General features: G+C 62.1%; 52 protein-coding genes and 2 pseudogenes (2 of these 54 running past the window's edge). 31 read left to right on the plus strand and 23 right to left on the minus strand.

Annotation, left to right across the window (positions count from 1 at the left end):
* A protein-coding gene (locus tag AC244_RS04090; RefSeq protein ID WP_053247484.1) for a DUF3971 domain-containing protein crosses the window boundary here: on the minus strand, positions 1–1,426 show its start. It extends 1,970 nt beyond the left edge of the window; only the first 1,426 of its 3,396 coding nucleotides appear in the window; it begins with the start codon at positions 1,424–1,426; its stop codon lies beyond the left edge, outside the window.
* A 324-nt stretch (positions 1,427–1,750) separates the two neighbouring features.
* Here AC244_RS04090 and AC244_RS04095 point away from each other — a divergent pair, with 324 nt between their 5' ends.
* From AC244_RS04095 to AC244_RS04115, 5 genes are all read left to right on the plus strand, one after another.
* Positions 1,751–2,218: a peroxiredoxin gene (locus AC244_RS04095; RefSeq protein ID WP_053247485.1), complete on the plus strand. Its 468-nt coding sequence runs from the start codon at positions 1,751–1,753 to the stop codon at positions 2,216–2,218.
* Positions 2,219–2,239: 21 nt separating this feature from the next.
* Positions 2,240–3,070: a ferritin-like domain-containing protein gene (locus AC244_RS04100; RefSeq protein WP_053247679.1), complete on the plus strand. Its 831-nt coding sequence runs from the start codon at positions 2,240–2,242 to the stop codon at positions 3,068–3,070.
* Between the two features lie 88 nt (positions 3,071–3,158).
* Positions 3,159–4,490 (plus strand): M23 family metallopeptidase, encoded by a 1,332-nt coding sequence (locus tag AC244_RS04105; RefSeq protein WP_053247486.1) that lies wholly within the window; start codon positions 3,159–3,161, stop codon positions 4,488–4,490.
* A 198-nt stretch (positions 4,491–4,688) separates the two neighbouring features.
* Complete coding sequence (locus AC244_RS04110; RefSeq protein ID WP_053247487.1) at positions 4,689–6,197, plus strand: DEAD/DEAH box helicase; 1,509 nt, start codon at positions 4,689–4,691, stop codon at positions 6,195–6,197.
* An 8-nt stretch (positions 6,198–6,205) separates the two neighbouring features.
* Entirely contained in the window at positions 6,206–6,643 is a 438-nt protein-coding gene (locus tag AC244_RS04115) for an NUDIX hydrolase (RefSeq protein WP_053247488.1), read from the plus strand.
* 39 nt (positions 6,644–6,682) lie between these two features.
* Here the strand turns inward: AC244_RS04115 and AC244_RS04120 are convergent, their stop codons facing one another.
* The 7 genes from AC244_RS04120 to AC244_RS04150 form a co-directional block, all read right to left on the minus strand.
* Positions 6,683–7,000: a TfoX/Sxy family protein gene (locus tag AC244_RS04120; protein WP_053247489.1), complete on the minus strand. Its 318-nt coding sequence runs from the start codon at positions 6,998–7,000 to the stop codon at positions 6,683–6,685.
* Between the two features lie 4 nt (positions 7,001–7,004).
* Positions 7,005–8,621: an NTP transferase domain-containing protein gene (locus AC244_RS04125; protein ID WP_053247490.1), complete on the minus strand. Its 1,617-nt coding sequence runs from the start codon at positions 8,619–8,621 to the stop codon at positions 7,005–7,007.
* Complete coding sequence (locus AC244_RS04130; protein WP_053247491.1) at positions 8,618–9,325, minus strand: XdhC family protein; 708 nt, start codon at positions 9,323–9,325, stop codon at positions 8,618–8,620. The genes AC244_RS04125 and AC244_RS04130 overlap by 4 nt, the downstream gene beginning before the upstream one ends.
* A gap of 3 nt (positions 9,326–9,328) precedes the next feature.
* Positions 9,329–9,661 (minus strand): XdhC family protein, encoded by a 333-nt coding sequence (locus AC244_RS04135; protein ID WP_053247492.1) that lies wholly within the window; start codon positions 9,659–9,661, stop codon positions 9,329–9,331.
* A 1-nt stretch (position 9,662) separates the two neighbouring features.
* Entirely contained in the window at positions 9,663–10,952 is a 1,290-nt protein-coding gene (locus AC244_RS04140; protein WP_152975828.1) for a vWA domain-containing protein, read from the minus strand.
* A gap of 2 nt (positions 10,953–10,954) precedes the next feature.
* The gene (locus AC244_RS04145) at positions 10,955–11,881 is read right to left on the minus strand and encodes an AAA family ATPase (protein ID WP_053247493.1); all 927 of its coding nucleotides are present in this window, start codon (positions 11,879–11,881) and stop codon (positions 10,955–10,957) included.
* Between the two features lie 122 nt (positions 11,882–12,003).
* Positions 12,004–12,453 carry a flavin reductase family protein gene (locus AC244_RS04150; RefSeq protein ID WP_082366717.1) on the minus strand — a complete coding sequence of 150 codons (450 nt, stop codon included), beginning with the start codon at positions 12,451–12,453 and terminating at the stop codon, positions 12,004–12,006.
* Positions 12,454–12,792: 339 nt separating this feature from the next.
* Between AC244_RS04150 and AC244_RS04155 the strand changes: the two genes are divergently transcribed.
* The 7 genes from AC244_RS04155 (at position 12,793) to AC244_RS04185 (ending at position 18,828) form a co-directional block, all read left to right on the plus strand.
* Positions 12,793–13,881, plus strand: a complete 1,089-nt coding sequence (locus tag AC244_RS04155) for a branched-chain amino acid ABC transporter substrate-binding protein (RefSeq protein ID WP_053247495.1) — start codon at positions 12,793–12,795, stop codon at positions 13,879–13,881.
* Positions 13,878–14,885 (plus strand): P1 family peptidase, encoded by a 1,008-nt coding sequence (locus AC244_RS04160; RefSeq protein WP_053247496.1) that lies wholly within the window; start codon positions 13,878–13,880, stop codon positions 14,883–14,885. Before AC244_RS04155 ends, AC244_RS04160 begins: the two co-directional genes overlap by 4 nt.
* A gap of 74 nt (positions 14,886–14,959) precedes the next feature.
* Complete coding sequence (gene rpe, locus AC244_RS04165; RefSeq protein WP_053247497.1) at positions 14,960–15,634, plus strand: ribulose-phosphate 3-epimerase; 675 nt, start codon at positions 14,960–14,962, stop codon at positions 15,632–15,634.
* Complete coding sequence (locus AC244_RS04170; RefSeq protein ID WP_053247498.1) at positions 15,634–16,377, plus strand: DUF2259 domain-containing protein; 744 nt, start codon at positions 15,634–15,636, stop codon at positions 16,375–16,377. The genes rpe and AC244_RS04170 overlap by 1 nt, the downstream gene beginning before the upstream one ends.
* Positions 16,374–16,928, plus strand: a complete 555-nt coding sequence (locus AC244_RS04175) for a hypothetical protein (RefSeq protein WP_053247499.1) — start codon at positions 16,374–16,376, stop codon at positions 16,926–16,928. The genes AC244_RS04170 and AC244_RS04175 overlap by 4 nt, the downstream gene beginning before the upstream one ends.
* Before the next feature lie 63 nt (positions 16,929–16,991).
* A complete protein-coding gene (gene purB / locus AC244_RS04180; RefSeq protein ID WP_053247500.1) occupies positions 16,992–18,293 on the plus strand; it encodes an adenylosuccinate lyase in 1,302 nt (433 codons plus the stop codon).
* A gap of 229 nt (positions 18,294–18,522) precedes the next feature.
* Positions 18,523–18,828, plus strand: coding sequence for a PilZ domain-containing protein (locus AC244_RS04185; protein ID WP_053247501.1), 306 nt, complete (start codon positions 18,523–18,525; stop codon positions 18,826–18,828).
* 59 nt (positions 18,829–18,887) lie between these two features.
* Here the strand turns inward: AC244_RS04185 and AC244_RS04190 are convergent, their stop codons facing one another.
* On the minus strand, positions 18,888–19,703 hold the full coding sequence (locus AC244_RS04190) for a DUF2189 domain-containing protein (protein ID WP_053247502.1): 816 nt from the start codon (positions 19,701–19,703) through the stop codon (positions 18,888–18,890).
* Between the two features lie 161 nt (positions 19,704–19,864).
* Here AC244_RS04190 and AC244_RS04195 point away from each other — a divergent pair, with 161 nt between their 5' ends.
* Together AC244_RS04195 and AC244_RS04200 are read left to right on the plus strand one after the other, a co-directional pair.
* Positions 19,865–20,419: an RBBP9/YdeN family alpha/beta hydrolase gene (locus AC244_RS04195; RefSeq protein WP_053247503.1), complete on the plus strand. Its 555-nt coding sequence runs from the start codon at positions 19,865–19,867 to the stop codon at positions 20,417–20,419.
* Between the two features lie 154 nt (positions 20,420–20,573).
* Complete coding sequence (locus AC244_RS04200) at positions 20,574–23,063, plus strand: EAL domain-containing protein (RefSeq protein WP_053247504.1); 2,490 nt, start codon at positions 20,574–20,576, stop codon at positions 23,061–23,063.
* Between the two features lie 59 nt (positions 23,064–23,122).
* Here AC244_RS04200 and AC244_RS04205 read toward each other — a convergent pair whose 3' ends face one another.
* Positions 23,123–23,437 (minus strand): DUF1476 domain-containing protein, encoded by a 315-nt coding sequence (locus tag AC244_RS04205; RefSeq protein WP_053247505.1) that lies wholly within the window; start codon positions 23,435–23,437, stop codon positions 23,123–23,125.
* A 335-nt stretch (positions 23,438–23,772) separates the two neighbouring features.
* On the opposite strand from AC244_RS04205, the gene purC reads away from it, so the two are divergent.
* The 4 genes from purC (at position 23,773) to AC244_RS04225 (ending at position 26,216) form a co-directional block, all read left to right on the plus strand.
* Positions 23,773–24,537, plus strand: a complete 765-nt coding sequence (purC, locus tag AC244_RS04210) for a phosphoribosylaminoimidazolesuccinocarboxamide synthase (protein WP_025427151.1) — start codon at positions 23,773–23,775, stop codon at positions 24,535–24,537.
* A 32-nt stretch (positions 24,538–24,569) separates the two neighbouring features.
* A complete protein-coding gene (gene purS / locus AC244_RS04215) occupies positions 24,570–24,812 on the plus strand; it encodes a phosphoribosylformylglycinamidine synthase subunit PurS (protein ID WP_025427152.1) in 243 nt (80 codons plus the stop codon).
* A 269-nt stretch (positions 24,813–25,081) separates the two neighbouring features.
* Complete coding sequence (gene purQ, locus AC244_RS04220) at positions 25,082–25,753, plus strand: phosphoribosylformylglycinamidine synthase subunit PurQ (protein ID WP_053247681.1); 672 nt, start codon at positions 25,082–25,084, stop codon at positions 25,751–25,753.
* A gap of 55 nt (positions 25,754–25,808) precedes the next feature.
* A complete protein-coding gene (locus AC244_RS04225; protein WP_053247506.1) occupies positions 25,809–26,216 on the plus strand; it encodes a hypothetical protein in 408 nt (135 codons plus the stop codon).
* A gap of 146 nt (positions 26,217–26,362) precedes the next feature.
* On the opposite strand, the gene AC244_RS37915 is transcribed toward AC244_RS04225, so the two are convergent.
* Positions 26,363–26,668 (minus strand): DUF1127 domain-containing protein, encoded by a 306-nt coding sequence (locus AC244_RS37915; RefSeq protein ID WP_053247507.1) that lies wholly within the window; start codon positions 26,666–26,668, stop codon positions 26,363–26,365.
* Between the two features lie 31 nt (positions 26,669–26,699).
* Here AC244_RS37915 and AC244_RS04235 point away from each other — a divergent pair, with 31 nt between their 5' ends.
* From AC244_RS04235 to AC244_RS04270, 8 genes and pseudogenes are all read left to right on the plus strand, one after another.
* Positions 26,700–28,118 (plus strand): PLP-dependent aminotransferase family protein, encoded by a 1,419-nt coding sequence (locus AC244_RS04235; RefSeq protein ID WP_053247508.1) that lies wholly within the window; start codon positions 26,700–26,702, stop codon positions 28,116–28,118.
* A gap of 90 nt (positions 28,119–28,208) precedes the next feature.
* Positions 28,209–28,790: pseudogene (locus AC244_RS04240) on the plus strand (acyloxyacyl hydrolase).
* Between the two features lie 196 nt (positions 28,791–28,986).
* Positions 28,987–31,218, plus strand: coding sequence for a phosphoribosylformylglycinamidine synthase subunit PurL (gene purL / locus AC244_RS04245; protein WP_053247509.1), 2,232 nt, complete (start codon positions 28,987–28,989; stop codon positions 31,216–31,218).
* A gap of 183 nt (positions 31,219–31,401) precedes the next feature.
* The gene (locus AC244_RS04250) at positions 31,402–31,635 is read left to right on the plus strand and encodes a BolA/IbaG family iron-sulfur metabolism protein (RefSeq protein WP_053247510.1); all 234 of its coding nucleotides are present in this window, start codon (positions 31,402–31,404) and stop codon (positions 31,633–31,635) included.
* A 7-nt stretch (positions 31,636–31,642) separates the two neighbouring features.
* Positions 31,643–31,885, plus strand: coding sequence for a hypothetical protein (locus AC244_RS04255; RefSeq protein WP_053247511.1), 243 nt, complete (start codon positions 31,643–31,645; stop codon positions 31,883–31,885).
* Positions 31,886–32,019: 134 nt separating this feature from the next.
* Positions 32,020–32,358: a Grx4 family monothiol glutaredoxin gene (gene grxD / locus AC244_RS04260; RefSeq protein ID WP_053247512.1), complete on the plus strand. Its 339-nt coding sequence runs from the start codon at positions 32,020–32,022 to the stop codon at positions 32,356–32,358.
* Positions 32,359–32,745: 387 nt separating this feature from the next.
* On the plus strand, positions 32,746–33,981 hold the full coding sequence (locus AC244_RS04265; protein ID WP_053247513.1) for a multidrug effflux MFS transporter: 1,236 nt from the start codon (positions 32,746–32,748) through the stop codon (positions 33,979–33,981).
* Between the two features lie 55 nt (positions 33,982–34,036).
* Positions 34,037–35,329: a multidrug effflux MFS transporter gene (locus AC244_RS04270; protein ID WP_053247514.1), complete on the plus strand. Its 1,293-nt coding sequence runs from the start codon at positions 34,037–34,039 to the stop codon at positions 35,327–35,329.
* A gap of 73 nt (positions 35,330–35,402) precedes the next feature.
* On the opposite strand, the gene AC244_RS04275 is transcribed toward AC244_RS04270, so the two are convergent.
* The 8 genes and pseudogenes from AC244_RS04275 to AC244_RS04310 all read right to left on the minus strand — a co-directional run bounded on the left by AC244_RS04275 (position 35,403) and on the right by AC244_RS04310 (position 44,641).
* Complete coding sequence (locus AC244_RS04275) at positions 35,403–36,227, minus strand: inositol monophosphatase family protein (RefSeq protein ID WP_053247515.1); 825 nt, start codon at positions 36,225–36,227, stop codon at positions 35,403–35,405.
* Positions 36,224–37,108, minus strand: coding sequence for a tRNA 2-thiocytidine(32) synthetase TtcA (gene ttcA / locus AC244_RS04280; protein WP_053247682.1), 885 nt, complete (start codon positions 37,106–37,108; stop codon positions 36,224–36,226). The genes AC244_RS04275 and ttcA overlap by 4 nt, the downstream gene beginning before the upstream one ends.
* Before the next feature lie 110 nt (positions 37,109–37,218).
* A complete protein-coding gene (locus AC244_RS04285; RefSeq protein ID WP_053247516.1) occupies positions 37,219–38,166 on the minus strand; it encodes a glutaminase in 948 nt (315 codons plus the stop codon).
* A gap of 155 nt (positions 38,167–38,321) precedes the next feature.
* Positions 38,322–38,939: a 30S ribosomal protein S4 gene (rpsD, locus tag AC244_RS04290; RefSeq protein WP_053247517.1), complete on the minus strand. Its 618-nt coding sequence runs from the start codon at positions 38,937–38,939 to the stop codon at positions 38,322–38,324.
* A 257-nt stretch (positions 38,940–39,196) separates the two neighbouring features.
* The gene (locus AC244_RS04295) at positions 39,197–40,711 is read right to left on the minus strand and encodes an ATP-binding protein (RefSeq protein WP_053247518.1); all 1,515 of its coding nucleotides are present in this window, start codon (positions 40,709–40,711) and stop codon (positions 39,197–39,199) included.
* Positions 40,712–40,934: 223 nt separating this feature from the next.
* Entirely contained in the window at positions 40,935–41,732 is a 798-nt protein-coding gene (gene murI / locus AC244_RS04300) for a glutamate racemase (RefSeq protein ID WP_053247519.1), read from the minus strand.
* Positions 41,719–42,564, minus strand: coding sequence for an RNA methyltransferase (locus tag AC244_RS04305; RefSeq protein ID WP_053247520.1), 846 nt, complete (start codon positions 42,562–42,564; stop codon positions 41,719–41,721). The genes murI and AC244_RS04305 overlap by 14 nt, the downstream gene beginning before the upstream one ends.
* Before the next feature lie 89 nt (positions 42,565–42,653).
* Positions 42,654–44,641, minus strand: a pseudogene (locus AC244_RS04310) (FUSC family protein).
* Between the two features lie 275 nt (positions 44,642–44,916).
* On the opposite strand from AC244_RS04310, the gene AC244_RS04315 reads away from it, so the two are divergent.
* Together AC244_RS04315 and AC244_RS04320 are read left to right on the plus strand one after the other, a co-directional pair.
* Entirely contained in the window at positions 44,917–46,131 is a 1,215-nt protein-coding gene (locus AC244_RS04315; protein ID WP_053247521.1) for an NADP-dependent isocitrate dehydrogenase, read from the plus strand.
* Positions 46,132–46,147: 16 nt separating this feature from the next.
* Positions 46,148–46,732, plus strand: coding sequence for a demethoxyubiquinone hydroxylase family protein (locus AC244_RS04320; protein ID WP_053247522.1), 585 nt, complete (start codon positions 46,148–46,150; stop codon positions 46,730–46,732).
* Here the strand turns inward: AC244_RS04320 and AC244_RS04325 are convergent.
* The 3 genes from AC244_RS04325 to recA form a co-directional block, all read right to left on the minus strand.
* On the minus strand, positions 46,725–47,576 hold the full coding sequence (locus AC244_RS04325) for an AraC family transcriptional regulator (RefSeq protein ID WP_053247523.1): 852 nt from the start codon (positions 47,574–47,576) through the stop codon (positions 46,725–46,727). The two genes, AC244_RS04320 and AC244_RS04325, sit on opposite strands and share 8 nt — an antisense overlap.
* 168 nt (positions 47,577–47,744) lie before the next feature.
* On the minus strand, positions 47,745–50,408 hold the full coding sequence (gene alaS, locus AC244_RS04330) for an alanine--tRNA ligase (protein WP_053247524.1): 2,664 nt from the start codon (positions 50,406–50,408) through the stop codon (positions 47,745–47,747).
* Positions 50,409–50,636: 228 nt separating this feature from the next.
* Positions 50,637–51,725, minus strand: coding sequence for a recombinase RecA (recA, locus tag AC244_RS04335; RefSeq protein ID WP_053247525.1), 1,089 nt, complete (start codon positions 51,723–51,725; stop codon positions 50,637–50,639).
* Positions 51,726–51,964: 239 nt separating this feature from the next.
* On the opposite strand from recA, the gene AC244_RS04340 reads away from it, so the two are divergent.
* Together AC244_RS04340 and AC244_RS04345 are read left to right on the plus strand one after the other, a co-directional pair.
* Entirely contained in the window at positions 51,965–52,912 is a 948-nt protein-coding gene (locus AC244_RS04340) for a carbohydrate kinase family protein (protein WP_053247526.1), read from the plus strand.
* A 31-nt stretch (positions 52,913–52,943) separates the two neighbouring features.
* Positions 52,944–53,873, plus strand: a complete 930-nt coding sequence (locus tag AC244_RS04345) for a pseudouridine-5'-phosphate glycosidase (protein WP_053247527.1) — start codon at positions 52,944–52,946, stop codon at positions 53,871–53,873.
* Between the two features lie 147 nt (positions 53,874–54,020).
* Here AC244_RS04345 and cckA read toward each other — a convergent pair whose 3' ends face one another.
* A complete protein-coding gene (gene cckA / locus AC244_RS04350) occupies positions 54,021–56,645 on the minus strand; it encodes a cell cycle histidine kinase CckA (protein WP_053247528.1) in 2,625 nt (874 codons plus the stop codon).
* 275 nt (positions 56,646–56,920) lie between these two features.
* On the opposite strand from cckA, the gene AC244_RS04355 reads away from it, so the two are divergent.
* On the plus strand, positions 56,921–57,528 hold the 5' portion of the coding sequence (locus tag AC244_RS04355) for a flagellar biosynthetic protein FliO (RefSeq protein WP_053247529.1). Its footprint extends 343 nt past the window's final position; the window shows 608 of its 951 coding nt (coding positions 1–608); the start codon lies at positions 56,921–56,923; its stop codon lies off the right edge, out of view.

Genomic DNA, 57,528 nt, shown 5'->3' on the forward strand with positions numbered 1-57,528 from the left:
GCCACCAGGGCCAAAGCTGCTTGACGGCTGTCGGCTCCATGCGATCGCTGATCGCGGCAAAGCTCACCTGCGGCGAAGTCTTGCCGAAGGCGACCGAAAGCGAGCCGAACATCGAACCGAGCGGGCTCGAAACGGCAAGCTGATCGAAGATCAGGCGGTGGCGCGCGTCGGAGGTGAAGCGGCCGGTCGCCTTCGCGTCGAAGATCAAAGGGCGCTCCGCAATGTCCTCCGGCGCGGAGCTGGCATTCTTGAACAGGAGATCGATGGCAAAACCCTGATCGGTTGCGCCGGCTGTTCTGTCGAGATCCTTCACCGCGCCGGTAAACGGGAAGATCGAGCGACCGATGTTGACGGTCGACGGCAGGATCTCGACGGAAGCACGCTCGAAGTCATAGGCGATATCCATCTGGGACGGATTGATCGTCGAAATCAATCCGCCGGCATGGAACGCGCCTTCCGATGTCTTGACCGCGACGCGAAGGTCAGGCTTGGCACCTTCAGCGGCGCGCGTTGCCGTGAGCGTCAATCCCGCCGTGGCGTCGATGCCGAAGGCGGCCTCCTTGCCGAAGGGGCCGTGGTAGAAGAAGGGTTTCAACGGAACGTTCGAGATTGCCGCTTCGAAGCCGGACATATGACCCTTTGCACCAAGAGCGTTGGCGCTCAGATCGACATCGACTCCATCGACCGTGACGCTGCCTTTGACGTGCATGGAGCCATCGGCATCACGATTGAACTCTAGTTCCTTTGCATCGACCGGCACGACGCTGTCACGCGCACCAGCGACAGTGAAGGAGAAATTGGAAAGCAAGACCGTCTGGTCGCCACGCCCTGCCGCCATCTGCGACATGCGATCGACATGGGCAAAAAGCTGCTCCAGCGCGTCGCCCACATCAGCGATCTTGATCTTCGTCAGGTCGATCGGCTCGCCGCGCGGCAGGAGGCCGGTGTCGAAATCGCCGCCTTCGGCTTCAAGGCGTGAAACCGCAATCCGGCCCGTCAGCAGCGCGAGAGGGTCGAGGGCAATGGATATCGAACTCAACTTTGCGACGGGCTGGCCGGATGCGGTTTCGCTCAGCGCCACTTCCCGCGCCTTCAGCGCCAAGGCACCGTTTGAGGTCATTCGGACGACGGTGCTGCCGACCTCGGCGCGATAGGCGCCGCCGAGTGCCGCGTTCAGCGCCGTGCGCGCTCGCGCGTTGAGTGTGCTATCGATAGCCCCGCTCTCGACGCCGGCGATCAGGCTGGCTGCAATGATGAAGGCAAGCAGAGAGCCGCAAACCGCAATCTTGCTGAGAAAACGCAGGATCCCGCGTTTGTGTGGCGCATGCACGATGACGGGTTCGTGTGCCTGCGCTGAGGGCAACGCATGCAACGCGACGATGTCTTTCTTGCGAAAGCCGACTTTTTCGCCGCGGATCTCACTCATCGGCGCGGACGCCCTCCGGTTCAGTACGGGAAAGCCCGCCTCTCCCGTCGATGCATCATGCGGCAACGGGTCGACGGATCATTTTCACCGTCACGTAGACCACATCTGGCCGGACGGTGTCATCACGTCTTACCGACCATGCTGTGGAAAGCATTCACACATCCGCGGGTTTCGCGTGTGTGAATGCTGGGCAAAGGGTCCTATCGACGTTACCCGTCCGGAACCTGTCAAATCTAGCACAAATCCGCTGGACGGAGGTCGCCGATTCTCGGTATGCCCTAGCCGGCGATTGTCCGCAAAACTTGGCGCAAGGAAGGTTTATTCATGGCAGGCCTTACTCCCGGAGAACTCGCTCCCGACTTCACGCTTCCCCGTGACGGCGGCGGCACGATCTCACTTTCGGCCCTGCGCGGGCGCCCGGTCGTGTTGTTCTTCTACCCGAAGGACGACACCAAAAGTTGCACGCTGGAGGCGATCTCCTTCACCGAGCTTGCCCCGGAATTTGCCGTAGCCGGCGTCGAGCTGATCGGGCTCTCGCCCGATTCGGTGAAACGTCACGACCGCTTCGCCAAGAAGTACGACCTCGCGGTGACCCTTGCTGCCGATGAGGAGAAATCCGTGGTCAACGCCTACGGCCTCTGGGTGGAAAAGAGCCTTTATGGCCGCAAGTATATGGGCGTTGAACGCACCACCTTCCTCATTGCCGCCGACGGCCGGATCGCGCGCGTCTGGGAAAAGGTCAAGGTCAACGGCCACGCCAATGAAGTGCTCGAGGCCGCCAGGGCGCTCTGAGTGAAAAACGAAGAGACCGAGATGACGACGCTTCCCACGTTCCACAGCCTGCGCGGCGCTGCCGTCGAGGCGATCAGCGCTGCGGATCTCGCCGCCAAGACCGAACTGGCGCAGGAAGCCGCCCGGCGCTGGCAGCGCCGCACCCTGTCGCTGCGTTCGCCGCTCGACCGACCCGTTCCGCTTCGGCCGGGACGGCCGGAAAAACCTGTTCTGACGCCGCCCACCCAGGCAAAGAAACGCTCGCTCGGCTCGCTCAAGGGCCGGATCGCGCTGCTGCATTCGATCGCCCATATCGAACTCAATGCCGTCGACCTCGCGCTCGATATCGTCGCGCGCTTCGCGTCCGAATCAGTACCGAACTCGTTTTTCGATGGATGGATGAAGGTTGCATTCGAGGAGGCCAAGCACTTCCGCATGGTTCGCCAGCGCCTGAACGACCTTGGCGCCGACTATGGCGACCTGCCTGCCCATGACGGACTTTGGCAGGCCGCCCACGATACCCGTAACGACCTGACCGCCAGGCTTGCCGTCGTCCCGCTGATCCTGGAGGCGCGCGGGCTCGACGTGACACCGGCCCTGCAGGCGCGCATGCGCGAGACTGGAGACTTCGAGACCGCCGCGGTGCTCGACGTCATCTACGAGGACGAGAAAGGCCATGTGGCGGTCGGTGCCAAATGGTTCCGCTTCCTCTGCGCGCGGGAAAGGAAGGATCCGGCGGCGACCTTCCAGCAGCTTGTCCGCGCCAACTTTCGCGGTCCGCTCAAGGCACCGTTCAACGACATTGCCCGGGCGGAAGCCGGACTAACTCCTTCCTTCTACCGCTCGATGACCGCGTCGACCAACCTCTCGTAGCGCGAGCACTCAACCAAATATTAACCCTAACGAAGTGTAATGCCCGTCAAGCAATGCGAGACAATTCGCAGATGGCGGGAGTGGTGGAGTGTCTGAACGTTCGGCAAATCGCACCTTCGGAAAGCGCGCGCAGAATCACGTCCTGATCCTGGCGAGCGGCGACAAGGTTCGCCATATGACCGTGCGTCCATGGATGGCGGCCCTTGCCGTTTCCGCAGCCGGCGTCTTCAGCATCGGTTATCTCGCCGCCACATCCTACCTCGTTCTTCGCGACGACCTGATCGGGGGAACGATCGCCCGTCAGGCACGCATGCAGCACGAATACGAAGACCGAATCACCGCGTTGCGGGCCCAGGTCGATCGCGTGACGAGCCGGCAGTTGCTTGATCAGCAGGTGGTCGAAGAGAAGGTCGAAAAACTGCTTCAGCAACAGCAGGCGCTTTCCTCTCGCAACGGCAAACTTGGTGCGCTGATCGAACGGGCGGAAAATTCGGGCCTGTCGACCGATTTCACTCCGCCGGCAGAGGCTGAACCCCTCGCCTACGAAAAACGTGCCGACGCCACCGGCGGCGTGCGGGCGATCGAAAAGCTGATGGGGCTGAGCCGCGCGCAGGGTGCCGCACCCGCCCGGGTTGCGGCGCTTGCCTATGCCCGGCCCGCGGCCGGCGAAAGCACCTCAGACCGCGCCGATAGGCTCTTTTCGAAAGTGACGCTCTCGCTGAAGGACGTAGAGCGCGATCAGATGGAACGGCTTGAGCAGCTGATGGATGGGGCAGCAAAGACGTCTGAGGCGATCCGCAAGATCGTCGGTCGCACAGGCGTTGTCCTTCCGGAAAATGACGTCGCCGATCTGGCGCCCTCCGATGAAACCACCGGTTCCACCGATACGGCAATCGGCGGCCCGTTTGTCGAGCCCGTGAATGACGACGGCTTCGGCCGGTCGCTTGCCGCGCTCGACTCGGCCCTTGTCGAGCTTGAGCAGACCCGGGCTCAGGTCCGCGAACTGCCATTCGGAAACCCGTCGCCGGCAAGCGATATCACCAGCGACTTCGGCAACAGGCTCGATCCCTTTCTCGGACGGTTGGCGCTGCACGCCGGCATCGACTTTCGTGCCACGGTCGGCACCCGCATCCGTGCAGCGGCTCCGGGCACCGTCACCAATGCCGGCCTGACGGGTGGCTATGGAAACATGGTCGAGATCGATCATGGCAACGGCGTTGCCAGCCGCTACGCCCATCTCTCGACGGTTTTGGTCAAGGTCGGTGACAGGATCAAGGCCGGTGACGTCGTTGCCAAGTCCGGCAACACTGGTCGTTCGACAGGTCCTCATTTGCACTATGAGATCCGGCTGAACGGTCAGGCGGTCGATCCCATGCGGTTTCTCAACGCCGGCAGCAAGCTCGCCAGCTATATGAAATGAGCGTCCCGTCGGTGCGTTCGGTCGGCGCTACTTGACAAGAAACACAACAGATTCGTTGCCGTTCACCTTTTCCTGCTTCAACGTGCTGGATTTCTTGACTTTCGACGGCATTCGGCTTAAGAGCCCGGCCACGCGGTGGTGTGTTTTCCACCGATCGAGCAGTGTTCTTATCGAACCGGAACGGAAACAGATTTCCCTTTGACCAATTTTGCTGACCTTGGCCTTAGCCAAAAAGTTCTCTCCGCAGTTACCGATGCGGGCTACACAATCCCGACCCCGATCCAGGCTGGTGCCATTCCCCCGGCACTCCAGCGCCGCGATATTCTCGGCATCGCGCAGACGGGAACAGGCAAGACGGCCTCTTTCGTGTTGCCGATGCTGACCCTGCTCGAAAAGGGTCGTGCACGTGCGCGCATGCCGCGCACGCTGATTCTGGAGCCGACGCGTGAACTGGCTGCCCAGGTCGCTGAGAACTTCGACAAGTACGGCAAGAACCACAAGCTCAACATCGCGCTTCTGATCGGCGGCGTCTCGTTCGACGAACAGGATCGCAAGCTGGAGCGCGGCGCCGATGTGCTGATCTGCACGCCCGGCCGCCTGCTCGACCATTTCGAGCGCGGCAAGCTCTTGATGAGCGGCGTCGAGATCCTGGTCATCGACGAAGCTGACCGCATGCTCGACATGGGCTTCATTCCTGATATCGAGCGCATCGCCAAGATGATCCCGTTCACGCGCCAGACGCTGTTCTTCTCGGCAACCATGCCGCCGGAGATCCAGAAGCTTGCCGACCGCTTCCTGCAGAACCCGGAACGGGTCGAAGTTGCCCGCCCGGCGTCCACGGCCCAGACTGTGACGCAGCGCTTCGTTGCGACGCACGCGAAGGATTATGAAAAGCGTGCTGTGCTGCGTGACCTGATCCGCGCCCAGGACGAGCTGAAGAACGCCATCATCTTCTGCAATCGCAAGAAGGATGTCGCCGACCTCTTCCGGTCGCTCGAGCGTCATGGCTTCTCGGTCGGCGCTTTGCATGGCGACATGGATCAGCGCTCGCGCATGGCCATGCTTGCCGGCTTCAAGGATAACAATATCACACTGCTCGTTGCATCCGATGTTGCTGCCCGCGGCCTCGACATTCCCGATGTCAGTCATGTCTTTAACTTCGACGTACCGATCCACGCGGAGGACTATGTTCACCGCATCGGCCGCACCGGCCGTGCCGGCCGCTCCGGCGCGTCGTTCACGCTGGTGACCAAGCGCGACACGAAGTTCTCCGACGCCATCGAGAAGCTGATCGGCCAGAAGGTCGAATGGCTGAACGGCGATCTCTCGAACCTTCCCGAGCCGATGGAAAGCCACGACACCGGTCGCCGTGACCGCGGTCGCGACGGTCGCAAGGACCGTAAAAAAGATGGGGACCGTGCACCGCGAGGCCGTTCCGATCACAAAACAGATACGGTTCGTGCCGATAGTGAGGCCGAAATCGAAGCAGTCGTCGAAAGGGTAGAATCGGTGAAACCGGCACGCAACGCAGAGACAAAGCAGAGCAACGGCCACCGTCCGGAACGCCCGGTCCGCGCGGCAAACCCTGCGAATGACGACAACCGCGACCGCCGCAATCGCCACCGTCGCGACCACGACGACGGCCCGACGCCCGTCGGTTTCGGTGACGAAATCCCCGCATTCATGCTGATCGCCGGCAAGGCCTGATCCAACCCATGGGTCGGCCAGGCATCGACTTTCCGGGCTTCGGCTGCGGACTAGCGATCATGCGCGACGGCAAGCTGTTGTTGTGCAAGCGTCTGAAGGCGCCTGAGGCCGGCCACTGGAACATTGTGGGCGGCAAGGTCGACCACATGGAGCGCAGCGAACTTGCTGCGCGCCGTGAGGCGGAAGAGGAAAGCGGTCTGTCGATCCGTTCGATCCGCTTTCTCTGCCTCAGCGAACAACTGATCGAAGCGGATCGTCAGCACTGGATCTCGATGATCTACGTCACCGACGAGTTTTCGGGCGAACCGCAACTGACCGAACCGGACAAGCTGTCCGACATCGGCTGGTACGATCTCGATGCCCTGCCCCAGCCGCTTTCGCGCTTTGCCGCCGATGCCGTCCGTGCCATCCGGGCGCAGACAAGGTCGCTGGTCAGCGCCAACTAAACCTCGTTTGTCGATTGAGCCAGATATCCTTAAGCCAGTCTATTTCTTGGCCCGCAACGCGGCCTCATAGGCAAGCCTGACCCATCGCGCCATTTCATCCGGATCATCGTACGCCTCTTCCGGGATGCTCCAGTAGGGCATCCTCACCGGTTTTCCCTTGCCGTCATAGGCCCATTGCCGGGATCCGGCCGCCTCGAAGGCTGGGCCCGTCTTGTCGTCGCCCTTCAGTAGAATTTCGCCGTCGACTTCAAGCGCGAAGATAATGCCTTCGAAATAGATGCCCTTGCCGCCGAACATGCGTTTGATGGTCACCGGCCCGAGCGTTTCGAACATCTCTTCGATTGCGGCATTGTCCACGCGTTCACTCCTCCAGAATTCCGCCGGCAGCGATGATCTGCTCCGGCGTGTCGAGGTCAAGGCGCGCAGCAGCGCCCAGCTCGACGTCGATCACCGGCAATCCACATCTCTCGACGATGTGCCTTGCCCCAACATCGCCAAGCAACTGGCCGACGGCGGCAAATGTCTGTCGCGGCAGGATAACCGGGTTGCCGCGCTGTCCGCCGGCCGTGGCTCGGATCACTGCACCCCCGCCTTCCGCAGTAAATGTATCGACGAGCCGGCGCAGGTCGGCCGCCGTTACATCAGGCATGTCGGCCAGCATCACCAGCATGCCGCCGGCCCGCGGATCGAGTGCCGAAAGCCCGGATGTCAACGACGATGCCATGCCGGACAGATAATCGGGGTTGGAGACGAGCGTCACCGGCAGGCCGCCGAGTGCCGCGCGGATCTCCGCCTCCCGGTGACCGGTGACGACGATCACCCGGCCGATATCGGCTGCAAGCGCGCTGACGACGGTGCGGCGGATGAGCGGCACGCCATCGAAGGTCGCCAGTAGCTTGTGTCCGCCTTCCGGGCCCATCCGACTGGCACGGCCAGCGGCCAGCACAACGGTTTCAACCGGCCGCAAGGCCATCGGCGCAGCAGGTTCGCGCGGCTGCGGACGGGTTGGTATCTCTTTCAAGAGGCCGCCGACGCCGAGCCCCGTAATGTCATGCGGGCTGGGCCATTCGCCGGCGAGAATGCGGTCGAGCACCCAGTCGAAGCCGTTTTCGCGCGGGCTGCGCGCGCAGCCCGGTGCTCCGATTACCGGCACCTTACCGACGCGGCCGAGCACGATGAGATTGCCGGGATCGACCGGCATGCCGACATGATCGACAACGCCGCCCGCACGGCGGATGGCGGCCGGAATGACATCGTCCGAATCGGCAACCGCCGAGGCACCAAAGACGATGATGAGGTCGTGGTCGGCCTTCAAATCGCCGATTGCCGCAGCCACGGCGTCTTCCATATGGGCGACGCGCCGCTCGGTCGTCAGCTGGCTTGCGGATTGCCGCAGGCGCGCGGCCAGCACCGCATGGGTCTTGTCCATGACCTGGCGCTTCAATGATGGCAACTCGGTTGCTATCAGCGCGGCATTGCGTGCGGCGAAGGGTTTGACCTCGAAGGCAGTATGAGTACGCAACAGCGTTTCGGCCTGCTCTACCAGTGAACCTGCCAATGCAAGAGGTATGATCTTGATGGTTGCCACCATGTCGCCGGGCCGGACCGACACATGGTCTGCAAGGCAGGCGAGCGTGATGGCTGGGTCGATGCGGTTCAGGCGGTCGATGGTTTCGCGGCTGGCGACGAACAGCCCGTGTACCCGGGAATAGATGTTCACGCGGCCGGTTGCCGCTGCCGAGAACCGCAGATGGTCAGGCGCGATCGCCGCGGCGATCCGCGCCGCCGCTTCATCCTCGAGCAGATCGCCCCGATCCGGTTGGGCGACGATCATCTCGGCGATCCCTGCCTGCGCAAGTGCCGCAATATCGGCTGAGGTCAGGAGGTGCCCCTTTGGCAATCGCAGATCGCCGGCCTTGACCGCATGCGCAAGCACAGCGCCTTCGGCTTCTGAGAGCTTGAGGGCACCAAATCTCATCGACGCTCCTCGCTGCCGTACATGATGTCCCGACGCCGCAGCGCTTCGATGATTTCGGCGAGGATCGCAACGGCGATCTCCGCCGGGCTCGCCGCGCCGATGTCTAGCCCGATAGGCGCCTTGATCCGCGCGATCGCGTCATCGGCAAGCCCGAGGCGCCGCAGTCGTTCGACGCGGCTTGCATGGGTCTTTCTGCTGCCAAGCGCACCGACATAGAAACAGCCGGCGGCAAGGGCCGCCCGGATCGGTTCGTCATCGATCTTTGGATCGTGTGTGACGGCGACCAGGGCCGTGAACCGATCGAGCGGCCTGACCTTCAGAGCGTCCTCCGGCCATTCCGCTATCAGCTCGACGCCGGCAAAGCGTTCGGCCGTCGCGAAGGCGGTGCGCGGATCGACGACGGTGAGGTCGAAGCCTGTGCTGGGCGCCATACGCGCAAGCGCCTGGGAGATATGGACGGCGCCGACAACGAGGATACGCGGCGGTGGCAGGTAGACATTGAGAAAGAAGGACCGCCCAGCCGCCACGATTATTCCGGCCTTGCCGGAGCGAAGTGCTGCTGCCATCGCGTCAACCCATTCGTCCGGACAGCGTTCGCCTTCGACGCAAAGATGGCCCTGGCCGGTCTCAAGATCGGTGAAGACGACAGCCGCTCGTCTCCCAGCTCGCGCCGCATTTAATGCCTGAAGGGTTGCGATATCCATGGTTCAGCCGCCAATCCGCTCGACAAGCACCCGGATCCGGCCACCACAGGAAAGTCCGACGCGCCATGCCGTCTCGTCGGCAACGCCGAATTCAAGAATCCTCGGCTTTCCCGTATCAAGGATATCGGCCGCTTCGCTGATGACTGCACCCTCGACACATCCGCCGGAAACGGAACCTTCGAAATTGCCGGCACCGTCGATCACCAAGTGGCTGCCGACCGGCCGCGGCGCAGATCCCCAGGTTTCGATCACCGTTGCAATCGCAACCCGGCGCCCTTCGCCGACCCAGGCTTCGGCGACGGCGAGCGGATCGAGGATGTCGATTGATGCCTGCATGTTACCACCTCCCAGCGCGGCCTCCCAGCATTGCTCGATGCTCGTTCATGAACCGTCGAGGGTCGGCCTCCCCCGACCGTTGACCCGACAGCGATTTGACCAGCGCGCCCACGGACTCAAGATTGTGCACGGCCCGGAATTCGTCAACATGCGGAAGCATCGCTTTGACGCCGCGGGCCCGCGCCTCGAAGCCGTCGAACCGCAACAGCGGATTGAGCCAGATCAGCCGGCGGCACGAGCGGTGCAGGCGATCGATCTCCTGCTCCAGTTCTACCGTATCGTCGCGCTCGAGCCCATCGGTGATCAGAAGGACGATGGCACCCTGCCCCAGCACGCGCCGCGACCAGCGTCGGTTGAACTCATGCAGGGTTTCGCCGATGCGTGTGCCGCCGGACCAGTCCTTGACCGCGGAGATGCATTCGTCGAGCGCGACATCAGGGTCGCGGTTTCGCATCGGCCGCGAAACATTCGTCAGCCGCGTGCCGAAGAGGAAGGTGTGAACGCGCTGGCGCTTTTCGCTCAGGGCATGGAGAAAATGCAGGAAGATGCGGGTGTACTGGCTCATCGACCCGGAAATATCCGCAAGCACGACCAGCGGCGGATGAACGAGGCGCCGTTCGCGAAAGCGCGGCAAGATCAGTTCGCCGCCGAACCGCATGGCGTCGCGCATCGTTGCGCGCGGATCGATCCGGATCTGGCGCGCAGAAGCGCGGTAGCGGCGGGGCCCCCCCCCGCCGCGCGGCCGCACCAACGACGACAGCGCCCCCCTCGCCTCAGTGATTTCAGCGGCCGTCATCTGGGCGAAATCGGCCTTGCGGAAAAGCTCCCTGCCCGAGACGGTATAACGTGCGTCGACCTCGATCTCGGGTTCGTCTCGCGGCGGGCGGGCATCGTCGTGGCCAGACATCAGCGCATCGCTGACCCGCGTCTCGCCGGCTCGACGGCGCTGGCGCTCGCTCTCGCGTTCCGGTGCGAGCGGAGACATCATCGCGATCATCTTCTCGACGAGGCCGCGTGAACGCCAGAACAGACGAAAGGCCTCGTCAAAGACTGCCTGGTCCCCGTGGCGCTTGACGAAGACGCACTGAAGTGCCGCGTAGAACTCGTCGCGCCTGCCGATGCCGATCAGGGTGACTGCGCCGATGGCGTCGGCTATCGCTCCAGGGCCGACCTTCATCCCGGCGCGTCGCAAGGCACGGGCAAAGAAAACGATGTTGTCGGCCAGCTTTCCGTCGCCGGGCGGCATCGGCGGGAGAAGCGCACCATCAGGCGGATGTTCTCCCGGTTCCATCGTCAGCCCGCCGCCAGCAATTCGGCCTTGACCTCGGCGAGCAGCTTGCGCCCCTCGGCTCCGTCGATCCGGGCGATGTCGTCCTGGTATTTTAGGAGAGTGCCCAGCGTATCGGCGATCGTCTCGGGGTCGAGAGCAAGCCGGTCGAGCTCTGTCAGGGCCGTCGCCCAGTCGATCGTCTCGGCAACGCCCGGGTTCTTGAAAAGATCGATCGTGCGGAGCCGCTGCACATAGGCGATGATTTCGCGCGACAAGGCTGCGTTGCAGCCCGGAACTTTTCGACGGATGATCTCGAGCTCCTGCGCTGCCCGGGGATAATCGACCCAATGATAGAGGCAACGCCGCTTCAGCGCGTCATGGATCTCCCGTGTCCGGTTGGTGGTGATGATGACGATAGGCGGCTCAGTGGCCCGGATGGTGCCGAGTTCCGGAATGGTGACCTGGAAATCCGACAGGACCTCGAGCAGAAACGCTTCGAAGGCTTCGTCGGTGCGGTCGAGTTCGTCGATCAGGAACACCGGTGCCCGTCCGCTCTCAGCGGAAATCGCCTGAAGCACCGGGCGTCGAATGAGAAATCGTTCGGAGAAGATGTCGCTTTCGACCTTGCGTCGGTCGACCGTGCCGGCCGCTTCCGACAATCGGATCTCCAGCATCTGAGCAGGGTAGTTCCACTCATAGACGGCAGAGGCGACGTCGAGCCCCTCGTAGCACTGCAGGCGGATCAAAGGCCGATCGAGCGCACGGGCCAGCACCTTGGCGATCTCGGTCTTGCCGACACCGGCCTCGCCTTCGAGAAAGAGCGGGCGTTTCATCCGGAGCGCGAGAAACAGCACCGTCGCAAGCGCGGTGCCGGCGAGATAATCCTGTGCCTCCAGCATCGCCATCGTTTCATCGATGGATTGGGGCAATGTGCCTGTCGCCGGCGCCATGCATCCTCCGCCACGGCCAGTTTCAGTCATTCGTCACTATGGCTAATATAAACGCTTTATATCAGCTACTTGCAGGCTCTTTCTCACGTTCTCAGAGAGAACAGATCGCCCCTCCTGAAAACCTACAGCGAGTGATATCCGCGGTCTACATAAATGAGCGGCGGGCGCGACGGACCAAGCGCAACGTCCACGACCTCGCCGAACAGCACGATATGGGTTGCTATGGTCTTGACCTCGATCAGCCGGCAATCGAAAGCGGCGGTTGCATCAACGAGGATCGGCGAACCAGTTGCCAGCTGCGTCCATTGGCCGAGCGCAAAGCGGCGATCCATGTCGAGTTGGTCCCGGCCGGAAAAGGCGTGGGCAAGCGCACGGTGTTCGTCGCCGAGCAGGTTCAGCGCAAAGCTGTCTCCCCGCACGAAAATGTCATTGCGCGGGTTTGCTCCGTTCAGGCAGACGAGAACGGTGGGGGGACTGTCGGAAACCGAGCAGGAGGCGGTAACCGTGACTCCACGTCGCTCGCCGCCATTGGCGGCCGTGATGATCTGCACATGGCCAGCCAGACGGCTCATCGCGTCGCGATAACTTATCGGGTCCAGTCGGGTTCTCTCCAACACATCTCTCTCCGGGCGATGTCAGGCACATATAGCCGCTGGCGGAAAATATGAAACCCGCCTGCCGGAGAATCTTGCAGATCCGCGACATGGCCATGGCGCGGATCGGATGCCCATTGTTTCCACGTGCATCTTTTCCTTTGACGCCGGTTGCCACATCCTTAAAACATGCGGCCACTACAGCGCCGCGGATGATGAAGGTCATGCCAAGGAATGCTGTAGCATTTTTAGACTCGCTGCATAATCTCTCCTTGAAACCATTCCGACCTTGGGAATTATGCAGTAGCGGGGAATTGCATGCTTCGTTCGATCGTTTTGAGCCTCATCGTAGCGGGAATGGCGCAAGCTGCACCTGCCGCCGCTGCCGGCGTCAAGGTCGCTGTCGTTGCCCCCGTTGAAGGACCGTTCGCCCTGCTCGGCAAACAGATCATCGATGGCGCCACCTTCCAGGCGGGCGATCGCGGCAGCGAAATCGTCGTCATCCCCGAAACATGCGAATCGGCCGGCGCCGAAGCCTTGACCAAGGCGCTTCTGGCGGCCGGCGCCGAAGCGGCCATCGGCTTCCTCTGCACCGAGAGCCTCGACGCGACGCTGCCGGCGCTCGCCGAGGCCAACATACCGGCGGTAACGCTGAGCGTGCGTTCCGACATCCTGATGGAAGACGTGCTCAAGAAGAACTGGCCGCTGTTTCGCCTCGCCCCGAGCGGCAAGGCCGAATCGGCCGGCATCGTTGCCGCCATTACCGCGCGTTGGAAGGGTAAGCCGATCGCCTTGATCGACGACGGCACGATCCATAGCCGCGAGCTGGTCGAGAGCGTGCGCGCAGCGCTCGGCGAAATCGGGCTGACACCGGTCTTTACAGACACCTATCGCCCCGCCCAGGAGCAGCAGATCAGCCTCGTGCGGCGCCTCGTGAAGAGCGGCGCCACGAACGTCTTCACCGGTGGCGACCGGCAGGATACCGCCGTGATCGCGCGCGATGTGCAGGAGGAAGGCGCAAGCCTGACCTTGCTCGGCGGCGACACGTTGAATGCAGCCGACGTGACTGTGCCGCTGGCCGACGGTGTTCTGGCGCTGACATTGCCCGATGCGGCGCGGTCGCCTGAGGGCAAGCCGGTCGCCGACGCCATGCGGTCAGCCGGCATCGAGCCGGAAGGTTATGTGCTTCAGGCATTCGGCGCCATGTCTGTTCTGGAGCAGGCCAAGGATCAGGCTGATAAGGACGAAAAGCCGTTAGCGGAGGCGCTGCTCAAGGGGCCCTACCAGACGATCCTCGGCCCGATCGCTTTCAACACGGGGCACGAGCGCGCCGACAATCCCTATCGATTGATGCAATGGCAGGCGGGCCGCTTCGTCCCCGTTGCCGACGCCGCCGGAGCGCAATGATGCTAGCTGGGCCACGTAACCTGATCACGGATGTCGCCGGCCTTTCCGTCGGCAATGCCGAAGACCATCGCTTGAAATCGGGTGTCACCGCAATCGTCTGCGATCCGCCGGCAACGGCCGCCGTCCAGGTGCTCGGCGGTGCTCCCGGCGCGCGCGAAACGGATTTGCTCGAACCGCACAACACCGTGCAGACCGTCGATGCCATCATCCTGTCCGGTGGTTCGGCCTTTGGGCTGGACGCTGCATCCGGTGCGCAGGCAGCACTGAAGGAGATGGGACGCGGCTTTGCCATCGGGCCACACCGTGTGCCGATCGTGCCGGCTGCGATCCTGTTCGACCTGATCAACGGCGGCGACAAGGACTGGGGGCAGTTCCCCCCCTACCGCGAACTTGGCTACGAGGCTGTGCGCAAAGCGGATCTGAGCTTTTCGACGGGCTCGGCAGGCGCCGGCACCGGCGCCTTGACTGCCACCTTCAAGGGCGGCCTTGGCTCCGCCTCGGTCGTGCTGCCGAACGGGATCACCGTCGGCGCGCTCGTAGCCGTCAACGCACTCGGCTCAGCGACCGTCGGCGGCACCCGGCATTTCTGGGCTGCTCCCTTCGAGAAGCAGCAAGAGTTCGGTGGGCTCGGCCTGCCCCATCCCCTGCCGGCGGATGCATCCGATGTCCGCACGAAACTGGGCGCCAACCAGTCGGCAGCCGCCAACACCACGATCGCGGTGATCGCGACGGATGCGGTGTTGACCAAGGCCGAGGCCAAGCGCCTCGCGATCGCTGCGCATGATGGTTTCTCGCGGGCCCTGTGGCCGGCGCACACGCCGCTTGACGGTGACCTCATCTTCGCGCTTGCCACCGGCGCAAGCGGCAGGACGTTGGAGCTCCCGGATTTCCTCGATCTCGGCGCGGCTGCCGCGGCGACGATGGCGCGCGCGATCGCCCGCGGCGTCCACGACGCCACACCCGCCGAAAACGACCCATTGCCGTGCTGGTCCAGCCGCGGTTGAACCACGATTAGCACCGCGCATGTTGTTTGCGCGGCTGCGGAGTGCTATTGCGCGGGAAACAGCCGGAGCCTCTCATGACCCATCCCATTCGCATTGCACCGTCGATCCTGGCGGCCGATTTTTCGAAGCTCGGACAGGAAGTCCGTGACGTCGTGGATGCCGGCGCGGATTGGATCCATCTCGATGTCATGGACGGGCATTTCGTCCCCAACATCACGTTTGGCCCCGACGTGATCAAGTCGCTGCGCCGCTATACCGAGGCGACCTTCGATTGCCACCTGATGATCTCGCCCGCCGACGGGTTCCTTGAAGCTTTTGCCAAGGCCGGCTGCGATATCCTGACGGTTCACGCCGAAGCCGGGCCGCACCTTCACCGTTCGCTGCAGACCGTCAGGTCGCTCGGCAAGAAGGCCGGCGTCTCGCTCAATCCGGCAACACCGGAAAGCGCCATCGAATACGTGCTCGACACCGTGGATCTGGTACTGGTGATGACGGTCAACCCGGGCTTCGGCGGCCAGAAATTCATCGACGCGACGGCGGAAAAGATCCGCCGGATCAAGGCGATGATCGGCGATCGGCCGATCGAGATCGAAGTCGACGGCGGCATCGCGCCTGAAACGGCTGCAATTGCGGCCGGCGCCGGCGCAAACGTGCTCGTCGCCGGTTCGGCGATCTTCAAGGGCGGCTCGGTCGATGCCTATCGCTCCGCCATCCAGGCGATCCGCGCCCCGGCCGAAAAGGCCCGCTGATGATGGCGCGCCTGGCGACGTCTGGGCTGCTTCTCGGGGTGGCTGCGCTGATGGCGTCACAGGCATCGGCCGGTGACTATGCCGCATTCCAGCCGATCGGTTTTTCCTCCGACGGCAATGTCTTTGCCTTCGAGGAATACGGCGTCCAAGACGGTTCGGGTTTCCCTTATTCTACGATCTACGTCGTCGATACACGCAACGACAAGTTTCTGCCGGGCGCGCCGGTGCGCGCAGTCGGTCGCGAGGATGGCGCTCCTCTGCACCGGACGAGACACGAGGCGCATCGCCGCGCCGCGCCCTTGATCGATGCCTACAGGCTTGCCGATGCGCCGGGACTGCTTGCTGCCTACAATCCGATTACCGAAGCCAATGCGGCGCCCCTGGCTCTGACTTACGATTCCTTTGCTGCCAACGAAGCGTTCCGCGAGACCTACAGCCTGACGCTCGAGGAGAAGAACTTCGGACCGGGCGGGCTGTGCAAGGACTTCCTGAAGGAGGTCAAAGGCTTCCGCCTGTCGATGACGATGAAGGCCGGCAGGCCGGTAAGTGACGTGCTGCAGGACGACGCTCGTGTACCGGAAAGCCGCCGTTGCCCGACGGGTTATCGCATCGGCGGCGCGGTGACGCACATGAACGACGACGGCACGCAAACCCATGTCGTGATGGTGCTGGTCAAATCGCTCGGCTTCGAGGGCACGACCGACGGACGATGGATTGCGGTCCCGACCCGGATCGCAAAATGAACAACACGGGCGCCGGGGCAAAATCAGCTCATGCTTCTGCGCCGGCCCTGAAGCGCTCGCGATTCGTACGGGCGTTCCCGTCCGCGCCCGAACTTGTGTTGGGCGCGCCGGCCTGGGGACTGGTGACGGTCGCTTCCGCCTGGTTCGCGCTCTGGCTTCGCGAAGGCGCCTTAACCTTCAACCTGGCGGAATTGCTTGTGATGTATGGCCTGGGTGGCATGCTGGGCTGGCCGCCTGCTCTGTTCCTTGCGCGCTTCGCCACGCTTGGCCGTCCTGCCGAAACCCGGTTTGCGGCCTATCTCCTGTGCCTGTCGCTCGGCACGATTGCCGTGACCGCCATGCTGTTTGCGCTCGACTATCGGGTGTTTTACGCCCGCTGGCACGCCGATACCGGCACCCGGACCTGGCTCTACCAGTTCGCGTTTACCTCGCTTGTCGCCTTCTACCAGTTCCTCGTGCTGGGCATTCGGCTCTATCTTCCGGTCGGCGGTGCGGCACTTCTGGCCGTCAGCCTGTGGCTTGCGGGGGCTGAACGCCGTCAACAACGTTGAGCTTGCCGGGCATCTTTGCTAGAGGCACAGCCATCCTCCACTGATGACGAAAGCTGAGAGCCCATGATCCCCCGTTATTCCCGACCGGAAATGGTGGCCATCTGGTCGCCGGAAACCAAGTTCCGCATCTGGTTCGAGATCGAGGCCCATGCCTGCGATGCGCTGGCCGAAATCGGCGTGATCCCGAAAGATGCTGCAAAGACGATCTGGGAAAAGGGTGGCGCCGCCACGTTCGACGTCGATCGTATCGACGAAATCGAAGCCGTCACCAAGCACGATGTCATCGCGTTCCTGACGCATCTGGCAGAGTTCGTCGGCCCTGACAGCCGCTTCATCCACCAGGGCATGACGTCCTCCGACGTGCTCGACACCTGCTTCAACGTGCAGCTGGTACGCGCGACCGACCTTCTGCTGGCCGACATGGACAAGCTGCTGGAAGCGCTGAAGCGTCGCGCCTTCGAGCACAAGGATACGGTGACGATCGGCCGTTCGCACGGTATCCACGCAGAACCGACCACCTTCGGTGTCAAGCTGGCGCTGGCCTATGCCGAGTTCGATCGCTGCAAGCAGCGTCTTATCGCAGCCCGTGAGGAAGTTGCCACCTGCGCCATCTCCGGCGCCGTCGGCACCTTCGCCAATATCGACCCGCGCGTCGAGGAACACGTCGCCAAGGCGCTTGGGCTGAAGCCGGAGCCGGTCTCCACCCAGGTGATCCCGCGTGACCGCCACGCGATGTATTTCGCCACCCTTGGCGTCGTCGCCTCGTCGATCGAGCGCCTGGCCACCGAAATCCGCCACCTGCAGCGCACCGAAGTCCTCGAAGCGGAAGAATATTTCTCGCCGGGACAGAAGGGCTCGTCGGCCATGCCGCACAAGCGCAATCCGGTGCTGACCGAAAACCTCACGGGTCTTGCCCGCATGGTCCGCGCCTTTGCTATTCCGGCAATGGAAAACGTGGCGCTCTGGCACGAGCGCGATATCTCGCATTCCTCGGTCGAGCGCATGATCGGCCCGGATGCGACGGTGACGCTCGACTTCGCGCTTGCCCGCTTGACCGGCGTGATCGACAAGCTGCTCGTCTATCCCGACAACATGACCAAGAACATGAACAAGTTCCGCGGTCTCGTTCACTCGCAGCGCGTCCTGCTCGCCCTGACGCAGGCCGGCGTGTCGCGTGAGGATGCCTATCGCCTCGTCCAGCGCAACGCGATGAAGGTCTGGGAACAGGGCAAGGACTTCCTGGAGGAGTTGCTTGCCGATGCCGAGGTTCGTGCGGCCCTGTCGGAAGCTGACATCCGCGAAAAGTTCGATCTGGGTTACCACACCAAGCACGTCGACACGATCTTCAGCCGTGTCTTTGGCTAAGCATGTCGCGCAAAAGTGTGCGGCCGCTTTGCGGTAACGACATGCGCAAGAAATAAAGGCCGGGCGCGATAGCCGCCCGGTTCGTGCCAGAACGAAGCACGTTTCTGTTGTAACGCTCGATGATGCCCGCATTTGACGCAGTCTGGTCAAATGCGGGCATTTTTGTTAGCAAGGAATTCAATCATTGCGTGAGATGATCGAGCCTGATCAATTCAGATCGAGGGTTCACATGGCCTACAAGGACAGTGTTCAGCGTACGGCTGCGCGCACGCAGACGAAGATTACCGGGACGGTCACCTGCAAGACGGGCGCGAGCAACGGCATCGTCACGGATCTTTCCGCTGAAGGCATCTGCTTTCAGCTTTATTTCGACATCAACGCCCGCACCGGACAGGAAGTAACGATCCGCAGCGAAGAACTCGGATTTCTGACCGGAATGGTGCGCTGGTATCGCGGTGACAAGATCGGCATCAAGCTCAATCTGTCGTCCAACACCGCTGCCCAGATTTCGTCCTACTACAAGTATTTCAAGTAGTTCGAGCGATCATCGCAAGAAGAAACGGCCAGCCTGGCGAAGGCTGGCCGTTTTTGTCGTCATCGCCTGCGGCGGGGTGGACCCGGCTCAATCATCTTGCGATACATGTGCCACGTCGCGTGACCGAGGATAGGCATGATCACGGCGAGACCGACGAAGACCGGGATAGAGCCGATCAGCAGGCCAGCGGCAATGATAAATCCCCAGAAGGCGACCGGTATGGGATTGACGAGTGTTGCGCGGATCGACGTTTCGACCGCGGTCACGGCGCCGACGTCACGATCGATCAGCAACGGGAACGACACCACGCTGATCGACAGCACGATGACGGCGAAAACGAACCCCACGGCATTGCCGACCAAGATCAGGTTCCAGCCCTGTTCCGTGCCGACGATGCCATTCCAGAAGGCGGCAATCGATGCCGGCGGTTCGGCGCCGAACATCCTGACATAGAGAGCCTGTGCCACCAGCAGCCAGGCGATGAATATGAAGAACAGCATCGCCCCGACGGCCAGGATGGAGGGCAGCGCCGGAGAACGATGCAGGCGGAAGGCGTGAGGCCAGGACGTATCCATGCCGAGTTCGCGACGCCTGCTGATTTCATAAAGACCGATGGCCGCAACCGGTCCGACAAGGGCAAAGCCTGATGCTAGCGGGTAAAGCAGCGGTAGCATGTTGGCGCCTGCACTCCAGGTCATCAGCACGGCGCCGGCGATGGGATAAATCAAGCAGAGAAAAACATAGTGAGACGGCTTTTCGCGAAAGTCGCTGAACCCGAGGCGCAACGCATCCATCACGTCAGCTAGGCCGATCTTTCGTATGCCGGGATGGGCGACACTCGCGTCCGATCCCGACAGAACATGAAATGTTGTCATGGCTCACACTCCTCAACCACCACAGAGCGGCCCCGGACCAGCGACAACGGCAAAACTCGAGCCGCATCGACCGCGACCTGCATTGGCGAGTATACATAAAATGCAGGCTCTGTCGCCTACGCCTTGACTTCGACGAGTTTCGACGCCACATCGCGGCCATTATGAAACTTTCCGACGCCCATATCCTGATCGTTCCCGGCTACACCAATTCTGGTCCCGACCATTGGCAGTCCCGTTGGGAGAGAAAAATGTCCACGGCTCGCCGCGTGGAGCAGGCCGAATGGGCCAAGCCCGTGCGCGAGGATTGGGTGGCGCGCATGATCGAGGAGGTCAATGCCGCCGAAAAGCCGGTCGTAATCGTCGCTCACTCGCTCGGCGTTGCGACCGCGGTCCATGCCTTGCCTCACATCGAAAAGAAGATCGCCGGCGCCTTCCTGGTCGCCCCGCCGGATGTGGCCAATGCCGCGATCCGGCCGAAGCACCTGATGACTTTCGGGCCATATCCGCGCGATCCGCTGCCGTTCCCATCGCTCATGGTCGCAAGCCGCAACGATCCGTTCGGCTCCTATGAGCATGCCGACGAGATCGCCAAATCCTGGGGGTCCCTGCTGGTGGACGCCGGGGAATCCGGCCATCTCAACACCGAGTCCGGGCACGGCCCGTGGCCGGAAGGCACGATGGTCTTCGCGCAGTTTCTCAGCCGCCTGCAGCCCTGATCGCACTGCTAATAAGACGACTCGGCATTAATCCGAAGTTCATGGTCCGCGATCATCATCTGCCGGCAACAAATGCTGGATCGTGGGATACGTGACCGGACCGAAAGATCCCATCAACAACAAACGCCGTGCATCGGCGAAGCTAGACATTGTGATGCAATCGGCGCTGGACCAGCTGCCGGTCGGGGCGATCGTTGTCGACGAAACAGGGACGATCGTTTCGGCAAGCCCTTATGTCTGCGATCTTTTGCGCCTTCGGTCGTCTGAGTTGCTCAATCGGTTTCTCCATGACCTTGTTCATGCCGACGACCACCACCTGCTGTCGCCCAATGAGATGTCGCAACCTTCCGCATCCGCCCAAACGATCCGCTTGCATGGCGCTGCCGACACTGTTTCTCTGGTTTGTACCTCTTCTGCAATGGCGGACAACCGCTTGTTGCTGATGCTTCCGGTCGACCACCTCATCTGCGAGATTGCCGGACTTCGCAACGATGAAACGCGGTGGAAATATGCGCTTGAAAGTGCGCTCGAAGGCGTCTGGGATCACGATTTTTCGACCGGAAACCTCTTCTATTCCACCACGTGGAAGCGTCTGCGCGGCCTTCCTGACGACGCCGAGGTCGACGGCTCGCTCGATGCCTGGATCGAGAATGTGCATCCGGACGATCGTGCCCATGTGTTGGCTTCGATCGGCCGCCAGGATTCGGGCGAGGTCACCTACAACACGTTCCAGTATCGCGAACGCCATGCGGACGGACATTGGGTCTGGATCGAAAGCCGCGGCGCATCCGTCGCCTATGGAGAGGACGGCAAGCCCAGTCGCATCATCGGCACCGACACGGATATTACGCCGCGAAAGGAGGCCGAGACGCGGCTTGAGGAAATCTCGAGGCGTCTGCGGCTGGCGCTCGACGTCTCGAAGATCGGCGTGTTCGACCACAATCTCGAAACCCAGGAGACCCTTTGGGACGGACGCATTTTGAGCATCTATGGCCTTGATCCTGAGGCCGGCGCGCCGAGTGGCCGCAACTGGGAAGACATGCTGCATCCCGACGACCGGGAAATCGCTGTCGGGCGCGTCAACGATGGCGTCGCGGCGGGAGCCCCCTTCACCAATGCTTTTCGGATCATCCGCGCCGATGGAGAGATCAGGCACATTCGCGCCAACACGGCGTTCTATGTCGATCGCGATGGCACGCGTAAACTGATCGGTGCGAACTGGGACGTCACGGAAGACGTGGCGCTGCAGGAGGAATTGCGCAAGGCCAAGGCTTCAGCCGAGGCCCGCAACCGTGAACTTGAAGAAGCGCGCATCCGCATCGAATATAACGCGTTGCACGACTATCTGACGGACCTGCCGAATCGGCGCTACCTTGATCAGATCCTCGCCGATGATCCGACGCTCAATGCCATCCTCCACCTCGATCTCGATCGCTTCAAGCAGATCAACGACACGCTCGGGCATCAGGCCGGCGATGCGATGCTGACGCGTGCGGCCGCGATCCTGCAGTCTCATGCCGATCAGGACGACTTCATCGCCCGCATCGGCGGCGACGAATTCGTCATCCTTTGCCGTCGTGGCCGCAGCCTTGGCGAGCTGGGAGACCTCGCAGCGCGCATCGTCCATGCCTTCCGCCGCCCTATTCCCTATGACGGTCAGCTTTGCCGGCTGGGCGCCAGCATCGGCATCGCCTGGAGGGGCGAGAGCGACACCGATCCGAAGCAATTGCTAATGAACGCCGATATCGCACTCTATCGTGCCAAAAGTCTCGGCCGCGACCGCTTCGAGGTGTTTTCCGAGCAGATCCAGAACCAGATCCTCAGCGCCAAGCGCACCGGCGACGATATCCGGCAGGCGATCGAGGAAGGCCAGTTCGTGCCCTACTACCAGCCTCAGTTCGACGCCCGCTCGCTCGATCTCATCGGTGTAGAAACCCTGGTGCGATGGGACCATCCCGAACGCGGCATCCTCGCTCCGACACATTTCCTGAAGGTGGCCGAGGAGATCAACGCCCTGCCCGCGATCGACAGGAACATCGTCGAGATGGCCTATGCCGATTTTACCGCCTGGCGTCGTGCCGGTCTCACAGTCCCCAAGATCTCGGTCAACGTCTCTTCACGCAGACTGCGTGATCCGAGCCTGATCTCCGACCTTCGCGCGATGCGCATTCCGCCGGGGGTACTGTCTTTCGAGCTGCTGGAATCCATATTCCTCGACGATCTCGAAGATGAGATTGCCGAGACGATCGCGGCGCTCAACGGACTCGGCATCGAGATTGAAATCGACGACTTCGGCACTGGACACGCCTCGATCATCGGCCTGCTCAACCTCAATCCAGCTCGCCTGAAAATTGACCGGGCGCTGGTGGGGCCCATAACCGAAAGCGCCAAACAGGCAAAGCTCGTTCGCGCCATCATCGACATCGGCCACTCGCTCAACATCAAGGTGGTGGCAGAAGGGGTGGAGACGTGGGAGCACGCGGCGATGCTGAGAGATCTCGGTTGCGACATCCTGCAAGGCTACGCGCTGGCAAAGCCGATGAGCCGCCTCGATTTCGAACAGCGCATCAGAAGCGGCTGGAAACCGTCTCCGGGCGCCGAAACGGCGCCGGAAAAAGGACGTCGCTACAAGGCGGCCAAATAAAAACCGCCCGGCTTTTCAGCCGAGCGGCGATGTCATGGGGGCCGTATGGCTACCCGAAATTACTTGCTCTGGATCTGCTCGATCGCTTCGCCGAGAAGCTCAAGCATGCGCACACGGATCTGCTCTTCGCTCTGGGCAACGCCGGCAGCGTCGAAGTCTGCCTTGATCTTGCGCACGACGTCCTCGTGGCCGACCTCTTCGAAATCGGCTGCAACGACTTCCTTGGCATAGGCTTCGGCATCGGACTTGCCGAGCAAGCCGGCAGCCCAAAGGCCGAGCAGCTTGTTGCGGCGCGCCTCAGACTTGAACCTCAGTTCCTCGTCCAGCGCAAACTTCGCTTCGAAGGCCTTTTCGCGATCCTGCATCGTCGTCATCAATTGATCTCCCTTGAGAATTCCATGCCGGAAATAGTTATCGCCATAAACCAAACCAGTGGTCAAAGTGCAATGCGAAGTTTTCTTGTTTCGTGACTTTCATGGTACCTTAAACATGTCGCGCAAAAGTGCGCAGCGGTTTCGCGATAACGGCATGCGAAAAATCAAAGATCTGAAGCGCAAGGAGCGAATCCTGGAGATCGCAACGCGCTTTAGGTAAATCAGGGGAAGGGAAGATACGCCGATTGTGAAATGCGTTCTTTTCAGCTATGGACCCCGTGAGAAGACTCCACTAGCGCAACCCAAGAGCGCCAACAACCACAGAGACAATATCCATGAATCGTCGCCGCCGTATCTACGAGGGCAAGGCAAAGATCCTTTATGAGGGTCCCGAGCCGGGCACGCTGATCCAGTTTTTCAAGGACGACGCGACCGCCTTCAACAAGAAAAAGCATGACGTCATCGACGGCAAGGGTGTGCTGAACAACCGGATTTCCGAGTATATCTTCACGCATCTGAACCGCATCGGCATTCCGACGCACTTCATCCGCCGTCTCAACATGCGCGAGCAGTTGATCAAGGAAGTCGAAATCATTCCGCTCGAGATCGTCGTGCGCAACGTTGCCGCTGGCTCGCTGGCAAAGCGCCTCGGCATCGAAGAAGGCACTGTCCTTCCCCGCTCGATCATCGAATTCTACTACAAGGCCGATGCTTTGGACGACCCGATGGTCTCCGAAGAGCACATCACCGCCTTCGGCTGGGCAAGCCCGCAGGAACTCGATGACGTCATGGCGCTTGCCATCCGCATCAACGACTTCCTCACCGGTCTGTTCCTCGGCGTCGGCATCCAGCTCGTCGATTTCAAGATCGAGTGCGGCCGCCTGTTCGAAGGCGACATGATGCGCATCATCCTGGCGGACGAGATTTCGCCGGACAGCTGCCGTCTGTGGGACATCGAGACCAAGGAGAAGCTCGACAAAGACCGCTTCCGCCGTGATTTGGGCGGCCTGGTCGAGGCCTACCAGGAAGTGGCTCGCCGTCTCGGCATCATGAACGAGAACGAGCCCGTGCGCGGCACCGGCCCGGTTCTGGTCAAGTAGTTTCTGGTCAAGTTAGTTCGGGGAAAGTGAAAGTGATCAAGGCACGTGTAACCGTGACGCTGAAGAATGGCGTTCTCGATCCGCAGGGTAAGGCAATCGAAGGCGCGCTCGGCGCGCTCGGCTTCGACGGCATCGGTCAGGTCCGCCAGGGCAAGGTATTCGATCTTCAGATCGAGACCGGCGATAAGGCCAAGGCCGAGGCCGACCTCAAGGCGATGTGCGAAAAGCTGCTCGCCAACACGGTGATCGAAAACTACACCATCTCCCTCGCCTAACGGCGGCGGAGCGCCGCGGATGGCCGGATGTGACGGCTCGGGTGAACTGGAAATGACGATGAGGCCCATCTAGTACGGGCCCCTCTCATGCAGATCAGCCAAGCGACATCGAAGGGGCATTCTGTCCGCGGCTCGATGGTCTTAAAGTCGAGGGATGCGCAGTGCATCCAACATCGGCCCCGAGCGCACGGAACTGCGCTTCGGCCGCATCGGAAACCGCCTCGAATTGCATGAGCTTCAAGAGGCGCAGGCAGGGTTTGAACCGCACCATGAAGTCAGCCGTCGTCCAGCTTCCAGGCCTCAACCGCGATCGCGACATGATCGCTGCCCTTACAAAAATCTCCGGCAAGGCGCCCGTGACCGTCTGGCAGACGGAAACGGAGATCCCGGATGTCGACCTGATCGTCATCCCCGGCGGCTTCTCCTACGGCGACTATCTGCGCTGTGGCGCAATTGCGGCCCGCATGCCGGTCATGCAGGCGATCAAGGCGAAGGCCGAAAAGGGCGTCAAGGTTCTTGGCGTCTGCAACGGCTTCCAGATCCTGGTCGAGGCCGGTCTTCTGCCGGGCGCCTTGATGCGCAACGCTTCGCTGAAATTTGTCTGCCGTGAAGTCAAGCTGGAGGTCGTCAACGCCGACACCGACTTTACCCGCGCCTATTCCAAGGGGCAGATCATCCGCAGCCCGGTTGCACACCATGACGGCAACTATTTCGCTGACGCGGAGACCCTGAAGTCGATCGAAGGCAATGGCCAGGTCGTGTTCCGTTATGCCGAAGGCACCAATCCGAACGGCTCGATGGGCGATATTGCCGGCGTGATGAACGAGGCTGGCAACGTCCTCGGCATGATGCCGCATCCGGAAAACCTGATCGAAGCGGCTCACGGCGGCGCCGATGGTCGCGGCATCTTCGCTTCGGCTCTCGAAGTAATCGCTGCTTAACCGTCTCGCTGATAGAAGGCATTCGACCATCCCCTTAACGCAAGCGAGACCGTCGATGCCTTCAATTTTCACTGGACGCCTGACCGGCCCTGCTTGCGCGGCATTCGCCCTGACATTTCTGGCGTCCTGCCAATCGCCGCGCCCACCGGCGCCGACTGCAAATTCGGCTGCCCTGCCGACGATGGAGCGCGTTGCGCTTGGCGCCAACAGCTGCTGGTTCAAATCGGGCGATCCGGCCTTCAAGAACTACCGGCTCGCGCCCGAACTCAACTCTTTTTCCGGCCGCCCTCGCATCCTGATCGTGCCGCGCAAGTCGCCCGAAGCACGGCCGCTGGCCGTCGTTCAGGCGGAAGGCCAGCCGGCACGACTTCAGGCGTTCGGGCCGTTGTTGAGCGAACCGGTCGGCACCCGCATGAGCGCAGATATCCGCCGTTGGGCCGCAGGCGGCCAGGGCTGCAACTGATCAAGGCCGCGGTCGAGCGTTCAGACGCTGCGGGACTACCGCTCAGCGTTCGCTAAAGACGTCCGATCTCTAGGATCCACTTGCTGCGCGTGCGTTCCGGCGCATGTCGTTATCGCGAACCGTGGCACACGTTTACGCGATGCGCTTTAACGCCAGAACGGCACCGACGATTCACGCCGGGCATCCTTTTCGCAGACACCGATATCGCTCAGTTGCCAGTCGCTCATCTCTTCGAGAGCGATGCGACTGCGCCTTCTGGCGGCCAGGAAGCAATAGAGCCTCCAGAGGCGCTGCATTGCATTCTTGGCGCTCCCCGAGAATTCGACGTCAAACCCGACTTTGCGCCGCGCCCGAGGCGTCTTTTCCGGGGCAGTCGAGCAAATTGTATCAATTGTACTCATTGTGCGTTCCAATGCATCGATTGACATCATTGCATTGGTGATAATTGACATATTTCGCCCTGTAATCTAGATAATTGTCACTATGACAAGTTGGCTCCCAGACATTCAGCAGGGTCACGGTCCGCTTTATGCGCGGATTGCAGACCAGATCGAACAGGCAATCGGCGAAGGCGCCCTGCCCGTCGGCGCCAAATTGCCGCCGCAACGCAACCTCGCCTATGACATTGGTGTCACCATTGGCACCATTGGGCGCGCCTACAATATCGTGCGCGAACGCGGTCTTGTCAGCGGCGAGGTCGGGCGCGGAACCTATGTGCTCGATCACCAGGAAAGCCGCCCGCCGGAGCAGGCCGACCCGCTGACCACGTCCTTGGCCGGCACCCGGCCGCTGATTGCGCCCGCCGGAAAATTGCGCTTCGACAGCACCGCGGCACCGGATATCGGCCAGGGTCATGTCTTGAGCGAACTGCTGAGCGAGATCAGCCACGATCACCACGCAGACATTGCCAGCTACGCGCGCAATTTCCCGGATCATTGGTTCGAGGCCGGATGCCAATGGCTGGCACGCGGTGGCTTTCGTCCCTCGCCGGAAACGATCGTGCCGACGCTGGGTGCGCATGCTGCGGTTATCGCCGTAATCGCCGCCGTGACCTCGCCCGGCGATCGTATCGCCTTCGAGACGCTGACCTACTCCCAGGTCAGCCGCAGCGCCGGCCTGATCGGACGTCGCACGACGCTGATGGAATCGGATGAATTCGGACTGATCCCCGAGGACTTCGAGCGGGTTTGCGCGCAGCAGCATCCCAAGCTCGCCTTCCTGATGCCGAGCGCGCAAAACCCGACCGTTGCCGTCATGCCGCTTGCCCGGCGCCAGGCGATTGCCGATATCGCCCGCAAATACGGCGTCTGGCTGGTCGAAGACGATCTTTATGGTGCCATGACCGGCGATCCGACGCCGCCTTTGGCGGAGCTTGCGCCCGAGCGAACCTTTCTTGTCGGCGGCCTTTCAAAGTCCGTCGCCGCTGGCGTGCGCGGCGGCTGGGTTGCCTGCCCTCCCCATTTCAGCCAGCGCATCCGCATTGCCCACAAGATGGTCAGCGGCGGCCTGCCGTTCATCCTGGCGGAGCTTTGCGCGCGGCTTGTTCTCTCCGGTTCGGCCACCATTCTGCGAAGCAAGGGTATCGAAGAGATCCGGGCGCGCGTGGCGATGGCGCGCGAAGTGTTCGACGGTATCGAGTTCAGCTCGCATCCGAGCGTTCCTTTCCTCTGGATGAAGCTGCCGGAGCCTTGGCTTTCCGGAACGTTCAAGCAGGCCGCACTGCAGGAAGGCGTGCTCGTCGACGACGAGGACGAATTCAAGGCCGGCCGGGCGGACCGCGTCTTCCACCGCATCCGCATCGGCTTCTCCTCACCGGCCGACCGCGCCGAGGTGCGGCATGGTTTTCAGACGCTGAGGCGGCTGCTCGACAGCGGGCGAGCCGGCTACGATAGTTTCGACTGATAACCCGGATCCACGGGTGACTTTCGCGCAAGGCTGAGCATCATATGTTTTAGCAGTCTTGCGTAGATCGATTCGCTTCTGGGATTCGGCATGCCATCATTGCTTCTTCTTCGTCCGTCGCACTGCCTCGCAACATTGTCGCTTGTTCTCACTGGTGTGTTGCCGGCTGTTCCCGCTTTTGCCGGAAGCGGCATATTCGATGAGATGCGGTTCGGCGCGACCGCCTCGATCAACAACGGCGATAACCGCGAACACGGCGTTTTTCCCTCCGTTACCGTCTTCTTCGACCCGCTTGACGCAGACAGCGCCAAGGATCTTGGCGAGAAGCTGCTGCGGCCGCGCATTCATGCAGGCGCTGCCATCGCGACCTCGTCCGACGGTGCCAACGAAGTCTATGGCGGCTTGAGCTGGACCTTCGATGTGACGAAGCGGTTCTTCATCGTGCTTGGCGCCGGCGGAACGGTGCATGACGGCGAATTGCACGCTGACGGCACATCCGGGCCGAAGCGCGGCTGCCGCCTGCTCTTCCGCGAATATGCCGCGGCCGGCTTCAGATTCGACGAGCATTGGAACCTGTCGGCGACGGTGGAGCATGCCTCTCATGCCTAACTTTGCGATGGTCCCAACGATGGCTTGACCCGCGCCGGCCTCGCGCTCGGCTACAAGTTCTGATGCAATAGCTTTGCCGGGGCGCTCGGGCGCCTCGCAAAAGCGCTGTAACCGTTGTTGATCGCCCGTATTTTTCTGTCGCGCCGCGCCGCAGCATACGCTAAAGAAGCCGCAAAGCGCCCCCTGTGTCTGTTGCGGTTCGCACGCGCCATATCCCGTGGAAGGATTGCGCGCCGCCCGAAGGATTTGACGGTCGACGATGACGATTTCCAACACCCGCCCCATCACCCCGGAACTCATCGCCTCGCACGGGCTCAAGCCCGACGAATACGAGCGCATTCTCGGCCTGATCGGACGCGAGCCGACCTTTACCGAGCTCGGCATCTTTTCGGCGATGTGGAACGAGCACTGCTCCTACAAGTCTTCGAAGAAGTGGCTGCGCACGCTGCCGACCAAGGGCCCGCGCGTCATCCAGGGGCCAGGCGAAAATGCCGGCGTGGTCGACATCGATGACGGCGACTGCGTCGTCTTCAAGATGGAGAGCCACAACCACCCGTCCTATATCGAGCCCTACCAGGGTGCGGCGACCGGCGTCGGCGGCATTTTGCGCGACGTCTTCACCATGGGCGCTCGCCCGATTGCTGCGATGAACGCCCTGCGCTTCGGTTCGCCCGATCATCCGAAGACCCGCCACCTCGTGTCCGGCGTCGTTGCCGGCGTCGGCGGCTACGGCAATTCCTTCGGCGTTCCGACCGTCGGTGGCGAAGTCGAGTTCGATGCGCGCTACAACGGTAACATCCTCGTCAACGCCTTTGCCGCCGGTCTCGCCAAGAGCGATGCGATCTTCTATTCCAAGGCTGAAGGCGTCGGTCTCCCGGTCGTTTACCTCGGCGCCAAGACGGGCCGTGACGGTGTCGGCGGCGCGACCATGGCTTCGGCGGAGTTCGACGAATCGATCGAGGAAAAGCGCCCGACCGTGCAGGTCGGCGACCCCTTCACCGAAAAGTGCCTGCTCGAAGCCTGCCTCGAACTGATGCAGACGGGCGCCGTCATCGCCATCCAGGACATGGGTGCCGCCGGCCTCACCTGCTCGGCGGTCGAAATGGGCGCCAAGGGCGACCTCGGCATCGAACTCAACCTCGACACCGTGCCGGTGCGCGAAGAGCGCATGACGGCTTACGAAATGATGCTGTCGGAAAGCCAGGAGCGCATGCTCATGGTGCTGGAGCCGGCCAAGGAGGAAGTCGCCAAGGCGATCTTCGTCAAGTGGGGCCTCGACTTTGCCATCGTCGGCAAGACCACCGACGACCTGCGCTTCCGCATCCTGCATCAGGGCGAAGAAGTCGCAAACCTGCCGATCAAGGAACTGGGCGACGAAGCGCCGGAATATGACCGTCCCTGGACGCCGGCGAAGGTTCCGACCGTACTTGCGACCAACGACATTCCGCAGACGGATGTTGCCGACGCGCTCGTGCAACTGGTCGGTTCGGCCAACAATTCGTCGCGCCGCTGGGTTTACGAACAGTATGACACGCTGATCCAGGGCAACTCGCTGCAGCTGCCGGGCGGCGACGCCGGCGTCGTGCGCGTCGAGGGGCACCAGACCAAGGCGCTGGCCTTCTCCTCCGACGTGACGCCGCGTTATGTCGAGGCGGATCCGTTCGAAGGCGGCAAGCAGGCGGTTGCCGAATGCTGGCGCAACCTGACGGCGACAGGCGCGCTGCCGCTTGCGGCGACCGACAATCTCAACTTCGGCAACCCGGAGCGCCCTGAAATCATGAGTCAGCTGGTTCATGCCATCAAGGGCATCGGCGAAGCCTGCACGGCACTCGACTTCCCGATCGTTTCCGGCAACGTGTCGCTCTACAACGAGACCAACGGCCAGGGAATCCTGCCGACCCCGACCATTGGCGGCGTCGGCCTGATCAAGGACTGGTCGAAAATGGCGCGCATCCGTTTTGCCGCTGCCGGCGAGACAATCCTGCTTGCGGGCGCACCGGAAGGCCTCGGTTCTCACATCGCCCAGTCGGTGTACATGCGTGACGTTCACGGCCGCACCGACGGTCCGGCACCGCATGTCGATCTCGCGCATGAGCGCAAGGTCGGCGACTTCGTCCGCGGCCTGATCGTCGACGGACTTGTGACCGCCGTTCATGACTGCTCTTCCGGCGGTCTGGCTCTCGCCGTTGCCGAAATGGCGATGGCATCTGATATCGGCGCCACGGTCGACGCGGTCACGGGTCATGATCCGATCGCGAGCTTCTACGGTGAAGATCAGGGCCGCTACGTCGTAACGGTTGCTGCCGGCGCGCTCGATACCGTCCGCGCACAAGCGAAAACCGCTGGCGTTTCCTTGCCGGCGATCGGCAAGACCGGCGGCGATGCGGTCAAGCTTGGCGACGCCAAGGCGGTCTCGATCGCGCAGTTGCGCTCCGCCCACGAAGCGTGGTTCCCGGAATTCATGCAGGGCGACCTGGCACCGGAAAACTGAGACTGCGCGACAGGAGCCGGGTGCGGCGGCAGTTCGAAATTGCCGCACGCTCAGGGCTGCGTGAATTTCCGTTGCGATCAATTCAGCAATTGCGTTCCGCCCATGAATCGTGGTTCCCTGATTTCATGGACGGTGCCAGCAACGCTGCTGCCGCAGCAGAATAATAAAGGGAGTTGGCGTATCATGCCCATGGCACCAGGCGACATCGAAGACATGATCAAGGCAGGAATTCCCGGCGCCAAGGTCACGATCCGCGATCTGGCCGGTGACGGCGACCACTATGCCGCCGAAGTCGTGGCCGAAGCGTTTCGCGGCAAGACCCGGGTGCAGCAGCACCAAATGGTCTATAACGCGCTGAAGGGTAATATGGGGGGTGTCCTGCACGCCCTCGCCCTTCAGACCAGCGCGCCGGAGTAAGCGAGCAATGGCCGATCTGATCAAGGAACTGGTCAGCGGCGTTGTCGACAGCGCGCTTAAGGAAATCCTGAAGAAGACCGGCGTCAAGCGGACCGCGACAAAGCGGACCAAGCGCCGGACGCGCAAGGCGGCAACGGGCGGCATTCTGGGCGATATCCTGGAAGCCGCCATCGGCAAGCCGGCCAAGAAACAGGTGAGCCGGCGGCGAACCGCCAGCGCACGCAGCAAGGCCCGCCGCCGTTCGGCCTGAGCAGTTGTATTAAAACCACATCTTGAGGCCCATCAATATTTGTTGCACTTGGGTGATGAAAATCACCGATATGCATGCTATCTAAAGCCCAATCGATATCCGGTCCTTGAAACCGGCGCAGGAAGGATGAAAAGATGAGCGGAATTCACGAATTCATCGCGAACGAAGTCAAGACCAACGACGTGGTACTCTTCATGAAGGGTACGCCGCAGTTCCCACAGTGTGGTTTCTCCGGCCAGGTGGTCCAGATTCTCGATTACATCGGCGTCGACTACAAGGGCGTCAACGTTCTTGCCGACGCGGACCTGCGCCAAGGCATCAAGGACTATTCGAACTGGCCGACCATTCCCCAGCTTTATGTAAAGGGCGAATTCGTCGGCGGTTGCGACATTGTCCGCGAAATGTTCCAGGCTGGCGAACTCCAGTCGCACCTGCAGGAACAGGGAATCTCGGTCAAGGGCGCTGCTGCCTAAGTCAGGCCGCCAACTCCGATCTGGTCGGAAAAGGCGGGCGACCGCCTTTTTTGATTCCGGGAATTGATCCGGATCATCTAATTTTCGTTGTTCTTTTCTAGGCGGAACACACTCTCGTTCTGTCATGAAGCGGTCGCGATAAATCGGCATAAGCAGCCTGAAAGGGCGTTCGCCCGTCCCCACGCTCCGGCTTGGCTGCCCACCGCCGAAAGTCCCTTTCGCTTCACATTGGATGCCGCCTGCACCGCTTTGCCGGACCAGGCCCGTCCCCTCAACTGTTCTCGACATGCCGACCGGCATTTTGCCAGCCGACGTCGCCTCTTTCCGGAACGAACTCCGGTCTTGACCTATTTCGGTTGCGCCCGGCGCGCCGCAAGGATTTTGCCTATGACGAGCACGACAGACGAAGCGGCCGCTCCCGGTCTCAGCAAATTTCAGTTCATCGCGCTGATGGCCATGCTGATGGCGGTCAATGCCGTGTCGATCGACATCATGTTGCCGGGGCTGCAGCAGATCGGCGCCAGCCTCGGCGTCACCGATGAAAATCATCGGCAGTATGTTATCACTGCCTATCTCATCGGCATGGGCGTGGCGCAGCTGTTCTTTGGACCGCTGTCGGATCGTTTTGGCCGCAAGGCGCCGCTGCTCGCAGGTCTCGGTATCTATGGTGTCTGCGCGGTCGCAATCACCATTGTACCGACCTTCAGCGCCCTGCTCGCGCTTCGCTTTGTCCAGGGCATCGGCGCCGCCGCCACGCGCGTCATCACCGTGTCGATCGTTCGCGACGTCTATGGTGGTCGCCGCATGGCGGAAGTGATGTCGCTGATCATGATGGTGTTCATGATCGTACCGGTCATCGCGCCAAGCGTCGGGCAGCTGATCATGATCTTTGCCGAATGGCACATGATCTTCGTCGTCATTGCGCTCTTTGCCTTCACGATAGCAACGCTCGTGGTGTTCCGGCTCCAGGAAACGTTGAACCCGGATCACCGACGTGCCTTCACGCCGTCAGTCATCTTGAGCGGCTTCAAGATCGTTCTGACGAACCGGCTGTCGCTGTTCTATACACTGGCGACATCCGTCATCCTCGGCGCGCTCTTCGGCTTCATCAACTCGGCGCAACAGATCCTCGTCGGGGTCTACGGGCTGGGTCTGTGGTTCCCGGTCGTGTTTGCAGCATTTGCAGGGATGATGGCGGTCGCGTCCTTCACCAATTCGCAGCTCGTTCGGCGTTTCGGCATGCGGGCGCTATCGCATGCTGCACTGCTCGGCTTCATGCTGGCGAGCTTCCTCTGGATGACGGTGTCAATCTATGGCCCGGTGCCCTTCCCGCTCTTCGTGGTCCTCTATGGCGCTGCCATGTTCCAGTTCGGGCTGATCGCGTCGAACTTCAACGCGATGGCGATGGAACCGCTCGGCCACGTCGCCGGTACGGCCTCCTCGGTGCTCGGCTTCACCCAGACCATCGGCGGCGGCGTCATCGGAGCCTTTATCGGCCAGGCCTTCGACGGCACAGCGACGCCGCTTGCGATCGGTTATTTCACCGTCGCGGCGATCGGCGTCGTTTTCGTTCTCATCGCTGAACGCGGAAAGCTGTTCAAAGCACACAACCCGGCGGGCTGATCGCAGCCTGCCAACCGGATTTCTCCTCCCAGATCTGCTCTCACGGGTACGCACAATGACCACGATCACCACACAATCCGACCATGTCGACGGGGTTTCGGGCGCCGCGCGCCTCAACATGGGCCTCCTCGAATTCATCATCACCATTGCCGTCATGACGGCGAGCGTGGCGATTGCCATCGATAGCATGCTGCCGGCTTTGCCGAGCATCGGCCAGTCGCTCAATGTCGCCAACTCCAACGACACCCAGCTCGTCATCGGCGTGTTCTTCCTCGGTTTCGGCCTTTCGCAGATCTTCTTCGGCAGCCTTTCCGATACGTTCGGACGGCGCACCGTGCTGCTCGGCGGCCTTGCCTTCTTCACGGTGTCGATGTTTGCGGCCGCCCTCACTCAGAGCTTCGAAATGCTGCTCGTGCTGCGCTTCGTTCAGGGCATCGGTGCAGCCGCCGTGCGCATCACCACCATGGCGATCGTGCGCGACTGCTTCGGCGGTCGCGAGATGGCGCGGGTGATGTCCTACGTCATGATCGTCTTCATGATCGTTCCGATCGTCGCCCCCTCCATCGGCCAGCTCGTCATCCTCTATGCCAACTGGCACTGGATCTTCATCCTGATTGGCATCATCGGCGCCATCCTCTTCGTCTGGGCGCTGGCCCGCATGAAGGAATCGCTGCCGAAGGAAGAGCGCCTGCCGCTTTCCGTCGCGTCGGTCGCTTCCGGCTTCAAGACGGTGCTGACCAACCGCATCACCTGCGGCTACATGATCGGCATGACGCTGTTCACCGCGGTCATCTGCGCCTACATCGTCACCGTCCAGCAGATCTTCGGCGAAGTCTACGGCCTCGGCGACTGGCTGCCGATCGCCTTTGCCGGTACCGCCGGCGGCATCGCCGTTGCCAACTTCGCCAACGGCTTCTTCGTCCGCAGCTTCGGCATGCGCCGCATCTCGCACGTTTCGATGATCCTGTTCACCCTGCTTTCGGTGATCGGCTTTGCCATGTCGCTCTGGGGCACGCCGGCCTTCGTCATCAGCTACCTCATGTTCTCGGTTCTCTTGATGTTCTTCGCGGTGATCGCAACCAACTTCACCGCGATCAGCCTGGAGCCCATGGGTCATCTTGCCGGCACGGCGACCGCGATCACCGGCTTCGTCTCGACTACCGGCGGTGCGCTGCTCGGCGGCGCCGTCGGCCAGTTGTTCAACGGCACGCTGCAGCCACTGCTCGGGGGCTTTGCCCTCTTCGGTATCGTAACGATCCTGGCGACACTCTGGGCCGAGAAGGGAAAGCTATTCACCCATCCCGGCGACAAGGACGTCTCGCTCGACCACGGCGGCGGCCACATGTAATACCGTCCAGACCAACAAAAAGCCCGCCTGGATCGCTCCCGGCGGGCTTTTTTGTTTCGGTGATTTCGTCTGCTCAGACGGTAAAGACTTCGCGGCGCAACGTCTCCCAGCTGTCCTTGTCGGTGGCGAGCAGCAGGCCGCCATTGAGATGGGCAGGCAGATAGGGCGAACCGTCGAAGCGCGCGGCATAGGCGCCTGCCTCCTGCGCGATCAGCGTGCCGGCCAGGTGGTCCCAGGGCATCAGCTTCTGGTACATCAGGAAGTGGATGTAGCCGCCGGCGAGAATCCGGTATTCGTGCGCGGCACAACGGTAGCTGGTCGCAATGCGGACCTTGGCCATGTTGGCCATGACTTCGCGCCGTGCCTCTTGCTGGTAGAAGCCCGTCGAGGCGCCGCCGACCATGCTATCAAGCGGAACGCCCGCGGTCACCGACATGCGCTCCTGCGAACCGTCAGGCCGGCACATCCATGCGCCCGAGCCCTTCTCCGCGATCACCCAATCGTTGCCGAGCGGATCGTAGATGATTCCGGCAACCGTTTCGCCCTTGGAAACGACGCTCGCCATGACGCCGAACAGCGGCAGGCCGGCCGCGAAGTTGAAGGTGCCGTCGATCGGATCGACGACGACGGCGAGATCGGCATCAGCCAGCTTGTCGAGCAGTGCCGGATCGGCAGCGACCGATTCTTCGCCGATGAAGACCGCCCCTGGAGCAATTTCGTCCATCCGCGCCTTGATAAGACGCTCGGCCGCCTCGTCGCCCTCGGTGACGAGATCGATCGCTTCCGACTTCATCCGGACATCGCCCGCGCCGAGATTGCGAAACCGCGGCAGGATTTCTTTGACCGCGGCCTCCTGCAGAAGATTGGCAAGGGCGGCGATGTCGACGGAATGGCTCATTCTTTGGGCTCCGGTGTGAGGGACTGGAAGTCAAAAAGCTTGGGGTCGAGCAGATGCGATGGGTTCACATGGCCAAGCGCGCGCAGCATCGTATCCTTGCGGCCGGGCATGCGCCGTTCGAGATCGGCAAGCATCGCCTTCATCGCGTTGCGTTCCAGCCCGTCCTGCGAGCCGCAGAGGTCGCAGGGAATGATCGGGAACTCCATCGCGGTGGCAAATTTCGCCAGATCGTCCTCGGCCGCATAGGCGAGCGGCCGCAGCAGCATCAGGTCGCCCTCGTCGTTCAGAAGCTTCGCCGGCATCGAGGCGAGCCTGCCGCCATGGAAGAAGTTCATGAAAAAGGTTTCGAGAATGTCTTCCCGATGGTGGCCGAGAACCAGCGCATCGCAGCCTTCCTCGCGCGCGATCCGGTAGAGATTGCCGCGGCGCAGACGCGAACAGAGCGAACAGTAGGTCGCTCCGGTCGGCACCTTTTCCTTCACGATCGAATAGGTGTCGCGATATTCGATCCGATGCTTCACGCCGATCGAGGCGAGATATTCCGGCAGGATATGCTTCGGAAAGTTCGGCTGGCCCTGATCTAGATTGCAGGCGATGAGCTCGACCGGCAGCAGCCCACGCCATTGCAGGTCCATCAGCAGTGCCAGCAGACTGTAGCTGTCCTTGCCGCCGGAGATCCCGACCAGCCAGCGCTTGGCGCCCTTCAACATGCCGAAATCGTCAAGTGCCTGTCGCGTCTGCCGCAAGAGCCGCTTGCGCAGCTTGTTGAAGGAGACGGACGACGGCATGCGTTCGAAGATCGGATGAAGGCCTGTCTCGATGTCGCCGTCTTCAACGGCATTATCGATTGCGTCAGGCGGAATGGCTGGCGAATGATCCATGGCAACGATCCTGGAATGGCCGGCTCGGGAAAAGAGCGCGCGGCGCGTCACGGCCAGCACTTGCCCCGTTCCCACAGCAAGATCAAGGGAAAACGGCCCTTTGGCCGAAATCAGGAGCCAAACACCGACCAGCCGGTGCGCGCGGCCAACATCTCCAGCGCCAGGGATCCGAGCAGCGAGTTACCGTTCTCGTTCAGTCCCGGCGACCAGACAGCGACGGAGGCTTTGCCGGGCGCAACGGCAAGAATGCCGCCGCCGACGCCGCTCTTGCCGGGCAGGCCGACGCGATAGGCGAAATCGCCCGAGCCGTCATAATGACCGCAGGTCAGCATCAGCGCATTGATGCGTCGGGCCCGTTGCCGCGACACGACCGAGTGGCCGGTCAGCGGGTTGGTGCCGGCGGCTGCCAGAAACAGGCCGGCCTTGGCGAGCTGGCTGCAGGTCATCGCGAGCGCGCAATGGTGGAAATAGACGCCGAGCACATGCTCGACCGGATGATCGAGCCGCCCGAAGGAGCGCATGAAGTTGGCAAGCGCGAAGTTGCGGAAACCGGTCGCCGTCTCTGAGCGGGCGACCTCATGGTCGATGACGATGGCATCGTCGTCTGCGAGATAGCGGACGAACTGCACGATCTCGCCGATCAGCTCCCGCGGCGTGTGGCCGGCAAGGATCAGGTCGCTGATGGTGATGGCGCCGGCATTGATGAAGGGATTGCGCGGCTTGCCGCCTTCATGCTCGAGCTGGACGATGGAGTTGAAGGCGGAACCCGAAGGTTCGCGGCCGACCCTGTGCCAGATGTTTTCGCCGTGTTTGCCGAGCGCTAGCGTCAGCGTGAACACCTTGGAAACGCTCTGGATCGAAAACGGCACCTCGGCATCGCCGACCCGGTGCACCTGCCCGTCGGTGGTGACGATCGCCATGCCGAAATGTTTGGGATCGACGCGCGCGAGCTGCGGGATGTAATCCGCGACCTTGCCCTCGCCGAGCCGTGGCGTCAGTTCACGGTGGATGTCCTCGATGATCGCCTGCAGATCCTGCGGCGTCTTCTGCTCCGGCATGCGATTTCCCCTTCGCCGCGCACATCATCGGCCTGCCCGTGCCTCACAGGGCCGTACTGTCGCGCGGCAGATCAAAAGAGCCACGATATCTGAAGAGACAAAAAAACCGCCCGTTTCCGGGCGGTTTCGATCGTTCACAAGGCCAGGGCCCCGGATTAACGCGAATAGAATTCGACGACCAGGTGCGGTTCCATGACGACGGCGTAAGGCACGTCGGAGAGAACCGGAACGCGGACGAAGGTTGCAACCATCTTGTTGTGGTCGACTTCAACGTAGTCAGGAACGTCACGCTCAGCGAGCTGAACCGATTCGAGAACGGTTACGAGCTGCTTGGACTTTTCCTTGACTTCGATGACGTCGCCCGGCTTGCAACGGTAGGAACCGATGTTGACGCGAACGCCGTTAACCTTGACGTGGCCATGGTTGACGAACTGGCGTGCAGCGAAAACGGTCGGAACGAACTTTGCGCGGTAGACGATCGCGTCGAGGCGCGATTCGAGCAGGCCGATCAGGTTCTCCGGGGTGTCGCCCTTGCGGCGGTCAGCTTCGGCGAAGATCGCACGGAACTGCTTTTCGCGGATGTCGCCGTAGTAGCCCTTCAGCTTCTGCTTGGCGCGCAGCTGCACACCGAAGTCCGAAAGCTTGGACTTGCGGCGCTGGCCGTGCTGGCCCGGGCCGTATTCGCGGCGGTTAACCGGCGACTTCGGACGGCCCCAGATGTTTTCGCCCATACGGCGGTCAATTTTGTACTTGGACGATTCGCGCTTGCTCATCGCATTTCCTTTCAGTCGGTTACACCGGTCTGTTGCCAAACCGGATCAAGGAAACACGCCCTCCTCTGAACCCATTTTGAGAGTTCTGACAGGATTCTCACGATCACGCTGCCGGAGAAACCACGGGACATGTCTAATGAAACACCGGACATTTCTGCCCGGCGTTGGGCGGGTCTTTACTGAGAGAATGCCGGATTGTCAACGGAATATGACAGGAAATGCAGGGATTTGCCTGTATATCGTTCCGGCTACATCCTCTACTCTGCCGCAGCGCGGCCGGTTTCGGTAATGTCGGGGCCGTTGGCGTCGCCCGGCGCAGTCTCGTGGCCGAGGTCAGGAAAGGCGACGATTCGCTTGCCGGAGAAGTCTGCATGGACGACGACGAGCCCATTCTCCTCGAAATAGCCGAGCAGACGTCTGGCGCGACGCGCGGAATGCGTACCATAGGCGCGCGCGATCATCGCGTCCGACGGACAGGCAAGGCCGCGCACCGCCGCCTGTGCCATCATCAGGAACACGCCCTGCAAATCCTCAGTGACGCGATCGGCAAGCCGCAGCGCCGACGCCCAGGCGTCTGTTGCCGCAGTGTCCGCATCGACGCCTGAGCGGGCGATTGCCATCTTGCGACGGAATGCGCTCAGCGACAGTGCAGCGCCCGGCACGCGGCGAATGCGGCAACGCACGAGGAAATCCTGGAACAACTCGGCATCGGGCCGGAATGCTGCATCGGGATTGGCGAGAATTTCGGTAAACAGACTGTCGAGCAAGGCGCCGCGCTCTTCCGCCGACATTTCCGGCTGGGCCGGCTTTGCCTCGATCGGGGCTATTGGTTCAGGGCGCGGTCGCGACAGTTCGGCGAGAATGTCGGTTGCTGGACGCGGCGGTGGCGCTGCGCGACGCATGATCGGCCGCGTCAGCTCGTCTGCGTCTGGTGTGAAGATCAGGTCTTCCACATCCTGCGGCGCTTCCGGCAACGGCATCAGCTTCGGGCTGGTCGAGCGCGCCGAGGTCTCGACGGCGCCGATCGTCACTTTCAACGGACGGCGCGACAGCGCCGGGCCAAGGGCAACGAAGGAGCCGCGCTTCAGATCGCGGAACATTTCCGCCGTGCGGCGATCCATGCCGAGCAGGTCGGCGGCGCGCAGCATATCGATATCGAGAAACGTGCGGCCCATCAGGAAGTTGGACGCTTCCGCCGCCACGTTCTTGGCAAGCTTTGCCAGACGCTGGGTGGCGATCACGCCGGCAAGTCCACGCTTTCGGCCGCGACACATGAGGTTCGTCATGGCGCCAAGCGAAATCTTGCGGACTTCTTCAGTGACGTCGCCCGCAACGGAAGGCGCAAACATCTGCGCCTCGTCGACCACCACGAGAACCGGATACCAGTATTCCCGATCCGCATCGAACATGGCGTTGAGGAACACGCCGGCACTGCGCATCTGCTGTTCGATATCGAGCCCTTCGAGCGACAGCACGCAGGAAACCCGGTGCTGGCGAATGCGCGTGGCAATGCCGATCAGCTCGGCGTCGGTGCGTTCGCCTTCGACGACCACATGGCCGAATTTGTCGGCAAGCGTGACGAAATCGCCCTCGGGGTCGATGATGCATTGCTGCACCCAAGGTGCCGATTGCTCGAGCAGCCTTCTCAGAAGGTGCGATTTTCCGGAGCCGGAGTTGCCCTGCACCAGCAGACGGGTTGCCAGAAGCTCCTCGATATCGAGAGAGGCCGAAGTCCCTTCGGACGTCGCTCCCATGTCGATGCCGACTTTCATCCGTACCTCATCCTGCCTTTAGAGCGTTTCTGGTTTAGACAGAGTCGCAGAAACGCTCCATCTCTTTAGTTTTTACGCATTTCCTGACGGAAAACCGCTTCGCACTTTTCCTGGACATGCTCTGGCTGGTTTCGGGCGAGCGCCCGCAAGCCCCGAGGTCTAGCACCCTTCCCCGAAGTTTTCTCGACGCAAAGCGCGAAACCCACAGATAAGACGATGTCGTTTACCTCACCGTCAGACCGAAGCCTTGCATCAGCCGACGGGTGGAGAAATCCGGTTTTCCGGAGGTGAAGATCGCCGGGTCCTCGCCGTTCAAAGGCTCGAAGCCGTTGGGCAGCGGCACCAGCGAACGGGCGCGCCGGGCGATGGCTTCGGCGGGATCCAGCCAGTCGACCGGCCATGGCGCCAGCTTGCGAAAGAGATTGGCCATGAAGGGATAGTGGGTGCAGGCAAGAACGACGATGTCGGTCTTGTGCCCGTCCTTCTCGACAAAGCAGGGCGTAATCTCGGCGAGAACGTCAGCGTCGTCGAGCTTCTCGCCGCGAATATAGGCCTCGGCCATCTTGGCGAGATTTTCCGAGCCGACCAGCCGGACATGGCATTGGCTGGCGAAGGACTGGATGAGGTCGCGCGTATAGGCACGCTTGACGGTGCCCGGCGTTGCCAGCACCGAAACGAGTCCTGAGCGCGTGCGCTCGGCTGCCGGCTTGATTGCCGGCACCGTGCCGACAAAGGTCATCTGAGGATAGGCCGCCCGCAGATCGGCGCCGACCAGCGTGAAGGCGGTGTTGCAGGCAATCACGCAGATTTCCGGATCGTGCTCGACGAGCAGTCGGCCAAAGAGCGCGATGATGTGATTGCGCAGCGCCTCTTCCTCCCAGCCACCATAGGGGAAGCCGGCATCGTCGGCGATATAGATGAAATGCCGCTCCGGCATCAGTACCCTCGCCTCACGCAGAACCGTGAGCCCGCCGATACCGCTGTCGAAGACGAGAATGGGTTTCAGGTCAGTCGCTGTCACCGCTGTCTGATACTTTCTTGTTGTGCTCGGCCCTGCTGTGATCAGCGGGAGCGCCGGAACCCCGAGGATGTTCGCGCGAAAACCGATCGAGCGACGAGATCACGCCGCGCAGCACCCGGATTTCTGTTTCGGTAAAGGCTGGTCTGGTCAGAACGGTGCGCAGATTTTCGACCAATTTCGGCTTTTTGTCGGCGGAACGGAAATAGTTGCGCGCTTCCAGCGCATCTTCGAGATGATCGAACAGGCCCTGCAGATCGTCCTTTTTCGCCGGGCGCTGCTCCAGAGCCTGGAAAGACGTTTCGTCTTCGCTTTCCATGCCGGTCTTCATCCACTCATAGGACATCAGCAGCACGGCCTGGGCGAGGTTGAGTGAGGCAAAAGCGGGGTTCACAGGAAAGGTCACGATCTCGTCGGCAAGCGCAACTTCCTCGTTCGTGAGGCCCGTGCGTTCACGGCCGAAGATGATGCCGGTCGCCTCGCCGGTACGGAAGCGCTGCCTCAGCGTGCGCGCCGCAACGATCGGCGAGCGCACCGGCTTGTAGCCATAGCGATCACGTGCCGTCGTCGCATAGACGAAGTTGAGATCGGCAATCGCCTCTTCCAGCGTGCCGTAGAGTTTGGCGCCGTTGATGACATGGTCGGCACGGCTGGCGGCAGACTGCGCCTTTTCGTTCGGCCAGCCGTCACGCGGGTTGACGAGGCGCAGTTCCGACAGGCCGAAATTGGCCATGGCGCGGGCAACCATGCCGATATTCTCGCCGAGCTGCGGATAGGCGAGGATGATCGCTGGTCCTTCGGTCAGGAGTTCTCGTTCGCTGTTGGTGCCTGCCATGTCTTTCGCCTTCGCCTTCTGTTCGGCGCTTCCCTCGCACAAAAGCCCGGAAAATTAAAGTCCGGGCGACGTGCCGACGACTGTGGACGTCAGGGTGCCGCCGGGTGCAGGCGGTTGAGGGAGATGCCGATCATCTCCAGGCCCAGTTCCGCATCGTCCTTCGATATAGGCAGGTGCCGATCGACGGGGCCAGCGACCCGCCCGACATCGTAGAAATAGCCCGCCCCCTTCTCCTCGATCGAACGAACCAGCGCCAGATTGTCTTCGATGTCGTGATGGAAGGTCGAGCCGACGGCTTCGGCCTCGTCGGCGACGCGACGGGCAAAGACGCGCGCCCAATAGGTGCAGCCCATGAAGATCGCCAGCGTTTGCCGGACATGGCCCGGGCGCGTGACCAGTTGCCAGGAAACGCCGAGCGGCTTGGCCGCCGCGGCAAGATCGCGGTAGGTCCGGTCGAGCGCCTGCGACCGCACGATGAGCGCCATGCCCGATGCGCCGTCCCTCGCCGCTTGCAGCAGCCCGGCAAGTTCGCCGCACAGGTTTTCATGGCCGAATCGAGCGATGTTCGCGTCCGCGTCGGAAAGACAATGAAGGCAACGCTGGCGCCGGCGATGGAGCCGATCAGGGTTTCCTCGAGACGGAGCTGCAGCAACTCCGGCGTCAGCACGCCCATGAGGCTGTAGAGCAGCGACAGCACAACCGAGACGAAGAAGGTCATAGTCGCATAGGAAACGGCGAGGAAATAGAAGGCGAGAAAGATGCAGAGAGCGCTGAGCGGCAGCACCAGATAGATGTTTCCGGCCACCAGCGTGCCGGCGACGATGCCGACCACGATGCCGAACAGTGTTCCGGCCGAGCGCTGCAGCGCCTTGACCGCCGTATCGCCGCGTGAGCGGGTGTTGGTGAAGACGAGGAAGGCAGCCAGCACCGCCCAGAACCAACGGTCGCGCGACAGCATCAGCCCGAAGAACATCGCGATGCCTGCGGCGAGCGTGATCTGGATTGCGGTCTTTAGCGCCGGATTGTTGAAGGACAGGTTCAGACTGGTCGCCGCCTGGCCGGTTTCGGGGGCGGCCGGATCGTCAAGGTCGTGCTCGTCCAGCTTCGCGAGGCTCCGCGCCAGCCGTTGCCGGACATTGCGCAGCCACAGCAGCGCCTTGGCACTCTCCATCAGGCGCTGGTTGCCGCTGTCGATCAGCGCGATCTCCTCGTCGATGCGGGCGGAGTTGCGCGCCAGCGTCGCCTCGACGAGCGCCGCCGGCGGCATCGCCTGGAAGCTCAGCACGATCACGCTTTCCGCAGCAAGATGAAGATCGAACAGGCTGATGACGACATCGGAAGAGGCAACGCCCGGGTCCGGCACGGGCCTTCTGTTTTCCGTCGGGATAAAGCTCTCGGCCATCAGCACGGCTTCCTTCAGCCGCTCTTCGGCCCGGTGCAACCGGCGCCGGTCCGCATCCAGCAGCACCGGTTTGCGTGCGATATCGACGAGTTCCGACAGGATCTGATTCACCCGTCGCTGAACACTGGCCGCCGCGCGTAGCAGGTCGCGGTAACGGTTGTCGGGTAGAAGGATCGTCCGGACAAGATGAGCGACCGTCGCGGAAACGGCCGCACCGAGGAAGAGTGCTGGCAGTTGGTCGGCGGTCGGCCTCAGATAGGCACCGATGAAGTAGGACATGAAGGCGAACATGCCGACGGCAAACCAGCGCGGCCCGAATGACCTGCCATAGACGGCAAGGAAGATGATCAGCAGGAAGACGACATCGGAGACATAGCGGTGCTTCTCCAGGATCGAGGCGAGCGCCACCATCAAGACGCCAACCAGCACTGCGATGATCCTGGTTACCAGTTGCTCGCCTGCGGTGCTATCCCTGACGGCCAATCCCCCTTCGATCGACAGCGAGACGGCAAGGCCATAGGCCGCCGGCGGCAAAGGCGCCACCAGAAAATGGAACGCCATCAGCAGGCAGACGGAGACGACGATTGTTGTTGTGATGCGCGACGCCTGGCGCAATCTGGAAAAGGCCGGATCGTTGGCGAGAAGCCAATCGCGTACGCGGGACCGAAATGCCATTGGGTGCCTTCTGCCTGTTGCGGCGCCGTTGCTCGCCGCCGCGCCGCCAGTCCCTTCCTGCATAGCGCCGACAGCGATCTTTTCAAGGCGACAGGTGGTTGAAAGGCGCTCAAAAATCGATCCCGCGCCCCTCTCCACCGGTCGATCCAGCCTCCACCCAAAGTTTCAGCCAAGCATGCTTTGCCTTGCCGTTTCACAATGCTATAGGGCTCTGGATTTTTCTAAAGAGGAAGGGACATCGCTCCCGCTGTCCCGCTAAGCTACGAGGCATATTCATGGCAAAGATCAAGGTCGCCAATCCTGTCGTCGAACTCGACGGCGATGAGATGACCCGCATCATCTGGCAGTTCATCAAGGACAAGCTGATCCATCCCTACCTCGACATCGATCTCGAGTATTATGACCTCGGCATGGAAAACCGCGACGCCACCGACGACCAGGTGACGATCGATGCCGCCAACGCCATCAAGAAGCACGGCGTCGGCGTCAAGTGCGCCACGATCACGCCGGATGAAGCCCGCGTCGAAGAGTTCAAGCTCAAGAAGATGTGGAAGTCGCCGAACGGCACCATCCGCAACATCCTCGGCGGCGTCATCTTCCGCGAGCCGATCATCTGCAAGAACGTTCCGCGCCTGGTTCCGGGCTGGACCAAGCCGATCATCGTCGGCCGTCACGCTTTTGGCGACCAGTATCGCGCCACCGACTTCAAGTTCCCCGGCAAGGGCAAGCTGACGATGAAGTTCGTCGGCGAAGACGGCAAGGAAATCGAATACGACGTCTTCGACGCGCCGTCGGCCGGCGTTGCCATGGGCATGTACAACCTCGACGATTCGATCACCGAATTCGCCCGCGCCTCGTTCAACTACGGCATCCAGCGCAAGGTTCCGGTCTACCTCTCGACCAAGAACACCATCCTCAAGGTCTATGACGGCCGCTTCAAGGATATCTTCCAGAAGGTGTTCGAGGAAGAATTCGCCGAGAAGTTCAAGGAACTGAAGATCTGGTACGAACACCGCCTGATCGACGACATGGTCGCTTCGGCGCTGAAATGGTCCGGCGGCTACGTCTGGGCGTGCAAGAACTACGACGGCGACGTCCAGTCGGACATCGTGGCCCAGGGCTTCGGCTCGCTCGGCCTGATGACCTCGGTTCTGATGACACCGGATGGCAAGACGGTTGAAGCCGAAGCTGCGCACGGCACGGTGACCCGTCACTACCGCCAGCACGAGAAGGGCGAGGAAACCTCGACCAACTCGATCGCTTCGATCTTCGCCTGGACCCGTGGCCTTGCCCACCGCGCCAAGCTCGACAGCAACGCCGAGCTCGCCCGCTTCTCCGAAACGCTCGAAAAGGTCTGCGTCGATACCGTCGAAGCCGGCTTCATGACCAAGGACCTGGCGCTCTTGATCGGTCCGGACCAGCCGTGGCTCTCGACCACCGGCTTCCTCGACAAGATCGACGAGAACCTGAAGAAGGCAATGGCTGCCTGATCGGCGCTAGAGCGCAATGGTTGCGCGCCTTTCTCCGCGCAATGCCCTGGCGATCGCTCGCATCGTCAGGGTCAACCACGCCGGTGAATTTGGCGCGATCCGCATCTACTCCGCGCAGATTGCAGTTGCGCGGAGGCTTTATCCGGACTGCGTCCCCATGCTCTCTGAGATGTTGGGCGACGAAATCGAGCACTGCTCGCTTTTTCGAGACGCCATGCCGGCGCGAAACTCGCGCCCTTGCCGCGTTATGCGGCTTTGGAGCCTGGGCGGCTGGCTCCTCGGTTTCTTGACGGCACTTATGGGCCGACGCGGTATATGGGCATGCACGGCAGCCGTCGAAGCCGCCGTGCATCGCCATCTCGACGACCAGTTACACTTTCTCTCGGGCAAGGATGACGAACTTCACGCCGTCATCTTGTCGATTCGCGAGGAGGAACTGGCGCATCTGCACCATGCCGAAGCTCAGCTGACCAACGAAGAGATGCTCGTGAGGGCCCTTCGTGCCCTCATCTCGCTTTGCACCCATATCCTGATCTGGCTTTCGACCTGGGGCGACTCCGCACGTATGGCCACGGCGTTGCGCCAGGAAAGCGTTACTTGAGCGGCAGATAGATCTCACTCAGGAGCTCGGTCGGCGGCACGTCGCGCGGGTTGTTGAGGTATTTCTCGAACATCAGGCTGTCGCGCACCTCGCGCCCCGATTGCGGCAGCCATGTGCCGTAGAGCCATTGATAGGCCAAGGGCATGTCCGCATAGGGACCCTTGTGGCGCAGAACGGCATAGCGACCGCCGTCGAGCGTCTGCGGTGTCAACGGCGCATCGGCAGGCAGGGTCTGCTTGGCCGTGACGCAGGCAAAGGAACGCAGCTTGTCCACCGGCACCAGCTCCGGATCATCCAGATAGATGCCGATCATCTCCATGTCGGGTCGAAAAAGGTTGCGCGAAAACAGCGTGCCGTAGAGCGTTTCGAATGCCTTGCCGATGCCCATATAGGAACCAGTGTGGGCAACGCCGACGAGATCGAAGCCGTCGATCTCCTTGAGGGTGACTTCATACATGTCCGCAATTCCTTCCGATGAAGCGGTTTCGAAGGTTTTGTGGCTGCCCTCCTTGCGATACCGCGCCGGCGGCAGTCCATAGACGGCCTTGAAGGTGCGGTTGAAGGATTGAACATTGGGGTAGCCAGAGCGCTGCGCGATCGCTTCGACAGGAAGATCGGTTTGCACGAGATCGGCGGCGGCCTTCTGCAGCCGAAGCCGCTTGACCGTTGCCGCCAACGTCTCGCCGTGGACGGCCCGGTAGATCCGGTGCCAGTGGTGCGGCGACAGGCAGGCTATTTCAGCGAGCCGATCGAGATCGAGCTCCTCGTTGAGATGGCCGTAGATGTAGTCGCTGACCCTGTGCAGGCGTCTTTCGTACGCTGCCCAGGTTGCCCGCTCGTCCATGTCGAACCTTTCGCGTTTTGCTCACGGATCGGTAGACCATAGACGAGTTTGACAAATCCTGCGGAGTTTTGCGGCGAGCAGACAGAGGGCCGGGCAGCGCGCCCCTTGCAGACAAAAAAAGGGCGCCCGAAACGGACGCCCTTCAATTTCGTGTTTCTGTGCCTGGCCTCAGCCGGCCAAGGCTACGGCAACGGCCTCGATAGCTTCGGCTGCCTTCTCGCCGTCGGGGCCACCGGCCTGAGCCATGTCGGCGCGACCGCCGCCGCCCTTGCCACCGAGGGCGGCCGAGGCGATGCGCACCAGATCAACGGCGCTGACCTTGGAGGTCAGGTCGTCGGTAACGGCCACGACAGCACTTGCCTTGCCGTCACCGGAAACGCCGACGAAGGCAACGACACCGGAGCCGAGGCTCTTCTTGCCGTCGTCCGCCAGGCTCTTCAGGTCCTTCGGTTCGACACCGGAAACCACCTTGCCGAGGAAGCGCATGCCGGCGATGTCGCGGGCGGCATCGCTCGATCCAGCCTGACCACCGCCACCGAGCGCCAACTTCTTCTTGGCTTCGGTCAGTTCGCGCTCCAGCTTGCGGCGCTCGTCGAGAAGCGCCTCGACGCGACCAAGCACATCGCCCGGCTGAACCTTGAGCGTGTTGGCAAGCGTCTTTACCCGCTCGTCCTGCTCGTTGAGATAGGCGCGGGCTGCCTCGCCCGTCAGCGCCTCGACGCGGCGAACGCCGGCGCCGACGGCGCTTTCAGAAACGACGCGGACGAGGCCAATGTCGCCGGTCGCCGAAACGTGGGTGCCGCCGCAGAGCTCGACGGAATAGGCTCGGTTGGCCTTGGAGCCGTGGATGCCCTGCCCCATAGACACGACGCGCACTTCGTCGCCGTATTTTTCGCCGAACAGCGCCATCGCACCTTCGGCGATCGCATCGTCGACGCTCATCAGGCGGGTGGTGACCGGCGTGTTCTGAACGATGATCTCGTTTGCCATCTCCTCGACGATCTTCAGTTCCTCAGCCGACATCGGCTTCGGGTGCGAGACGTCGAAGCGCAGGCGCTCAGGAGCGACCAGCGAGCCCTTCTGTGCCACATGGGTGCCGAGCACTTCGCGAAGCGCCTCATGCAGCAGGTGGGTGGCGGAATGGTTGGCGCGCAGGCGCGAGCGGCGGGCATGATCGACTTCGAGCTGAGCCGCATCACCGGTCTTGATCGTGCCTTCGGCAACGACGCCGAAATGGACGAACAGCCCCTCGCCGCGCTTCTGCGTGTCGGTCACAACAAGCTTGCCGCCGTCGGTGATGATCGTGCCCGTGTCGCCCATCTGGCCACCTGATTCGCCATAGAACGGCGTCTGGTTGAGGACGATCTGGACGGTTTCACCCTTGGCAGCCGCTTGAGCCACAGCGCCATCGCGCACGATCGCCTGGATCACGCCTTCGGCGACTTCCGTGTCGTAGCCGAGGAACTCGGTCGAACCATGCTTTTCGCGCAGCTCGAACCAGATGGTTTCCGTTGCCGCTTCGCCGGAACCGGACCAGCTCGCACGTGCCTCGGCCTTCTGCCGCTGCATGGCCGTCGTGAAGGCGTCGGTATCGACGGAAATGCCCTTGGCGCGCAAAGCGTCCTGGGTCAGGTCGAGCGGGAAGCCGTAGGTGTCATAAAGCTTGAAGGCGGTCTCGCCGTTGAACTGGTCGCCTTCGGAAAGGTCGGCCGAGGCTTCGGAGAGCAGGTTCAGGCCGCGCTCCAGCGTCTTGCGGAAGCGGGTTTCCTCGAGCTTCAGCGTTTCCGAGATCAGCGCTTCGGCGCGCATCAGTTCCGGATAGGCGCGGCCCATCTGGCCGACCAGTGCCGGCAGCAGCTTCCACATCAGCGGATCGCGGGCGCCGAGCAGTTGGGCGTGGCGCATGGCGCGGCGCATGATCCGGCGCAGGACATAACCGCGGCCTTCGTTCGACGGCAGCACGCCGTCAGCGATGAGGAAGGCGGACGAGCGCAGATGGTCGGCAATGACCCGGTGGCTGGCACGCTGGTCGCCCTCGGCCTTGACGCCGGTTGCTTCCTCGGACGCAGCGATCAGCGCGCGGAAGAGATCGATATCGTAGTTGTCGTGCTGGCCCTGCAGCACGGCTGCCAGACGCTCAAGGCCCATGCCGGTGTCGATCGACGGACGCGGCAGGTCGACACGCTCTTCCTTGGTGATCTGCTCGTACTGCATGAAGACGAGGTTCCAGATCTCGATAAAGCGGTCGCCGTCCTCATCGGCGGAACCCGGAGGTCCGCCCCAGATCTTGTCGCCGTGATCGTAGAAGATTTCCGAGCAAGGGCCGCATGGGCCGGTATCGCCCATAGCCCAGAAGTTGTCGCTGGTCGGGATGCGGATGATGCGGTCGTCGGAGAGGCCGGCGATCTTCTTCCACAGGCCGAAAGCCTCGTCATCGGTGTGATAGACCGTGACCAGCAGGCGCTTGGCGTCGAGGCCATATTCCTTGGTGATCAGGTTCCAGGCGAGCTCGATGGCGTTCTCTTTGAAGTAGTCGCCAAAGGAGAAGTTGCCGAGCATCTCGAAGAAAGTGTGGTGGCGTGCGGTATAGCCGACATTGTCGAGGTCGTTGTGCTTGCCGCCGGCGCGCACGCATTTCTGCGCGGTCACAGCCGTCGAATAGGGACGCTGCTCTAGGCCGGTGAAGACGTTCTTGAACTGCACCATGCCGGCATTGGTGAACATCAGCGTCGGGTCGTTGCGCGGCACCAACGGGCTCGACGACACCACCTCGTGACCATTCCTGCGGAAATAGTCGAGAAACGTCGACCGGATTTCATTCACGCCGCTCATCTTGCGTCCTATCTGTGCACCAATTCAGGCCCAAGCCCCGGCATTCGCCGCGCCACTCGCCGTTGTCCTTCAACCCCGCAGCCATCGCCGACGGCTGCGCCCTCCAACGCCCTCGGTCGCCGGAACCACAGGCTTTTATCGTTCGCGTCTCATGCTGTCCAGACGGCAGCAAAAAACCGGCCGCCGACGAGGGCGACCGGTTCTGAAAACTCAAGCTTGGCTTGCTACTTATGCTTCGGCAGCGTCGTCGCCGTCGTCCGGTTCCGGTCCACCATTCTCGAGGAATCGGTCGGCGATCAGGCCGGCGTTCTGGCGCAGAGCGGTCTCGATTTCGCGCGACAGGTCTGGATTGTCCCTGAGGAACGTCTTTGCGTTCTCGCGGCCCTGGCCGAGGCGTTGGCTGTTATAGGAGAACCAGGCACCGGATTTCTCGACGATGCCGGCTTTGACGCCGAGATCGACGAGTTCGCCGGTCTTGGAGACGCCTTCGCCGTACATGATGTCGAATTCGACCTGCTTGAAGGGAGGTGCCATCTTGTTCTTGACGACCTTGACGCGCGTCTGGTTGCCGACGACCTCTTCGCGTTCCTTGACGGAACCGATACGGCGGATGTCGAGGCGAACCGAGGCATAGAACTTCAGCGCGTTACCGCCGGTCGTCGTTTCCGGTGAACCGAACATGACGCCGATCTTCATGCGGATCTGGTTGATGAAGACCACCATGCAGTTCGACTTCGAGATCGAGGCGGTCAACTTGCGCAGCGCTTGGCTCATCAGGCGGGCCTGCATGCCCGGCAGACTGTCGCCCATCTCGCCTTCGATTTCGGCGCGCGGCACGAGCGCTGCGACGGAGTCGATGACGAGAACGTCGATCGCCCCGGAGCGAACCAGCGTGTCGGTGATCTCAAGTGCCTGCTCGCCGGTATCCGGCTGCGAGATCAGCAGGTTTTCCAGATCGACACCCAGCTTGCGCGCATAAACCGGGTCGAGTGCATGTTCTGCGTCGACGAAGGCGCAGATGCCGCCCTTCTTCTGCGCCTCGGCGATCGTCTGCAATGCCAGGGTGGTTTTACCCGAGCTTTCCGGACCGTAGATTTCGATGATGCGGCCCTTCGGCAGGCCGCCGATGCCGAGCGCGATGTCCAGGCTGAGAGAGCCGGTCGAAACCGTCTCGATCTCGATGATGCTGTCCTTCCCACCGAGCTTCATGATCGATCCCTTGCCGAACGACCGTTCGATCTGGGAAAGTGCCGCTTCAAGTGCCTTGCTTTTGTCCACCGATTTGTCCTCTACGAGCCGCAAAGAGTTTTGTGCCATTTGGTCCACCTTTAGGTTATTGAAGCTACCGAGGCAATGAAGCCGCCGCACGAGTTTTTGTACATGTTTTGTTCCAGTTTTGCAAGGGCAGCGCAAGGCATTGAAAAATAGGCATTATTCGGATTGTGTTCGATTCATGTTCACGCTTTGCGGCGTAAGTTTTTCGACAGCGCCCAGCGCGCCTTGAGACGATGAACGGTCCCGATCCGATTCGCCTGAGAGACAGCAGAGGAACATTCATGACAGAAGGCGAAATCGCCGTCTTTGGCGGCGCCCATATCGATCGGCGCGGCAGAATCACCGGCACGACTGCACCCGGTTCGAGCAATCCCGGTACCTGGTTCGAGGAAGCGGGCGGCGGCGGCTTCAACGCTGCGCGCAATCTGGCCCGACTGGGTCACAGCGTCCGGATGATCAGCACGCGCGGCGGCGACGCGGCCGGTGAGATGGTGACGGCCGCAGCCGCAGCCGCTGGCGTGATCGACAATCCCCTCACCTTCCTTGACCGCCAGACGCCGAGTTACACCGCGATCATCGAGAATGACGGCAATCTGGTCATCGCGCTTGCCGACATGGATCTTTACCGGATGTTCTCGCCGCGCCAGTTGCAGCGGCGCGCACTGCGCGACGCCATCGCCGACAGCCGGTTGGTGCTGACCGATGCCAATCTGCCGGAAGAGACAATTGCCGCCCTTGTCGACACGGCCTCGACCGATGGGCGCATTGTCGCCGGCATCGCCGTTTCGCCGGCAAAGGTGATCCGCTTCCAGCCGAGCCTGGCCAAACTCAGCTTCCTGTTCATGAACGAGGCCGAGGCCCGCGCACTGACGGGCAAGGATGCTGCGGATGCCGAGGGCTGGCCGCCGCTCCTGCGCGCGGCGGGTCTCAAGGGCGGCGTCGTCACCCGCGGCGGCCGAGCGGTGGTCGCCTTCGATCGCGAATCCGTCTGCGTCGCGACGCCACCGGCTTTGCCGGAGCTCGCCGATGTCACCGGTGCCGGCGATGCCTTGGCGTCCGGATTCCTCGCCGCCCGGCTTGCCGGTCACGATCTTTCGGAATGCCTGCGGCACGGCATTGCCTCCGCCGGCATAACGCTGCGCTCTCCCCTGGCCGCCTCGGAACAAATGTCGCAGGCCAATCTCGAACAGGCGCTGGCCCTTGTGCCGGCGCCGCAAATGCTGGCATGAACGCCGCCAGACGAACTCCCAAGGAAAAACCATGACCAAACCCGCTTCCCCCTTCCTGCCGATGGAATATTCCGACGAGGTTGCAGCCGCCAAGGCGCGTGGCGCGCCGATCGTGGCATTGGAATCGACCATCATCACCCATGGCATGCCCTATCCGGGCAACCTCAACATGGCCCGTAGCGTCGAAGCGATCATTCGCGACCAAGGCGCCGTCCCGGCGACCATCGCCGTCATCCACGGCGTGCTGCATATCGGCCTTGATGACGCCAAGCTCGAAGAGTTGGCAAAGACGGAAGGCGCGATGAAGGTCTCGCGTGCCGATCTCGCCTTTGCGATCGCCGAGCGCCGCACCGGTGCAACGACCGTTGCCGCCACGATGATCGCCGCTGCCCGCGCCGGCATCCGCGTCTTTGCGACCGGCGGCATCGGCGGCGTGCACCGGGGCGCGGAACTGAGCTTCGACATTTCGGCCGACCTCGACGAACTGGCACGCACGGCCGTCATCGTTGTTTGCGCCGGCGCCAAGGCCATTCTCGACATTCCGAAGACGCTCGAAGTGCTGGAAACCCGCGGTGTGCCCGTTGTCACGTACGACAGCGATGTATTCCCGGCCTTCTGGTCGCGCGATTCGGGCCTTAAGAGCCCCTTGATGCTCAACAGCCCGGCGGCAATCGCCAACTTCCAGAACATGCGCGAACTGCTCGGCGTCGATGGCGGCATGCTGATCGCCAACCCGGTTCCAGCCGAAAGCGAGATCCCGCGCGAGGAGATGGAAATCTACATTACCCGCGCGCTCGACAACGCCGAACGTGACGAGATCTCCGGCAAGGAGGTCACGCCCTACCTGCTCGACAACCTCTTCCATCTGACCGAAGGCCGCAGCCTCGAAACCAACATCGCGCTGGTCGAGAACAATGCCCGCCTCGCCGGTGAAATCGCTGTGGCGCTCACCGCAAAGTAAATTTGACGGACGTCAAAAGCGCAAAAAGAAAAGCCCGGCGCACAAACGTCGGGTTTTTTGTTGAGCTTCGCTTTTAGCTAACGCCGAAATGCGCGTCGCCATCCGTCAGATCGGCTCAATGCACCACGCGCTCTTGCGCGGCGTGCCTCAGGAATCCAGCATTTCGCGCACGGCCACTGCCAGTTGCTTCAGCGAGAACGGCTTCGGCAGGAAACCGAATTTTGCGTCGGCCGGCAGATTGCGGGCGAAGGCGTCTTCCGCGTAACCCGAAACGAAGATGAATTTCAGGTCCGGGTATTTCTTGCGCAGCTCCGTCAAGAGCGTCGGCCCGTCCATTTCCGGCATCACCACGTCCGAAACGACGATATCGACGGCGCCATCAAGCTCGTCCATGATCTCGAGCGCTTCGACGCCGGAACCGGCCTCATGGACGGTATAGCCGCGGGTCTCGAGCATGCGCTTGCCGCCGCGGCGGACGGCCTCCTCATCCTCGACGAGAAGGACGACGGCCGAATCGCCGGTGAGATCCGTCGGTTCTTCGGCCTTGGCGACCGGCTTGACGACGGCTTCGACCGGCGGCCGCGCCACCGTTTCGCCCGAGGTGCCCGCCGCCGGCTCGCCGGCGACTTCCGGAATGTCGATATGGCGCGGCAGCAGGATGCGGAATGTCGTTCCCTTGCCGACTTCGGATTCCGGATAGATGTAGCCGCCGGATTGCTTGACGATGCCATAGACCATCGAAAGACCAAGGCCCGTGCCCTTGCCGACTTCCTTGGTGGTGAAGAACGGCTCGAAGATTTTGTCGAGAATTTCTGGAGGAATGCCGGTGCCCTGGTCGGAAACTTCCACCATGACGAAATCTTCTTCCGGCAGCTCGCGCCGGCCAAGAGCCGCGATTTCGCTTGACGGCAGATTGCGCGTGCGAAGCGTGATGATGCCGCCTGTCGGCATCGCGTCGCGCGCGTTGACGGCAAGGTTGAGCAGCACCTGCTCGAATTGGCCGAGATCCGTGCGCACCGGCCAGAGATCGCGCCCGTAGTCGACTTCGACCTTGACGTTGGTTCCAGTCATGCGATCGACGAGCATGCGCAAATCGCCGATCACGTCGGTCATGCTCAGCACCGTCGGCCGCATGGTCTGCTTGCGCGAGAAGGCGAGCAATTGCCGCACCAGAACGGCCGCCCGATTGGCGTTGCGCTTGATTTCCATCAGATCGGCGAAACTCGCATCCGCGGGGCGCGCCGACAAAAGCAGATGATCGGAGGAAAGCAGAATGGCCGTCAGCACGTTGTTGAAGTCGTGCGCGATACCACCTGCAAGCGTGCCGACCGCATTCATCTTCTGCGTCTGCGCCATCTGGTTTTCGAGCGCCTTCTGCTCGGTAATTTCAAGCGCATAGATGATCGCCGCTTCTTCCGGTGCCTGATCGCTTTGGTCGATGACGGCATTGATATAGAAGCGGAAATGGCGTTCGCCATCGGCCGGATGCAGTGCGTCGATCGGGGCGATGTCGCCCTGGCGGTCCTTGGCGGCGGCAAGTGCCTCGTGCAGGCGCCCCTTCTCTGTCGCGTGCACGACCGTTTCGATCAGCGCGCCGCGCTCGACATCGTCCTGGGAGACGAGGCCCGAGAACAGCTTGAGGAACGGCGCATTGGTGCGAAGAATTCGGCCTTTGCCGTCGACCGAGGCGATTGCCATCGGCGTATTGTTGAAGAAGCGGGTAAAGCGCATCGCAGCACTCGACGCCGACTGATCCTCGTCCTCGCCGCCGTCGCGCGACATGACGATCGTCCGGCTTTCGCCGGGCGCGCCGTCGCGTGCCGACGACACCCGGTGCACCATGCGCACCGGCAGGCTCTGGCCGTTGGTCTTGCGCAGATCGAGGTCCAGCACCTTGGTCTTCTTCAGGCCCGGCTCCGCCTGCACCGATTGCACCAGCGTCAACCCCTCGCCGGCGACGAGGTCGCCGATGCTCATGGAGCCCGGCTGGAACTTCGTCAGGTCAATGCCCAGCCAGTCCGCAAGGGTGGCGTTGATGTAGAAGATCTCACCCTTGCGCCCCGCCGAGAAGAAGCCGGCCGGGGCATGGTCGAGATAGTCGATGGCGTTCTGCAGCTCCTTGAAGAACCGCTCCTGGTCATCGCGTTCGGCGGTGATGTCGGCGATCTGCCAGAGGTAGAGCGGATTGCGGTCGCTGTCTTCGAGCGGCAGCACGCGGGCTTTCAAGCGAAACCAGTGGGCGCCGGAGCCGCTGGAGGCAGCGGCGGTGGCAAGCGGCTTCAACAGCCGAAACTCCTCGTGCCCCTGCTTGCCTTCGTGCAGGCCGTTGGTCAGGCGGTAGATCGCTTCGGTCGCCTCGCGGTTCCGCGACAGGATCGTTTCGAGTGACTGGATGCCGCCGGCGTTCTTGGCGCCAGTCAGGGCGCCGTAGGCGGCATTGGCATAAATGATGCGCCCCTTGCGGTCCGTGACGATTGTGCCGTCCTCATGGGCGTCGAGAAAGGCGCGCGCCAACTCGTCCGGCCGCGATTGCGGCATCACCTCGATGAAGCCGATGACCGAGGAGACGAGGAAGAAGATCCCGACCATGGCAAGAACGCCAAGGATGCCGAGCACGATCTCGTTGTCCAGTTCGTTCTTGAAAATCACGAAAGCGATTGCAGAGGCGGTAAGAACGATCGCAAGCAGGACGATCCGCATGACGGTTCCCGGCCTGACGCCACGGTCAACAACCGGCATCTGGTAGTCACCTGACTGCCGCAATTTCGTCATCGGGTCCTCATCTGCCGCCAATACCGCCCGGCCCAAGGCCGGTACGGTCCGGCGCTCCGGCCGGCATCCGCGCAATCCGCCAGGCAAAATCGGCCAATACCGACACGCCCTCGATCATTCGGATAGGAATCATCTTTAACGATCAGAGATAACAGCAAAAAGCACCTCTGCGGAAGCGCAGCGGTCAATTCACAGGGAATGTCGGCGAAGTGCTTGTCCAAGCCCGAAAAAAGCCGTCAAATACTGCCACTCGAAAGGCTAAAGGAGTTCAGCCTATGATGGAAACGATCGTCGGAGACAACGGTAGCCGATTCATTATCGCCGCCGGCGCCGTTGCGATCGGGCTTCTGTGCCTCGTGGTCGTGCTCTGGATCATGCGCAACAGGCCGTCGTCGCCCTTCATTCGCGGCGGCAAGAACAGGCAGCCTCGCCTTGCCGTGCTCGATGCCGCCGCAGTCGACACGCGCCGCCGCCTGGTGCTCGTGCGTCGGGACGACGTCGAACATCTGATCATGATCGGTGGGCCGACGGATATTGTCATCGAGAGCCGAATTGCGCAGATTAACGAGAGCGCATCCACAAACGACGGTCCGGCTGTCATCGAGCCCAAACCGATCGAAACGCCGGCCAACGGCAACGGAACACAGACGTTGGCAGCAGCGCCGGCGCTGTTGCGTCCTGTCGCTCAGCCGGAGGTGGCCGTCGCAACGCCGGCGCGCCCGGTGGCGACGCCACAGGAACTGCCGGTTGCGCGCGTCGAGCCAGCCCCGGCGGTTCGCCCGGCCGTGGAACAGCGTCCGGCTCCCGTGATGGCCGTCGAGCCGCGCCCGGTCGCCGGGATTGCGCCACAGACGCCCGAGATCGTGCCCCCGGTTAGCGCAGC

The organism is Ensifer adhaerens (assembly GCF_001270265.1).
GTDB lineage: Bacteria > Pseudomonadota > Alphaproteobacteria > Rhizobiales > Rhizobiaceae > Ensifer > Ensifer adhaerens_B.

Excerpts from the sequence above, each read along its gene's own strand:
- AC244_RS04095 (WP_053247485.1), top strand. The coding sequence starts at position 1,751 with ATGGCAGGCCTTACTCCCGGAGAACTCGCTCCCGACTTCACGCTTCCC.
- AC244_RS04100 (WP_053247679.1), top strand. The coding sequence starts at position 2,240 with ATGACGACGCTTCCCACGTTCCACAGCCTGCGCGGCGCTGCCGTCGAG.
- AC244_RS04115 (WP_053247488.1), top strand. The coding sequence starts at position 6,206 with ATGGGTCGGCCAGGCATCGACTTTCCGGGCTTCGGCTGCGGACTAGCG.
- AC244_RS04125 (WP_053247490.1), bottom strand. The coding sequence starts at position 8,621 with ATGAGATTTGGTGCCCTCAAGCTCTCAGAAGCCGAAGGCGCTGTGCTT.
- AC244_RS04130 (WP_053247491.1), bottom strand. The coding sequence starts at position 9,325 with ATGGATATCGCAACCCTTCAGGCATTAAATGCGGCGCGAGCTGGGAGA.
- AC244_RS04135 (WP_053247492.1), bottom strand. The coding sequence starts at position 9,661 with ATGCAGGCATCAATCGACATCCTCGATCCGCTCGCCGTCGCCGAAGCC.
- AC244_RS04140 (WP_152975828.1), bottom strand. The coding sequence starts at position 10,952 with ATGGAACCGGGAGAACATCCGCCTGATGGTGCGCTTCTCCCGCCGATG.
- AC244_RS04145 (WP_053247493.1), bottom strand. The coding sequence starts at position 11,881 with ATGGCGCCGGCGACAGGCACATTGCCCCAATCCATCGATGAAACGATG.
- AC244_RS04150 (WP_082366717.1), bottom strand. The coding sequence starts at position 12,453 with ATGAGCCGTCTGGCTGGCCATGTGCAGATCATCACGGCCGCCAATGGC.
- AC244_RS04155 (WP_053247495.1), top strand. The coding sequence starts at position 12,793 with ATGCTTCGTTCGATCGTTTTGAGCCTCATCGTAGCGGGAATGGCGCAA.
- AC244_RS04160 (WP_053247496.1), top strand. The coding sequence starts at position 13,878 with ATGATGCTAGCTGGGCCACGTAACCTGATCACGGATGTCGCCGGCCTT.
- rpe (WP_053247497.1), top strand. The coding sequence starts at position 14,960 with ATGACCCATCCCATTCGCATTGCACCGTCGATCCTGGCGGCCGATTTT.
- AC244_RS04170 (WP_053247498.1), top strand. The coding sequence starts at position 15,634 with ATGATGGCGCGCCTGGCGACGTCTGGGCTGCTTCTCGGGGTGGCTGCG.
- AC244_RS04175 (WP_053247499.1), top strand. The coding sequence starts at position 16,374 with ATGAACAACACGGGCGCCGGGGCAAAATCAGCTCATGCTTCTGCGCCG.
- purB (WP_053247500.1), top strand. The coding sequence starts at position 16,992 with ATGATCCCCCGTTATTCCCGACCGGAAATGGTGGCCATCTGGTCGCCG.
- AC244_RS04185 (WP_053247501.1), top strand. The coding sequence starts at position 18,523 with ATGGCCTACAAGGACAGTGTTCAGCGTACGGCTGCGCGCACGCAGACG.
- AC244_RS04190 (WP_053247502.1), bottom strand. The coding sequence starts at position 19,703 with ATGACAACATTTCATGTTCTGTCGGGATCGGACGCGAGTGTCGCCCAT.
- AC244_RS04195 (WP_053247503.1), top strand. The coding sequence starts at position 19,865 with ATGAAACTTTCCGACGCCCATATCCTGATCGTTCCCGGCTACACCAAT.
- AC244_RS04200 (WP_053247504.1), top strand. The coding sequence starts at position 20,574 with ATGCAATCGGCGCTGGACCAGCTGCCGGTCGGGGCGATCGTTGTCGAC.
- AC244_RS04205 (WP_053247505.1), bottom strand. The coding sequence starts at position 23,437 with ATGACGACGATGCAGGATCGCGAAAAGGCCTTCGAAGCGAAGTTTGCG.
- purC (WP_025427151.1), top strand. The coding sequence starts at position 23,773 with ATGAATCGTCGCCGCCGTATCTACGAGGGCAAGGCAAAGATCCTTTAT.
- purQ (WP_053247681.1), top strand. The coding sequence starts at position 25,082 with ATGAAGTCAGCCGTCGTCCAGCTTCCAGGCCTCAACCGCGATCGCGAC.
- AC244_RS04225 (WP_053247506.1), top strand. The coding sequence starts at position 25,809 with ATGCCTTCAATTTTCACTGGACGCCTGACCGGCCCTGCTTGCGCGGCA.
- AC244_RS37915 (WP_053247507.1), bottom strand. The coding sequence starts at position 26,668 with ATGTCAATTATCACCAATGCAATGATGTCAATCGATGCATTGGAACGC.
- AC244_RS04235 (WP_053247508.1), top strand. The coding sequence starts at position 26,700 with ATGACAAGTTGGCTCCCAGACATTCAGCAGGGTCACGGTCCGCTTTAT.
- purL (WP_053247509.1), top strand. The coding sequence starts at position 28,987 with ATGACGATTTCCAACACCCGCCCCATCACCCCGGAACTCATCGCCTCG.
- AC244_RS04250 (WP_053247510.1), top strand. The coding sequence starts at position 31,402 with ATGCCCATGGCACCAGGCGACATCGAAGACATGATCAAGGCAGGAATT.
- AC244_RS04255 (WP_053247511.1), top strand. The coding sequence starts at position 31,643 with ATGGCCGATCTGATCAAGGAACTGGTCAGCGGCGTTGTCGACAGCGCG.
- grxD (WP_053247512.1), top strand. The coding sequence starts at position 32,020 with ATGAGCGGAATTCACGAATTCATCGCGAACGAAGTCAAGACCAACGAC.
- AC244_RS04265 (WP_053247513.1), top strand. The coding sequence starts at position 32,746 with ATGACGAGCACGACAGACGAAGCGGCCGCTCCCGGTCTCAGCAAATTT.
- AC244_RS04270 (WP_053247514.1), top strand. The coding sequence starts at position 34,037 with ATGACCACGATCACCACACAATCCGACCATGTCGACGGGGTTTCGGGC.
- AC244_RS04275 (WP_053247515.1), bottom strand. The coding sequence starts at position 36,227 with ATGAGCCATTCCGTCGACATCGCCGCCCTTGCCAATCTTCTGCAGGAG.
- ttcA (WP_053247682.1), bottom strand. The coding sequence starts at position 37,108 with ATGGATCATTCGCCAGCCATTCCGCCTGACGCAATCGATAATGCCGTT.
- AC244_RS04285 (WP_053247516.1), bottom strand. The coding sequence starts at position 38,166 with ATGCCGGAGCAGAAGACGCCGCAGGATCTGCAGGCGATCATCGAGGAC.
- rpsD (WP_053247517.1), bottom strand. The coding sequence starts at position 38,939 with ATGAGCAAGCGCGAATCGTCCAAGTACAAAATTGACCGCCGTATGGGC.
- AC244_RS04295 (WP_053247518.1), bottom strand. The coding sequence starts at position 40,711 with ATGAAAGTCGGCATCGACATGGGAGCGACGTCCGAAGGGACTTCGGCC.
- AC244_RS04305 (WP_053247520.1), bottom strand. The coding sequence starts at position 42,564 with ATGGCAGGCACCAACAGCGAACGAGAACTCCTGACCGAAGGACCAGCG.
- AC244_RS04315 (WP_053247521.1), top strand. The coding sequence starts at position 44,917 with ATGGCAAAGATCAAGGTCGCCAATCCTGTCGTCGAACTCGACGGCGAT.
- AC244_RS04320 (WP_053247522.1), top strand. The coding sequence starts at position 46,148 with ATGGTTGCGCGCCTTTCTCCGCGCAATGCCCTGGCGATCGCTCGCATC.
- AC244_RS04325 (WP_053247523.1), bottom strand. The coding sequence starts at position 47,576 with ATGGACGAGCGGGCAACCTGGGCAGCGTACGAAAGACGCCTGCACAGG.
- alaS (WP_053247524.1), bottom strand. The coding sequence starts at position 50,408 with ATGAGCGGCGTGAATGAAATCCGGTCGACGTTTCTCGACTATTTCCGC.
- recA (WP_053247525.1), bottom strand. The coding sequence starts at position 51,725 with ATGGCACAAAACTCTTTGCGGCTCGTAGAGGACAAATCGGTGGACAAA.
- AC244_RS04340 (WP_053247526.1), top strand. The coding sequence starts at position 51,965 with ATGACAGAAGGCGAAATCGCCGTCTTTGGCGGCGCCCATATCGATCGG.
- AC244_RS04345 (WP_053247527.1), top strand. The coding sequence starts at position 52,944 with ATGACCAAACCCGCTTCCCCCTTCCTGCCGATGGAATATTCCGACGAG.
- cckA (WP_053247528.1), bottom strand. The coding sequence starts at position 56,645 with ATGACGAAATTGCGGCAGTCAGGTGACTACCAGATGCCGGTTGTTGAC.